The organism is Bradyrhizobium sp. HKCCYLRH2047, assembly GCF_051168175.1.
Classification (GTDB): domain Bacteria; phylum Pseudomonadota; class Alphaproteobacteria; order Rhizobiales; family Xanthobacteraceae; genus Bradyrhizobium.
On record NZ_JBNPUM010000006.1, the window covers coordinates 1 to 55379 of the forward strand.

Annotated in this window: 51 protein-coding genes (1 of these 51 running past the window's edge); 23 read left to right on the forward strand and 28 right to left on the reverse strand. The window is 65.7% G+C overall.

The features are described from left to right. Positions 1-151: 151 nt before the first annotated feature. The 6 genes from ACQR1D_RS15730 to ACQR1D_RS15755 all read right to left on the reverse strand — a co-directional run bounded on the left by ACQR1D_RS15730 (position 152) and on the right by ACQR1D_RS15755 (position 6204). Positions 152-1627, reverse strand: a complete 1476-nt coding sequence (locus ACQR1D_RS15730) for an ABC transporter ATP-binding protein (RefSeq protein ID WP_315800410.1) — start codon at positions 1625-1627, stop codon at positions 152-154. A 50-nt stretch (positions 1628-1677) separates the two neighbouring features. Next, complete coding sequence (biuH, locus tag ACQR1D_RS15735; protein ID WP_316237426.1) at positions 1678-2361, reverse strand: biuret amidohydrolase; 684 nt, start codon at positions 2359-2361, stop codon at positions 1678-1680. A 15-nt stretch (positions 2362-2376) separates the two neighbouring features. After that, positions 2377-3303, reverse strand: coding sequence for an ABC transporter permease (locus tag ACQR1D_RS15740; protein WP_315775139.1), 927 nt, complete (start codon positions 3301-3303; stop codon positions 2377-2379). A gap of 3 nt (positions 3304-3306) precedes the next feature. After that, positions 3307-4416: an ABC transporter permease gene (locus tag ACQR1D_RS15745; protein WP_434840538.1), complete on the reverse strand. Its 1110-nt coding sequence runs from the start codon at positions 4414-4416 to the stop codon at positions 3307-3309. After that, positions 4413-5522, reverse strand: coding sequence for a BMP family ABC transporter substrate-binding protein (locus ACQR1D_RS15750; RefSeq protein ID WP_434840537.1), 1110 nt, complete (start codon positions 5520-5522; stop codon positions 4413-4415). The genes ACQR1D_RS15745 and ACQR1D_RS15750 overlap by 4 nt, the downstream gene beginning before the upstream one ends. A 526-nt stretch (positions 5523-6048) precedes the next feature. Continuing rightward, complete coding sequence (locus ACQR1D_RS15755) at positions 6049-6204, reverse strand: hypothetical protein (RefSeq protein ID WP_315711478.1); 156 nt, start codon at positions 6202-6204, stop codon at positions 6049-6051. Positions 6205-6429: 225 nt separating this feature from the next. On the opposite strand from ACQR1D_RS15755, the gene ACQR1D_RS15760 reads away from it, so the two are divergent. After that, positions 6430-7398, forward strand: coding sequence for an SDR family NAD(P)-dependent oxidoreductase (locus ACQR1D_RS15760; protein ID WP_434840536.1), 969 nt, complete (start codon positions 6430-6432; stop codon positions 7396-7398). Between the two features lie 159 nt (positions 7399-7557). Next, the gene (locus ACQR1D_RS15765; RefSeq protein ID WP_434893453.1) at positions 7558-7947 is read left to right on the forward strand and encodes an endonuclease domain-containing protein; all 390 of its coding nucleotides are present in this window, start codon (positions 7558-7560) and stop codon (positions 7945-7947) included. A gap of 22 nt (positions 7948-7969) precedes the next feature. On the opposite strand, the gene ACQR1D_RS15770 is transcribed toward ACQR1D_RS15765, so the two are convergent. The 3 genes from ACQR1D_RS15770 to ACQR1D_RS15780 form a co-directional block, all read right to left on the reverse strand. Next, positions 7970-8446 (reverse strand): GcrA family cell cycle regulator, encoded by a 477-nt coding sequence (locus ACQR1D_RS15770; RefSeq protein ID WP_434840156.1) that lies wholly within the window; start codon positions 8444-8446, stop codon positions 7970-7972. Between the two features lie 86 nt (positions 8447-8532). Beyond that, positions 8533-8730, reverse strand: a complete 198-nt coding sequence (locus ACQR1D_RS15775; protein WP_006614936.1) for a hypothetical protein — start codon at positions 8728-8730, stop codon at positions 8533-8535. Positions 8731-9730: 1000 nt separating this feature from the next. Continuing rightward, positions 9731-10672, reverse strand: coding sequence for an acetamidase/formamidase family protein (locus ACQR1D_RS15780; protein ID WP_316181504.1), 942 nt, complete (start codon positions 10670-10672; stop codon positions 9731-9733). Positions 10673-10802: 130 nt separating this feature from the next. On the opposite strand from ACQR1D_RS15780, the gene ACQR1D_RS15785 reads away from it, so the two are divergent. Then, positions 10803-11591 carry a YdcF family protein gene (locus ACQR1D_RS15785; RefSeq protein WP_316181565.1) on the forward strand — a complete coding sequence of 263 codons (789 nt, stop codon included), beginning with the start codon at positions 10803-10805 and terminating at the stop codon, positions 11589-11591. Here ACQR1D_RS15785 and ACQR1D_RS15790 read toward each other — a convergent pair. Beyond that, a complete protein-coding gene (locus tag ACQR1D_RS15790) occupies positions 11588-13435 on the reverse strand; it encodes a tetratricopeptide repeat protein (RefSeq protein WP_434840159.1) in 1848 nt (615 codons plus the stop codon). The two genes, ACQR1D_RS15785 and ACQR1D_RS15790, sit on opposite strands and share 4 nt — an antisense overlap. Before the next feature lie 186 nt (positions 13436-13621). On the opposite strand from ACQR1D_RS15790, the gene ACQR1D_RS15795 reads away from it, so the two are divergent. Next, positions 13622-14407 carry a DUF169 domain-containing protein gene (locus ACQR1D_RS15795; RefSeq protein WP_316181501.1) on the forward strand — a complete coding sequence of 262 codons (786 nt, stop codon included), beginning with the start codon at positions 13622-13624 and terminating at the stop codon, positions 14405-14407. A 125-nt stretch (positions 14408-14532) separates the two neighbouring features. Continuing rightward, the gene (locus ACQR1D_RS15800) at positions 14533-15711 is read left to right on the forward strand and encodes a saccharopine dehydrogenase family protein (RefSeq protein ID WP_434840155.1); all 1179 of its coding nucleotides are present in this window, start codon (positions 14533-14535) and stop codon (positions 15709-15711) included. Here ACQR1D_RS15800 and ACQR1D_RS15805 read toward each other — a convergent pair. The 3 genes from ACQR1D_RS15805 to ACQR1D_RS15815 form a co-directional block, all read right to left on the reverse strand. Continuing rightward, a complete protein-coding gene (locus ACQR1D_RS15805; protein ID WP_434840154.1) occupies positions 15708-16982 on the reverse strand; it encodes an O-antigen ligase family protein in 1275 nt (424 codons plus the stop codon). The genes ACQR1D_RS15800 and ACQR1D_RS15805 overlap by 4 nt on opposite strands. Before the next feature lie 87 nt (positions 16983-17069). Then, entirely contained in the window at positions 17070-18599 is a 1530-nt protein-coding gene (locus ACQR1D_RS15810) for an undecaprenyl-phosphate glucose phosphotransferase (RefSeq protein ID WP_434840153.1), read from the reverse strand. Positions 18600-18752: 153 nt separating this feature from the next. Then, entirely contained in the window at positions 18753-19823 is a 1071-nt protein-coding gene (locus ACQR1D_RS15815) for a glycosyltransferase family 4 protein (RefSeq protein WP_434896497.1), read from the reverse strand. Here ACQR1D_RS15815 and ACQR1D_RS15820 point away from each other — a divergent pair. Then, positions 19773-19925, forward strand: a complete 153-nt coding sequence (locus ACQR1D_RS15820) for a hypothetical protein (RefSeq protein ID WP_434846952.1) — start codon at positions 19773-19775, stop codon at positions 19923-19925. The two genes, ACQR1D_RS15815 and ACQR1D_RS15820, sit on opposite strands and share 51 nt — an antisense overlap. Before the next feature lie 325 nt (positions 19926-20250). After that, a complete protein-coding gene (locus ACQR1D_RS15825) occupies positions 20251-22548 on the forward strand; it encodes a GumC family protein (RefSeq protein ID WP_434893896.1) in 2298 nt (765 codons plus the stop codon). On the opposite strand, the gene ACQR1D_RS15830 is transcribed toward ACQR1D_RS15825, so the two are convergent. Then, positions 22545-23783: a GNAT family N-acetyltransferase gene (locus ACQR1D_RS15830; RefSeq protein WP_316237423.1), complete on the reverse strand. Its 1239-nt coding sequence runs from the start codon at positions 23781-23783 to the stop codon at positions 22545-22547. The two genes, ACQR1D_RS15825 and ACQR1D_RS15830, sit on opposite strands and share 4 nt — an antisense overlap. 275 nt (positions 23784-24058) lie before the next feature. On the opposite strand from ACQR1D_RS15830, the gene ACQR1D_RS15835 reads away from it, so the two are divergent. Further along, positions 24059-25120 (forward strand): polysaccharide deacetylase family protein, encoded by a 1062-nt coding sequence (locus ACQR1D_RS15835; RefSeq protein ID WP_434846919.1) that lies wholly within the window; start codon positions 24059-24061, stop codon positions 25118-25120. Here the strand turns inward: ACQR1D_RS15835 and ACQR1D_RS15840 are convergent, their stop codons facing one another. Beyond that, a complete protein-coding gene (locus ACQR1D_RS15840; RefSeq protein WP_315711497.1) occupies positions 25121-25342 on the reverse strand; it encodes a DUF2842 domain-containing protein in 222 nt (73 codons plus the stop codon). Between the two features lie 102 nt (positions 25343-25444). On the opposite strand from ACQR1D_RS15840, the gene ACQR1D_RS15845 reads away from it, so the two are divergent. The 3 genes from ACQR1D_RS15845 to ACQR1D_RS15855 all read left to right on the forward strand — a co-directional run bounded on the left by ACQR1D_RS15845 (position 25445) and on the right by ACQR1D_RS15855 (position 30112). After that, a complete protein-coding gene (locus tag ACQR1D_RS15845) occupies positions 25445-26533 on the forward strand; it encodes a COX15/CtaA family protein (protein WP_434893897.1) in 1089 nt (362 codons plus the stop codon). Positions 26534-27326: 793 nt separating this feature from the next. Next, positions 27327-28868 carry a type I restriction-modification system subunit M gene (locus ACQR1D_RS15850; protein WP_434893898.1) on the forward strand — a complete coding sequence of 514 codons (1542 nt, stop codon included), beginning with the start codon at positions 27327-27329 and terminating at the stop codon, positions 28866-28868. Then, a complete protein-coding gene (locus ACQR1D_RS15855) occupies positions 28865-30112 on the forward strand; it encodes a restriction endonuclease subunit S (RefSeq protein ID WP_434893899.1) in 1248 nt (415 codons plus the stop codon). The genes ACQR1D_RS15850 and ACQR1D_RS15855 overlap by 4 nt, the downstream gene beginning before the upstream one ends. A gap of 112 nt (positions 30113-30224) precedes the next feature. Here ACQR1D_RS15855 and ACQR1D_RS15860 read toward each other — a convergent pair whose 3' ends face one another. Together ACQR1D_RS15860 and ACQR1D_RS15865 are read right to left on the reverse strand one after the other, a co-directional pair. Then, positions 30225-30533 carry a HigA family addiction module antitoxin gene (locus tag ACQR1D_RS15860; RefSeq protein WP_434893900.1) on the reverse strand — a complete coding sequence of 103 codons (309 nt, stop codon included), beginning with the start codon at positions 30531-30533 and terminating at the stop codon, positions 30225-30227. A gap of 9 nt (positions 30534-30542) precedes the next feature. Beyond that, on the reverse strand, positions 30543-30839 hold the full coding sequence (locus ACQR1D_RS15865; RefSeq protein ID WP_434893413.1) for a type II toxin-antitoxin system RelE/ParE family toxin: 297 nt from the start codon (positions 30837-30839) through the stop codon (positions 30543-30545). 205 nt (positions 30840-31044) lie between these two features. On the opposite strand from ACQR1D_RS15865, the gene ACQR1D_RS15870 reads away from it, so the two are divergent. Then, the gene (locus tag ACQR1D_RS15870) at positions 31045-34467 is read left to right on the forward strand and encodes a DEAD/DEAH box helicase family protein (RefSeq protein WP_434893901.1); all 3423 of its coding nucleotides are present in this window, start codon (positions 31045-31047) and stop codon (positions 34465-34467) included. A 7-nt stretch (positions 34468-34474) separates the two neighbouring features. Here ACQR1D_RS15870 and ACQR1D_RS15875 read toward each other — a convergent pair whose 3' ends face one another. Continuing rightward, positions 34475-34810, reverse strand: a complete 336-nt coding sequence (locus ACQR1D_RS15875) for a hypothetical protein (protein ID WP_316237415.1) — start codon at positions 34808-34810, stop codon at positions 34475-34477. Between the two features lie 313 nt (positions 34811-35123). Between ACQR1D_RS15875 and ACQR1D_RS15880 the strand changes: the two genes are divergently transcribed. Continuing rightward, on the forward strand, positions 35124-35318 hold the full coding sequence (locus tag ACQR1D_RS15880) for a hypothetical protein (RefSeq protein WP_315799668.1): 195 nt from the start codon (positions 35124-35126) through the stop codon (positions 35316-35318). Positions 35319-35547: 229 nt separating this feature from the next. On the opposite strand, the gene ACQR1D_RS15885 is transcribed toward ACQR1D_RS15880, so the two are convergent. The 3 genes from ACQR1D_RS15885 to ACQR1D_RS15895 form a co-directional block, all read right to left on the reverse strand. Next, a complete protein-coding gene (locus tag ACQR1D_RS15885) occupies positions 35548-36831 on the reverse strand; it encodes an O-acetylhomoserine aminocarboxypropyltransferase (RefSeq protein WP_434840142.1) in 1284 nt (427 codons plus the stop codon). A gap of 225 nt (positions 36832-37056) precedes the next feature. Further along, positions 37057-37641 carry a CoA-binding protein gene (locus tag ACQR1D_RS15890; protein WP_434840141.1) on the reverse strand — a complete coding sequence of 195 codons (585 nt, stop codon included), beginning with the start codon at positions 37639-37641 and terminating at the stop codon, positions 37057-37059. 238 nt (positions 37642-37879) lie between these two features. Then, complete coding sequence (locus ACQR1D_RS15895; RefSeq protein ID WP_434840140.1) at positions 37880-38701, reverse strand: enoyl-CoA hydratase; 822 nt, start codon at positions 38699-38701, stop codon at positions 37880-37882. A gap of 70 nt (positions 38702-38771) precedes the next feature. Between ACQR1D_RS15895 and ACQR1D_RS15900 the strand changes: the two genes are divergently transcribed. The 3 genes from ACQR1D_RS15900 (at position 38772) to rpsI (ending at position 40307) form a co-directional block, all read left to right on the forward strand. Further along, the gene (locus tag ACQR1D_RS15900; RefSeq protein ID WP_315799672.1) at positions 38772-39200 is read left to right on the forward strand and encodes a PaaI family thioesterase; all 429 of its coding nucleotides are present in this window, start codon (positions 38772-38774) and stop codon (positions 39198-39200) included. 158 nt (positions 39201-39358) lie between these two features. Continuing rightward, the gene (gene rplM / locus ACQR1D_RS15905; protein WP_315799673.1) at positions 39359-39823 is read left to right on the forward strand and encodes a 50S ribosomal protein L13; all 465 of its coding nucleotides are present in this window, start codon (positions 39359-39361) and stop codon (positions 39821-39823) included. 1 nt (position 39824) lies between these two features. Continuing rightward, entirely contained in the window at positions 39825-40307 is a 483-nt protein-coding gene (gene rpsI, locus ACQR1D_RS15910) for a 30S ribosomal protein S9 (protein ID WP_006611043.1), read from the forward strand. A gap of 89 nt (positions 40308-40396) precedes the next feature. On the opposite strand, the gene ACQR1D_RS15915 is transcribed toward rpsI, so the two are convergent. Then, positions 40397-42493 carry a LamG-like jellyroll fold domain-containing protein gene (locus ACQR1D_RS15915; protein WP_316181461.1) on the reverse strand — a complete coding sequence of 699 codons (2097 nt, stop codon included), beginning with the start codon at positions 42491-42493 and terminating at the stop codon, positions 40397-40399. 387 nt (positions 42494-42880) lie between these two features. Here ACQR1D_RS15915 and ACQR1D_RS15920 point away from each other — a divergent pair, with 387 nt between their 5' ends. The 4 genes from ACQR1D_RS15920 (at position 42881) to ACQR1D_RS15935 (ending at position 46391) form a co-directional block, all read left to right on the forward strand. Then, complete coding sequence (locus ACQR1D_RS15920; protein WP_434893902.1) at positions 42881-44104, forward strand: diguanylate cyclase; 1224 nt, start codon at positions 42881-42883, stop codon at positions 44102-44104. A 69-nt stretch (positions 44105-44173) separates the two neighbouring features. Then, positions 44174-44476 carry an antibiotic biosynthesis monooxygenase family protein gene (locus ACQR1D_RS15925; RefSeq protein ID WP_315799676.1) on the forward strand — a complete coding sequence of 101 codons (303 nt, stop codon included), beginning with the start codon at positions 44174-44176 and terminating at the stop codon, positions 44474-44476. A 36-nt stretch (positions 44477-44512) separates the two neighbouring features. Next, a complete protein-coding gene (locus tag ACQR1D_RS15930; protein WP_315799677.1) occupies positions 44513-45061 on the forward strand; it encodes an HD domain-containing protein in 549 nt (182 codons plus the stop codon). Between the two features lie 160 nt (positions 45062-45221). Further along, complete coding sequence (locus tag ACQR1D_RS15935; RefSeq protein ID WP_315799678.1) at positions 45222-46391, forward strand: M20 aminoacylase family protein; 1170 nt, start codon at positions 45222-45224, stop codon at positions 46389-46391. 18 nt (positions 46392-46409) lie between these two features. Here the strand turns inward: ACQR1D_RS15935 and ACQR1D_RS15940 are convergent, their stop codons facing one another. Next, positions 46410-47558, reverse strand: a complete 1149-nt coding sequence (locus ACQR1D_RS15940; RefSeq protein ID WP_315799679.1) for an AI-2E family transporter — start codon at positions 47556-47558, stop codon at positions 46410-46412. Positions 47559-47798: 240 nt separating this feature from the next. Here ACQR1D_RS15940 and ACQR1D_RS15945 point away from each other — a divergent pair, with 240 nt between their 5' ends. Both ACQR1D_RS15945 and ACQR1D_RS15950 read left to right on the forward strand, forming a co-directional pair. Then, positions 47799-48569: a gamma-glutamyl-gamma-aminobutyrate hydrolase family protein gene (locus tag ACQR1D_RS15945; RefSeq protein ID WP_315799680.1), complete on the forward strand. Its 771-nt coding sequence runs from the start codon at positions 47799-47801 to the stop codon at positions 48567-48569. 81 nt (positions 48570-48650) lie between these two features. After that, a complete protein-coding gene (locus tag ACQR1D_RS15950; protein ID WP_315799681.1) occupies positions 48651-49262 on the forward strand; it encodes a hypothetical protein in 612 nt (203 codons plus the stop codon). Between the two features lie 56 nt (positions 49263-49318). Here ACQR1D_RS15950 and ACQR1D_RS15955 read toward each other — a convergent pair whose 3' ends face one another. From ACQR1D_RS15955 to ACQR1D_RS15965, 3 genes are all read right to left on the reverse strand, one after another. Then, positions 49319-50233 (reverse strand): amidohydrolase family protein, encoded by a 915-nt coding sequence (locus ACQR1D_RS15955; protein WP_316217848.1) that lies wholly within the window; start codon positions 50231-50233, stop codon positions 49319-49321. Further along, positions 50226-51512, reverse strand: coding sequence for an MFS transporter (locus ACQR1D_RS15960; RefSeq protein ID WP_315799683.1), 1287 nt, complete (start codon positions 51510-51512; stop codon positions 50226-50228). Before ACQR1D_RS15960 ends, ACQR1D_RS15955 begins: the two co-directional genes overlap by 8 nt. Positions 51513-51636: 124 nt before the next feature. After that, on the reverse strand, positions 51637-52539 hold the full coding sequence (locus ACQR1D_RS15965; protein ID WP_434887129.1) for a helix-turn-helix domain-containing protein: 903 nt from the start codon (positions 52537-52539) through the stop codon (positions 51637-51639). A 119-nt stretch (positions 52540-52658) separates the two neighbouring features. Here ACQR1D_RS15965 and ACQR1D_RS15970 point away from each other — a divergent pair, with 119 nt between their 5' ends. After that, positions 52659-53279, forward strand: coding sequence for an AAA family ATPase (locus tag ACQR1D_RS15970; protein ID WP_434893903.1), 621 nt, complete (start codon positions 52659-52661; stop codon positions 53277-53279). 342 nt (positions 53280-53621) lie between these two features. Here the strand turns inward: ACQR1D_RS15970 and glnA are convergent, their stop codons facing one another. Both glnA and ACQR1D_RS15980 read right to left on the reverse strand, forming a co-directional pair. Then, positions 53622-55031: a type I glutamate--ammonia ligase gene (gene glnA, locus ACQR1D_RS15975; protein ID WP_316181446.1), complete on the reverse strand. Its 1410-nt coding sequence runs from the start codon at positions 55029-55031 to the stop codon at positions 53622-53624. Positions 55032-55254: 223 nt separating this feature from the next. Next, positions 55255-55379 carry the 3' portion of a P-II family nitrogen regulator gene (locus tag ACQR1D_RS15980; RefSeq protein ID WP_009027873.1) on the reverse strand. 214 nt of this gene lie beyond the right edge of the window, so only the last 125 of its 339 coding nucleotides appear in the window; its start codon lies off the right edge, out of view; it ends in the stop codon at positions 55255-55257.

Below are 55379 nucleotides of genomic sequence, written 5' to 3' on the forward strand. Positions count from 1 at the left end.
CAATTTTGAGGTGTCAACCATGTCTCCGAACACCTGTCAGCCATGTCCCCGGGCTGAACACTGCGCTCGCAATGACGCGGTGAGAGCCGGGTTCGCCGTTAACCGCGCGGCAGCCGGCTTGTTTCGTTGTCCGGCGCAGTCGACGTCGGCCTCAATGCCCCGCCATGTGGCGGCCGATTTCGGTGAGATCAGCATCGCTGCCGCGGGTCTCGTAGACCAGCTGGCCGTGGAACATCACGACCAAGCGGTCCGACAGCTCCAGCAGCTCGTCGAGATCCTCGCTGACCAATAGCACGGCGGCGCCGCGATTGCGCGCGGCCATGATCTCGGCGTGGATCTGCGCCACCGCCGCGAAGTCGAGGCCGAAGCAGGGATTGGCGGCGATCAGCACCTCGACGTCGTGACCGAGCTCGCGCGCGAGCACGGCGCGCTGCACGTTGCCGCCCGACAGTGCCGAGATCGGCGTATCCGGCGTGCGGGTCTTGATCTTGTAGCGGTTGATCTTGGTTGTCGCGCCCTGGCGGAAGGCAGCCTTGTTCAGCCACCAGCCGCCGCGGGCGAACGGCGCGCGGTCGAACTCACGCAGCGCGATGTTGTCGGCGACGCTCATGCCGCCGACGCAGGCGTTCTTCAGCGGCTCCTCCGGCAGCAGCGACATCTTGTGCCGGCGCATCTCCTCGCGGCTCGCCACATAGGCCTCGCCGGAGACCCGGATTGCGCCGCTCTCGGCCTCGCGCTGGCCGGCGAGCACCTCGACCAATTGGCGCTGGCCGTTGCCGGAGACCCCGGCAATGCCGACGATCTCGCCGGCGCGCACGGTGAGCGACAGGTTGTGCACAGCGAGGCCGCCGGAATCGTCGCGCGCCACCAGCTTCTCGACCTCGAGCCTGACGTTGCCGGCCTCGCCGGTGCGCGACGGCTGCACCGTGAGCTGCTCGGCGCCGATCATCATCCGTGCCATGTCGTCGGGCGTCAGTTCGGTGACCTTGCCGCGGCCGGCGAGCTTGCCGCGCCGGAGGATGGTGACGTCGTCTGCGAACGCCATCACCTCGCGGAATTTATGCGTGATCATCAGGATGGTCAGCTCGCCGGCCTCGACCATCTTGCGCAGCATGCCCAGGACCTCGTCGGCCTCGCCCGGCGTCAGCACCGAGGTCGGCTCGTCCAGGATCAGGAAGCGGCGCTTGAGATAGAGCTGCTTGAGGATCTCGCATTTCTGCCGTTCGCCCGCGGAGATGTCGGAGACCTTGGCGTCGAGCGGCACGCGGAACGGCATCCGCGCCAGGAAGGCCTCCAGCTCCTTCTTCTCCTTCGCCCAGTTGACCACCGCCGGCACGTCGTCGCGCGCCAGCACCAGGTTTTCCGCGACCGTCATCGCCGGCACCAGGGTGAAGTGCTGATAGACCATCCCGAGGCCGAGCGCGTGCGCGTCCCTGGGATTGTTGATGGCGCGCTCGCGCTCGGCGATCAGCACGTCGCCCTCGGTCGGGCGGTAATAGCCCATGATGCATTTCACGAGCGTCGACTTGCCGGCGCCGTTCTCGCCGAGCAGCGCGTGGAACGAGCCGGGCCGCACTTTCAGCTCGACATTGTCGAGCGCGGTGAACGCGCCGAAGCGCATCGTCATCGCGATGGCCTCGACGCCGAACGCGCCTGATGGCGTCGGATCGTCGCCGATCACGACAGCGCCTCGATCAGCGCCGCGGAGGTCGCGACCGCGCCGAACACGCCGCCCTGCATCTTGATCATCTTCAGCGCGTGATCGTGGTTGCCCTTGTCGGTGGCACCGCAGCAGTCCGACAGCAGCACGCATTCGAAGCCGCGGTCGTTGGCCTCGCGCATCGTGGTGTGGACGCAGACGTCGGTGGTGATGCCGGTCAGCACGATGTTCTGGATGCCCTTCAGGCGCAGGATCAGCTCGAGGTCGGTGGCGCAGAACGAGCCCTTGCCGGGCTTGTCGATGACGATCTCGCCAGGTAGCGGCGCCAGCTCGGGGATGATCTCCCAGCCTGGCTCGCCGCGCACCAGGATGCGGCCGCACGGGCCGGGATCACCGATGCCGGCGCCGATCTGCTGCGAGCGCCAGCGCTTGTTGGCGGGCAGGTCGGACAGGTCGGTGCGGTGGCCTTCGCGGGTGTGTATGATGCAGAAGCCCTGCGCGCGCATGACGCCGAGCAGGGTCTTGATCGGCTCGATCGGCGCGCGCGTCAGCGACAGATCATAGCCCATCTTGTCGACATAGCCGCCGACGCCGCAGAAATCGGTCTGCATGTCGATCACGATCAGGGCCGTGTTCTCTGGCCTGAGATCGCCGTTGTACGGCCAGGCATAGGGCTCGGAGCGGATGGTGCGCGCGGTCATGGTGGACCTCTGAAATCAGCGGGTGATGGACAGTTCGGCCGGCGCGCCGCTCAGGGTGCGTTTCGGCGAGCAGGTGATGATCATGATCAAGAGCGTCAGGATGTAGGGCGCAGCGTTGAACAGATGATAGCCGGAGGTGACGCCGACCGATTGCAGCGCCGGTCCGAGCGCTGCGGCACCGCCGAAGGCGAGCGAGGCCCACAGGCACAGCATCGGGTCCCAGCGCGCGAAAATCACGAGCGCCACGGCGGTGATGCCTTGGCCCGAGGAGAGGCCCTCGTTCCAGCTGCCGGGATAGAACAGCGACAGGAACGAGCCGCCGATGCCGGCGAGGAAGCCGCCGGCCATGGTGGCGCGCAGCCGGATCATCAGCACCGAATGACCCATCGCCCGCGCCGCGTCGGCGCTCTCGCCGGCGGTACGGATCAGCAGGCCCCAGCGGGTGGTTCGGAATGCCCACAGCAACAGCGGCGCGAGCACGACGCCGAGCAGGAAGAGGACGTTGATGCGCAAGGCCGCGCGCACCTGCGGCACGTCGCTCCACCAGCCGAAATCGATCGCCGGAAGCCGCGCCGCGGTCGGCTCGATCAGCGGCTTGCCGAGGAAGAAGGCGAGCCCGGTGCCGAACAGCATCAAGGAGATTCCCACCGCGACGTCGTTGACGCGCGGCAGCGAGCAGATGCCGGCATGCAGGGCGCCGAGCAGCGCGCCGGTGAGGCCGGCGGCGAGCACGCCTGCCCATGGCGATCCCGTGAGATAGGAGATGCCATAGGCGCTCATCGCGCCCATCACCAGCGTGCCCTCAAGGCCGAGATTGATGCGACCGGAGCGCTCGGTGATGCATTCCCCTAGGCTCACGAACAGGAACGGCGTGGAGACGCGGATGGCGCCGCCGAGCACCGCCAGCGGCACGGTCCAGAGCCCGATATTGCCGTCAGCCATGGATCAGGACTTTCCCTTGAGGACACCGATGCGGCCATAGAGCGCGTCGCTCGCCAGCACCGAGATGAAGATGATGCCCTGCAGCACCAGCACCGAGGCGTCGGGCAGGCCGAGCCTTCGCTGCAAGAGGCCGCCCGAGGCATTGATGCCGCCGAGCAGGATCGCGACCGGAATGATTGCCAGTGGATTCTGCCGCGCGAGGAAGGCGACGAGGATGCCTGTGAAGCCGTAGCCGACGGCGAGATTGGCATTGGTGCGCCCCTGGACCGCGGCGACCTCGACCATGCCGGCCAGGCCAGCGCAGGCGCCGGCGAGGAAGCAGACCGTCAGGATCAATTTGCCCACGGAGAGGCCAACGATCTTTGCGGCCCGGATGTTGCCGCCGGCGACGCGCGCGGCGAAGCCGAACGTGGTGTGATAGATCAGCACGTAGGACGCGATTGCCGCGATCAGCCCGAACACCAGGCCCCAATGCACGTCGGTGCCTGGGATGCTGCCGATCATGTTGGCGGCGCCGATCTCGCGCGTCGACGGCTTGTTGAGGCTCGCCGGGTCACGCATCGGGCCCTCGACGAGATGGTTGAGGATCGCGAGCGCGATGTAGACCAGCAGCAGGCTGGAGATGGTCTCGTTGACGCCGCGATACTGGCGCAAGGCGCCGGACAGCAGGATCCACAATCCGCCGCCGGCCATGCCGGCGATCACCATCGCGATCTGCACGACGAGCGGCGGCATTCCCTGCAAGGCCAGCGCGGCCGAGGTTGCCGACAGCGCGCCGATCAGCAGCGCGCCCTCGCCGCCGATGATCACCATGCCAAGCTGAGCGGGCAGGGCGGTGCACAGCGCGGTGAGGATCAAGGGAGCCGCGCGCGTCAGCGTGTTCTGCCAGGAAAACCAGGTGCCGAAGGCGCCGTAATACATGTACCAGTAGAGGTCGAGCGGGTTCTTGCCGAACAGCGCGACGAAGATGCCGAACACCAGGAGCGCGGCGACCAGCGCCGCGCCCGGGATGAGGATGTATTCAATGCTCGCGCCATGGCGTTGCAGGAAGCCTGCGTCGGCGGCCGGCGCGATGGCGGCCGCATCAACCGGATCGGCCGCCTCCGTGGTCACGACGTCGCTCCGATCACGCCCTCGACCAGATAGTCCATCTTCTCGAGCTCCGGATCCTTCTGGCCGCGCTCGGTGCCGGCGGTGATCACGGTGTTGCCCTTGTTGTCCTTGATCGGGCCCTTGAAGATCGTATAGCCCTCGCCGAGGAACTTGCTCTTGATCTCGTCGGCGTGCTTGCGCGCCTGCTCGGACACCGCCTCGCCATACGCCGAGATCTTGACCACCTCTTCCTTGAGGCCGCCGCGATAGAAGTTCGGAATGCTCTCGCCGGCCTGGAGCATCTTGACGAACTTCGGATACAGCGCTTCCCAATTCCACTCGGCGCCCGTCAGATAGGCCTTCGGCGCCAGCGGCGACTGGTTGACGTGATAGCCGGTGACGAACGCGCCGCGGCGCGCGGCGTTCTCGACCATCGTCTTCGGACCGTCGACATGGCAGGTCAGGACGTCGATGCCCTGGTCGATCAGGCTGTTGGTCGCCTCGGCCTCCTTGACCGGCATCGACCAGTCGCCGGTGAAGATCACCTGCGTGGTGGCCTTGGGATTGGCGAGCTTTGCGCCGAGCGTGAAGGCGTTGATGTTGCGCAGGACCTGTGGGATCGGCTTGGCGGCGACGAAGCCGAGCTTGCCGCTCTTGGAGGTGTAGCCCGCGACGATGCCGGCGATGTACTGCGCCTCGTCGATATAGCCGAAATAGGAGCCAGCGTTCTTCGGGTCCTTCTCGCTCCAGAGGCCGCCGCAGTGCTCGAAGCGCAGCTTCGGGTACTTCGCCGCCATCTTGATCATGTGCGGATTGTAGTAGCCGAACGAGGTCGGAAACAGCAGCGTGGCGCCGTCGAGATTGATCATGGACTCGATCGTCTTCTCGACCGCGTCGGTCTCCGGCACCTTCTCCTCTTCGATCACCTTCAGCCCGGGCAGCTTCTTCAGCGCCGCCGCACCCTGCGCATGCGCCTGGTTGTAGCCGTAGTCGTCGCGCGAGCCGACATAGATGAAGCCGATCGTTGTCTCCGCGGCGAAGGCCGGCCGCAGGCCCGCGGCCGCGCCGAGCGTCAGCGCCGCGCCACCCTGCAACAGATGCCGTCGTGAAATCCTGCCAAAGTCCATTGGTGAGCTCCCTCGGCGGGTCGATCCGCCCGCGCTGTCATCTCGGCTTCACCGCCACACGGCGGAGCCTCGAAAGGGAGTGATCGCAAGCTTTGTGCCAGCGGCTTTCAGCGCGGCCGAGGAGCTAAGTCACTGAAGTGTTGATGTTTTGTGGCTGACTGCAAACTGGGCAGTAGCGTGACACGGCAATCATTAGCCTATTAATTGATCAATCGACTGCAATTGTATGCAATGAGTTCGGCCAGGCGGGACCCCCAGACGGTCAGCCGCGCGCCTTCGCGAAACGCGGCTGCCAGATCCCGGGCGTGAATGCCGACGTCTTGGGGGGCGCCAGGCTCTCTGGGAAACAGTCGGCTCTCTCAACGTCATTGCAAGGAGCGCAGCGACGAAGCAATCCAGTGTCCCGTCCACAGCGCTGGATTGCTGCGCTGCGCTCGCAATGACGGATGAGAGCGCAGAACGCAGCAGGGCTCAGAGGCCACGCTTTGCATGGCGTCCTATTGCATGAGAATTCGTCGCGCTGCTCTCAGATCCCGAGCAGCCAGACCGCGACGATGGTGCCGATCACGGCGAGCCCGCTGATCGTCCACCCCGTCACATAGGCGCCGTCGTCCGATCCCGCGGGATCGACCATCGTGTCACGCCAGCCTTCGTCCTGCCAGTGCCCCTGTTGGTACGCCATGCGAACCTCCTCGAGCCTGCCTCCCCACGGAATAAGTCGGACGCCTGTCGAAAAGGTTCAACCCCAAGCTGAAATCTTCGTTGCATGCGCTGCAACGCAAATCTCCGACATCCCCTCTGGTCAGGCCGGCGAAACGTCCTAAGCTCGCAAACGCGTTCCACGAAGAGAACGAGCAAGTCGCCGGGGCGGCATGGCCGTCCCGCAGCAGGGAAGGAAGACCATCCGATGAAGGATTTCGCCGGCAGGATCGCCGTGATCACCGGGGGCGGCACGGGCATGGGCCGCGAGCTCGCGCGCCAGCTCGTCGCCGAAGGTTGCAACGTCGCCATGTGCGACGTCTCGACCGAGGCGATGGCCGAAACCAAGCGGCTGTGCGAGGCCGAGAAGCTGCCGCAGGGCCTGCGCGTCACCACCCATGTCGCCGACGTCTCGATCGAGGCGCAGCTCCAGCGTTTTCGCGATGAACTCGCCGAGCAGCAGGCCACCGACAAGATCCATCTGCTGTTCAACAATGCCGGCATCGGCGGTGGCGGCAGCCTGTTCACCAATTCAAGAGAGCAATGGGAGCGTACCTTCAACATCTGCTGGGGCGGCGTCTATCTCGGCGTCCGCACCTTCCTGCCGATGCTGCTGAAGGCGGACGAGGCTCATATCGTCAACACCTCGAGCGTCAACGGCTTCTGGGCCTCGGTCGGCATGGGTGTTTCGCACACCGCCTACAGCGCCGCGAAGTTCGCGGTGAAGGGATTTACCGAAGCGCTGATCAACGACCTCCGCCTCAACGCGCCGCACATCAAATGCTCGGTCGTGATGCCCGGCCATATCGGCACCTCGATCGTGTCGAACTCGCGCAAGGTGCAGAGCGGCACCGAGTCCGACGAGCTCAGCGAGACCGAGATCGGGCTAGCGCGCCAGCGCATGAAGGGCATGGGCATCGATGTCTCCGCCATGAGCGACCAGGACATCCAGGCCGCCGCCCGCGAGCGCGCCCGCAGCTTCCTCGAAGACGCGCCGACGACGGCGGCGCAAGCCGCGAAGATCATCCTCGACGGCGTCAAGGCCGAGCAGTGGCGCATCCTTGTCGGCGAGGATGCCAAGCTGCTCGACCTGCGCGTCCGGCAGTCACCGGAGCAGGCCTACGAGCCGGAGTTCTTCCAGCGCTTCGCGCAGGAGGCGGGCTGGAAGCTGGGGTAGGGGATTGCTGTTCGTTGGAAAACAGCACCTTTCGCCACGCAGACGGTGAGCTCCCCTCCCCCTTGCGGGGAGGGGTCGGGGGTGGGGGTCCACGAGTCCCGCTGCCAATGACGAGATCAAACGGCCATGGATGACAGCCGACGATCATTCGCGCAACGAATGCGCGCCGAACCTACCGAAGCTGAACGCGTCCTTTGGCAACGCCTCCGCCATGACGTCAAGTTCGCCGGTTCTCACTTCCGCCGGCAAGCGCAGATTGGACCCTTCATCGTCGATTTCGTCAGTCGCAAAGCTAAGCTCGTGATCGAAGTCGATGGCGGCCAGCATGATTGGCAGCAGGAGGAAGACGCTGCCCGCACGCGACAGATCGAGGCGCTCGGGTATCGCGTTCTTCGCTTCTGGAACAACGACGTCCTCGGAAATATCGAAGGCGTCCTTCACGAAATTCAGCGCGCGTGGACCCCCACCCCCGACCCCTCCCCGCAAGGGGGAGGGGAGACGAGACCGCCGCGCCGTCCCCGCAGAACGCGGAGACCGAGCAAAGTTTGATCGCGGCTTCAGAACGCCTCTTCTACCGCGACGACGCCACCCGGTACGCCATCCGCGTGTGGCTCGGGCAATACGGCAGCCCCTCGATCGGCTTGGAGCCGCAGAAGCAGAAATCGTCGGCGCCGGGGGTGGAGATCGGCCAGCGGCAGCGCTCCTTGGAGAGTTCGAACAGCGAGCAGCCATTCTCGACCGTGCCGACCGGCTCCTCGACAACGATCGGCGGCGGGTCGTTCTGGACCGCGCGCAGGATGCGGCGGCGCAGCTTCGGCACGGGACGGCGGGCGCCATCGCGTGTCGTCTCGGCGCGAACCACGCGCCTGGAATCGCCGCCATTGTCGCGCGTCAGCGCCAGGCGGGAGATCTTGCCGATCACGGCGTTGCGGCTGACGCCGAGCTCGGCGGCGATCTCTCGGCAGGTCAGCCCGGCCTCAAAGTGCTGCTTCAGGGCCTGGAGCCGTTCCTCGGTCCAGGTGGGGAGTGTCTGTCGTTCGGCGGGCATTGTTGTCGCTTCCAAGTTTGATCCGTCCTGGATCGTCCTGGCCGACGGCTGCACCGAAACTGTTGTCCGCGCTGCGTGTCCCTAGCTTACGCCCGTCCGTTGTCGCGAATCGACAGCAGCCCATCCTTGATGGCGAGCCGGATGCCTTCTTCAATCAACGTTCTGCAGACACCCGGAACGCTGGTGCCGTGGGTTCCCTGTTTCACGAGCTTTTCGAGATAGCCGATGGTTGCCAGGGCTAGGGTTACGGGGATGCGGTCAGTTTCGGCTTTTTCCGTCGCCATGCCTAAAAGCTAGTCCGTAACCGATGTACAGAAAAGTAACTTTTTAGACTCTATTAGGAATCGGATTGGTTGTACAGCGGCTTGGGGATAACTGGTTAAGATATTGAATTTTATGGAAATATGACGAATCGGGCTGGTCGCGGCGGTGACTCTCCGCCCGCTCGGCGAGTCCGGGCCCGGAATGGTACGGGAAGCACGGGCCGGGAAGATTCGCGTGGGCCGCGGTGTCCGATGGTTTCTTCAACCGCCGCCGTGCCGCGGGGCACCTGATCGGGGAGCCCTGGTGGAATTGTCGGCTGAAGAGGCGGACGGTCGCTCGCGGCTTTTCCGGTCGGTGCGAGAAAATTCGCCATTCCAGAAATAACGCTTTCGCTTTTCCGGAAACTGTGCTTTAGTGCCGCCATCCCGCCTCACTCGGAAGGGGCGTTGCGCGCGATCGTCACGACACGCGAGGCGGGGAGCGATGGCCGCGATGGAGCCGCAGCGTGTCCTTCAAGGATGCGCGGACGAACGGCTCGGCGCGGACGTGAAGTCGCAGCGTGCTGACACCCCGACGCTGGTGTCACGTTCGCGACGGCGCTTGCGCGCCGCGCGGATCATGGTGGCCAACAAGCCCGGCGCACCAGGCAGACTGCGTATAAGCGTGAACACCATCGCGCAGGGAAGGCCGGGCGTTCTCGGCTGCACCTGTGCCGCCTGCATTTTTCTCGCAGGCGGGCCGCAGGCGCCAGCCGGCGCCTGGCCTTCCCTGCGCCCTCCGACTTTTGAGAGGGTGAGATGATGGCATGACTCGGCGCGAGCGGCGCGCGAGGATGATAGACCGTGTCTCTTGGAGTGAACGAGGGTTGCACTTCAAATTCGGTCGTCATCCCCGCGAACGCGGGGGATCCAGTACGCCGCGGCCTGTCGAGGACTGACGCCTGCCTCTGGATACTGGGTCGCCCGGTCGAGCCGGGCGACGGCAGCGGGGCGAGCCGCGCCAGCGTGCCCGACACAAACCTCACCCGTGCACGACGGCCTTCGCGATCATGCAATGAATGCCCTTGGAGCCGTTGACGGTCTGGGTCACCCGCAGGTCGGCGGCGAGGCTGCACAGCGTGTAGGCGTCCTCGCGCGACAAATTGCGCTTCTCGCCGAGCAGCACGATCATGTCGCGCAGCGCCCGCACCGCGCATTGGTCGAGATCGGGGTCCATCGCCATCGTCATGTAGTGCGTGGCGGTCTCGGCGCGTGGATAGTCGAACTTGAGATCCTTGCGCACGGTGAGGCGGAAGCGGCCCTGCAGCGCGGTCTCGATCGCCGTGACGCAGACCTCGCCGTCGCCCTGCACGCCATGGCCGTCGCCGCAGGAGAACAGCGCGCCCGGCACGAACACCGGCAGATACAGCTTGGCGCCGGCACCGAGCTCCTTGTTGTCGAGATTGCCGCCCATCGCGCGCGGGATCAGCGAGGTGATGCGGCCCCAGGCCGGCGGCGGCGCCACACCCATCACGCCGAAGAACGGCGCCAGCGGCAGCTCGAGCCCCCACGGCAGCTTGCCGACCATCCGTTCCTTGTCGAGCGGGATGTTCATCAGCCGGCTCTCGTGGAAATCGTCGGGCAGGGTGCCGGCCAGCGGGCGGATGAAATTATAGCCCCAGTCCTGGCGCAGCTGGACGTCGAGAATGTCGACCTCGAGCACGTCGCCGATTTCGGCGCCGTTGACCGCGATCGGCCCGGTCAGGATGTGGCCGGGCACCATGCGCTCGCTGCGGGCGTGGACGTCGAACAGCTCCGGCGGCACGTGGAACTTGCTGGTATCCGGCACCACGTCGGGTCCGCCGCTGATCGAATCGATCGTGACCTCGTCACCGCTGTCAACCGTGAGCACCGGCTTCAGCCGGGATTCGAAGAAGCCCCAATGGCAGGTCTCGGGGCTGGCGTGCAGATGGTGATGGGCCATGATGCTCTCGTTATTGCCGGTTCGAGCCTGAGCATAGCGCATCACATGGCGTTCGCAGAGAGATGGCAACGCATGGCGGCTGTCGTGTATGAGGGCGGCCGTGGCACTTCACCCCGCGCCGGAGCTCGCAATGTTCTTTGTGCTGTCGAAGACGCTCGGCCTGCTGGCACTGCCGACCAATTTCATGATCGCGCTGGGCCTGCTCGGTGCCATCCTGATGCTGACCCGGTTTGCCGTGCTGGGGCGCAGGCTGGTCGTCTCGGCCATGCTGCTACTGGCGATCGTCGGCCTGACGCCGCTCGGCAGCCTGATGCTGTATCCGCTGGAGAGCCGGTTTCCGAAATGGGATCCGGCGAACGGTGCGCCGGACGGCATCATCGTGCTCGGCGGTCCGGTCGATTCCGATCTGTCGGCAATGTACGGCATGCCGGTGACGGTGGCGGGCGCGGACCGGGTGATCCAGGCGGCCGCGCTGGCGCGGCGCTACCCGACTGCACGCATCCTGTTCACCGGCGGCAGCGCCAATCTGATCGCGACCGAGGCCAAGGAGGCCGATGTCGGCGCCGAGATCCTGCTCAGCCTCGGCGTGCCCAGGGAGCGGCTGCTGCTGGAGCGGCAGTCGCGCAACACCTACGAGAATGCGATCTTCTCCAAGGCGATGATCTCCCCGAAGCCGGGCGAACGCTGGCTGCTGGTGACCTCCGCGTATCACATGCCGCGCTCGGTCGGGCTGTTCCGAAAAGCGGGCTTTCCGGTCGAGCCCTATCCGGTGGACTGGCGCGTCGGCCGCGTGCTGGATTTCGACGGCATCTCGCTGCTCGGCCTGCGCCGCGCCGACATCGCCGTGCGCGAATGGGTCGGGCTCGTGGCCTACCGCCTCCGCGGCCGCATCGACGATCTGTTTCCCGGGCCGGCCTAGGCGGTTGTTGTGCCGAAGCCCGCCGCTTTCGCTGCCAGCTCGCCGCGCACGCGCGCGACGACCGGCTCGTAGCGACAGCTCGAATCCTGCCGGAACAGGCGCGCGCTCGGATACCACGGGCTGTCGTCGCGATCCCTGAGCCAGCGCCAGTCGGCCAGGTAGGGCAGCATGATCCAGGTCGGCCGTCCGAGCGTCGCGGCGAGATGCGCGACGCTGGTGCAGACGGTGACGACGACGTCGAGGCAGGAGATCAGGGCGGCCGTCTCGACGAAGTCGGTCAGCTCGGCGGTGAGGTCGCGGATGCCGCTCTGCTGCGCCAGCAGCGTCCTGTCCGCGGGCCGCAGCTCCTTTTGCAGGCTGATGAAATCAGCGTCGACATCGAGCAGCGGCAGCAAGGTCGACAGCGGCATCGAGCGGTTGCGGTCATTGCCCTGGTGCGGGTTGCCGGACCAGACCAGCCCGACGCGCAGCCGGTCATGCGACCCCAGCCGCTGCTCCCAGGCCGCGATGCGCTCGGCCGGGAGCGGCGGCAGATAGCCAGCGGGCGGGATGGTGGCGAGCGTGGTGCCGAAAGCGAGCGGCAGGCTCATCACCGGGCAATGCATGTCGAAGGCGGGTCGCTGCAGCTCCGGCGCGTACGCAAGACATTGCGACACGCCTTCGACACCGGCCAGCAGCGGCCGCAGCGCCTCGCGGACCACCAGGATCACCCTGGCGCCGCGCGCGGCGAGCATCGGCAGGTAGCGCGCGAACTGGATGGTGTCGCCGAAACCCTCGTCCTCCTCGATCAGGACGGTCTTCCCGGCGATATCCTCTTTGCCCAGCCATTTCGGCTCCGCAAAGCGCGGATATTCGGGCGAGAAATCCGGCATGTTCCAGCGCGCTTCGCGCCGTGCCCAGCCAGCGGCGTAGTCGCCACATTGCAGCTCGACATGGGCAAGCTGCCAGGCCGCCTTGGCGTGACTCGGCTCGAGCACGAGGATCTGCCGGTAGACGGCCGCGGCGTCCTCGAAGCGCAGCAATTGAAGCAGCGCAAAGCCCTTGTTCAGCAGCACCTCGACGAAGTTCGGGCGCAGGCTCAGCGCCTGGTCGAACCACGGCAGCGCCTCCGCGCTGCGGCCGAGACAGACGAATGCATCGCCGAGATTGTTGCAGACCATCGCCTCGGCTGGCGCCAGCGCATGCGCGCGTTCGCAATCGGCGAGATACGCGTCGTAGCGTTTGAGCTCGCGGAAGCATCGGGCGCGCATCTGCAGCGACTGCAGGTCGCCCGGCCGCTGAGTCAGGCAGATCGTGAAGGCCTGGGCGGCTTCCTCATAGCGCTGCTGCTGATGCAGCAGCAGGCCGCTCTGGAACGCGGCCTCATGATGCGAAGGATCGATCGTCAGCGCGTGCTGATAGCTCAACAACGCCTCGGCGCCGCGGTCGAGCGCCAGCAGTACGCCGCCCATGTGCTTCCACAGCTCGGCGTCGTCGGGCTTGAGCTGGATCGCCTTGTCGAACACCGCGAGGGCGTCGTCGAGCCGGCCCATCTGCTTCAGGGTGAAGCCCAGGCTGGTGAGATAGTCGATCTTCGGCGTCTGCCGGATCGCGCGCGAGAACCACGCCACGGCATGGTCGTGCTGACCGGTTTGCAGCGCAATAATGCCCATCAGCGCAAGGCTGTCGGCATGGGTCGGGTCGGCGGCCAGCGCCTGCTCGCAGCACATCTGGGCATCGAGCAGACGTCCTCCGCCGAGGTGATGCAGTCCCGCCTCGTAGAGCGCGGCGGGCGACAGCGCGGGCGTTCCGCCGGGGCCGGCCGTTGCGCTCTCGGCGCCTTCCTTCCGGTCGCTGCGGGTCATCGTCTGGTCCTGTCCGAGGATCGAAAATTCATAAGTGATTCCCGCGATATCGAGAAGGATCACGGTATGGCGGGTGAGCCCGGACGGCGGAAATACTGGCATCATCAGGTGCGACGGTCTAACAAGCCGCCCGAAGCCGAACCACACGCGGCGCGGACGCCCGGTGCGGCAGGGAGGGAACGCCACATGCAACAGCCGAACGCGGCAGACAGGCTGGACCTGGCGGCCATGGTCGCCGATCTCAACAGCCTGCTGCGGCTGAAGACGACCGTGATCGGCATCAAGATGTTCGCCCGCGTCGAGGACATGGAAGCGATCGAGAAGATCCGCCGTCCCAACGCGGTGCACACCACCGACCAGATCGTCAGCATGGCGTCGCGGCTCGGCTGGACCGTCGGCATCACCGGAGATGATCTGGTCGGCGCGCAGTGCCGCGCGGTGATCGGGCTCGGCCCGCAGGACGAGGCCTGGCTCGACGGCGCGAACTATGTCGGCGTCTGGCACGGCACGGCGGAGGATGCGCGCAAGCGGCAGGAGGCGCTCGACGTGGTGCCGTTCGGCCGCTACCAGGCGATGGCCGTGAGCCCGCTGGCGAGCGGCCGGCTGGATCCGCCGGACATCTGCCTCGTCTATGCGACGCCGGGACAGATGATCATCCTGATCAACGGCCTGCAATATGTCGGCTACAAGAAGTTCGAGTGGGGCGTCGTCGGCGAGACCGCCTGCGCCGACTCCTGGGGCCGCGCGCTGAAGACCGGCGAGCCGAGCCTATCGCTGCCCTGCTTCGCCGAGCGCCGTTATGGCGGCGTGCCGGACGAGGAGATGCTGATGGCGCTGAAGCCGTCCGATCTCGCCAAGGCGATCGCCGGCATGAAGCAGCTCGCCAGGAATGGCTTGCGCTACCCGATCGCCCCTTACGGCATTCAGAACGACGTCCGCGCCGGCATGAGCGTGTCTTATGGAAAGAAATAGAACCACATCCGCCGTCATTGCGAGCGAAGCGAAGCAATCCAGAGTCCTGTCCGCAGCCCTGGATTGCTTCGCTTCGCTCGCAATGACGGAGCAACTGATTTGCAGCTGATCTCCAGGGAACACCAATGACCTCACCGAAATTCGATCTCGTCGTCTACGGCGCCACCGGCTTCACGGGCAAGCTCGTGGCTGAATATCTCGCCACGCAATATCGCGGCGACGCCTCGCTGCCCTGGGCGATGGCCGGCCGGAGCCTGGACAAGCTCGCTTCCGTGCGGGACGAGATCGGCGCGCCCACCGACACGCCTCTCATTGCCGCCGACGCCTCCGATCCGGCGTCGCTGCAGGCGATGGTGGCGCAGACGAAGCTCGTGCTGACCACCGTCGGTCCGTATCAGCTCTACGGCAACGAGCTCGTCGCCGCCTGCGCCGAAACCGGCACCGACTACGTCGATCTCTGTGGCGAGCCGGTGTGGATGCGGCAGATGATCGACAAGCATCAGGCGATCGCCGAGAAGAGCGGCGCGCGCATCGTGTTCTCCTGCGGCTTCGATTCCGTACCGTTCGAGCTCGGCGTCTACTTCGTGCAGCAGCAGGCGAGACGCGTGCTCGGCGCGCCGGTCGCGCGCGTGAAGGGCCGCGTCCGTGGCATGAGCGGGACCTTGTCGGGCGGGACGGCGGCCAGCGCCAAGGCGACATTCGATGCGGTCGCCAAGGATCTGAGCCTGGTAGCGATCCTCAAGGACGCGTTCGCCCTGACGCCCGGCTTCAAGGGGCCGAAGCAACCGTCAGGCAACAAGCCCGTCTATGAGGAGGATCTGCAGTCCTGGACGGCGCCGTTCATGATGGCGCTGATCAACACCCGCAACGTCCACCGCTCCAACATGCTGATGGGTTTCCCGTACGGCCAGGACTTCGTCTATGACGAGATGGTGCTGACCGGTCCGGGCGAGAAGGGCGAGGCCAACGCCAAGAAGGTGATGGCCGCCAATGCCGAGAAGACCGGCCCGAACGCGCCGAAGCCGGGCGAGGGGCCTTCCAAGGAGGAGCGTGAGAACGGCTACTACAATCTTCTTTTTGTCGCGATCGCCCCCGATGGCCGCCAGGTCCGCGCGTCCGTGAAGGGCAACCGCGATCCCGGCTACGGCTCGACCTCGAAGATGATCAGCGAATGTGCCGTCGGCCTGTTGCGCGACGGAGCTGGCGTGAAGGGCGGTTTCTGGACTCCGGGCGCGGCGCTCCAGGACAGCCTGATCAAGCGGCTGGTCGACCATGCCGGCCTGACGTTCGCGGTGGAGGACTAGGAGGCTGCGATGTGCGGACCGATCCCTGCGGATCGGCCCGCCTCGACCTGGTGGGCGCGGGTGGCGGCGATCATGCCCCACATCGTGCCGAGCATCAGGAAGAAGTGCCGCCAGTGATCGGTATCGATGATGAAGCTTTCGCCGACGGTGCCGAGGAAGGCTGCGAAGATTGCGATGTAGGTGCGCTGCCAGGGCACGCGCACGAGCAGATAGCGGAAGCCGAGGACGACGGTGGTGAAGACCAGCGCAGGATAGCAGATGCCGGACAGCCAGCCGCCCGACATGAAGGCGTTCAGATAGGAGTTGTGGGTGTCTTCGGGGAAGTAGTTGTGGAACTGCAGCGGTCCGATCCCGAACGGCAGGTCGAGCGCCATGTCGGCGCCGAGGATGTGGCGTCCGAACCGGCCGAACCGGCCTTCGTCGTAGCTCTGGTCGAAGCTCGCCCGCTGCTTGAACATGTCGGCGATGGAATCGATCGAGAGCAGTATGCCGATCAGGACGAGGCCGGCCACGGCAGCCGCGAGCGTCATGACGATGATGCGGGAGCGCTCGCGGGGCGAGGTGCTGGTCAGTACCATCAGCGCCAGCATGAAGGCCGCCGTGAGAACGAGGCCGCCCCAGGCCGCGCGCGAGAAGGCGAGCAGGATGGCGAGCGCCATCACGCCGAGGGCGAAGCTGGCGCGCAGCGTCGCTGCGAAGCGGGCGGTGACGACATTCTGCAGCGCCAGCAGCGCCGGCAGGATCAGGAATGCGCCGAGAACGTTCGGGTCCTTGAACGTACCACGCGCGCGGCCATACAAGGTGAGGAGATCGTATCCGCCGGGCACCAGATGGAAGTAGCCGGCGACACCTGCAAGGGCTGCGATCGCGCCGCCCATGACGAGGCCGCGCCGGAGCATGTCGAGCCGCGCTTCGGTGTCGTCCGAAATGAGCATGGCGATGAAGATGGCCGTGAACGCCATGTACCAGGAGGTGGCGATCCAGGTCGAGATCTTGGAATCGTCGAGCAGCGGTATGGCGCTGATCGTGTAGCCGAGATTGACCAGGACCAGCAGCAGCAGGAGCGGCACGAAGACGAGGCGCAGCCTCATGCCGGTCGCAATGAACACCGCGGCGGACGCGAGCGTCACGAGCTCGTAGGGGCTCGGTTCGATGAACACGATGGCGCCGGAGGCGCCGACCAACCAGACCAGCGCACGCTGCAGGGCGACGACGCCGGGCGGGGCCATCGGTCTGGACGCGAACTCTCCGGCTGCCGCCGTCATGGCCATCGCGAACTCACACTCATACGCAACGCAGGGCGGGATCGGCCGGACACACGCGCGAAGCGGACGTGGGTCCGCTCCGGATCCCCGCAATCAATAGGCGTTCTCGCTCTTGGTCATCAACGCCAGCGGCGTCTTGAGCAGGATGTAGACGTCGAACAGCACGGACCAGTTCTCGATGTAGTAGAGGTCGAACTCGACTCGCTTCTGGATCTTCTCCTGGTTGTCGATCTCGCCGCGCCAGCCGTTGATCTGCGCCCATCCGGTGATGCCGGGCTTCACGCGGTGGCGCGCGAAATAGCCGTCGACGGCCTCGTCGAACATCCGGTTCTGCAGCTTGCCCTGAACCGCGTGGGGCCGCGGGCCGACCAGCGACAGGTTGCCCTTGAACACCACGTTGAACAGCTGCGGCAGCTCATCGAGGCTGGTCTTGCGGATGAAGCGGCCGACGCGGGTCACGCGCGGATCGTTCTTGGTGACGACCTTGGACGCCGTGGGATCAGCCTGGTGGTGATAGAGCGACCGGAACTTGAACACGTCGATTCGCTCGTTGTTGAAGCCGAACCGTTTCTGCCGGAACAGCACCGGCCCCGGACTGTCGAGCTTGATCGCGAGCGCGACCAGCGCCATCACCGGGAGCGCGAGCAGCAAGATGAGGCCGCCGACCAATCGGTCGAACAGCATCTTCATCACCAGATCCCAGTCGGTGATCGGCGCCTCGAACACGTCGAGCGTCGGGACCGCACCGAGATAGGAATAGGAACGCGGGCGGAAACGCAATTTGTTGGTATGGGCCGACAGGCGGATGTCGACCGGCAGCACCCACAGCTTCTTCAGCATGTCCAGGATGCGGGTCTCGGCCGAGATCGGCAGCGAGAACAGCACCAGGTCGACGCGGGTTCGGCGCGCGAACTCCACGATATCATCGACCTTGCCGAGCTTCGGCGCGCCGGCGCAGGTCTCGAGCGAACGGGAATCGTTGCGGTCGTCGAACACGCCGAGGATCTCGATCTCGGAGTCGTCCTGCGCCTTCAGCGCACGCACCAGATCTTCGCCGCTCTGGTCGGAGCCGACGATGATGGTCCGTCGATCGAGGCGGCCTTGTCGGGCCCAGCTGCGGATCAGGTTGCGCAGCACGACGCGGCTCGCGATCAACGCGCCGAGTCCGACGAAGAAGAACGCGGCGAGCCAGAGACGGGAGACCTCGCTGCCGATCTTGGCGAAGAAGGACAGTCCGATGAACAGCAGGAACACGAAGCAGTAGGACGAGATCATCCGGGTCATCTGCCGCACTTGGGCGCGGAAGACCTGGATCTGGTAGATGTCGGCGGCCTGGAAGCACACCACCGCGCTCACGGCGAGGCCGACGATGGCAACGAGATACTCCCAATGGAAGCCGCTGAGCGGAACCACGTAGCCGAAATAGACGGCGCTGCCGACGACGCTCAACAGCACGAAATCGGTGATGCGGACGATCCCGGCGAGGACGATCGGAGAATAGGCGCGGTGAACCTTCTGATTGGCAACTGCCAGGGCCGCCGGCGACAGGCGGCGACGCCGTTCAACGGCCGGCTTGCCTGCCGCGGCCGTCGATGCGGCCGTGGCCGCAGCAGCATCCAACATCGAGCGAGCGTTGATCGGTTCCACAGTCGTACAAGCCCGGATTATGTTTGTTAGTATTTGTGGTCATGTAAGCGCTGATAGCGCCGGGGGAAATTCCCTACCGGCGGGATTACGGGCCAAATCGGAAGAAACGGTTAGCGATGGTAAATGACGTCAGGTCTTGGTAAACGCCTCGCGGTAGCTGTCGAGCACGCCCTCGACCATCGCCTTCTGCGAGAAATGCTGGAAGATCCGCTCGCGCAGCGCCTTGGCGCGCAGCTGCGCGGTAGCCGGATCGTCCAGTGCGGCTGCAATGGCGTCGGCCAGCGCGGTCGCGTTGCCTGGCATGAACATCGCGTCGTCGTGCGCCCCGAAGATCTCGGGGATGCCGCCGACCCTCGCCGCGATCATCGGAACCCCAGCGGCTCCCGCCTCGATCACGACATAGGGCATGGAATCGCCACGCGATGGAACGACGAGCAGTCGTCCTTTGGAAAATCCGTCGCGGGCCTTCACATGGCCGATGAAACGCACTGCGGCCGCAAGACCAAGGCGTTCGACCTGAGCTTTGAGCTTCGACATCTCCTCGCCGTCGCCGCCCAAAGTCAGCGTCAGCGGCCGGCCACGGGAGCGCAACTGCGCGACAGCGTCGATCAGCAGATCCGTGCCCTTGATGTGCCTGAACTCGCCGACATAAGCCAGGTCGGTCTGGTCCTGAGCCGGCGTGACCGGGTCGAATTCGCCTGCAGTGACGCCGTTGAAGACGCAATTCACCAATCCGTTGGGATGGCCGATCATGCGCTCATAGGTATCGCGGGCGAAGACGCTCTCGAACAGGAAGAGATCCGTCCGGTTCATCAGCGCACGTTCGAGCCGGCCGTACAGCGCGCCTTTGAGCGTGTCGAGCGGGTAGTGCAGCGAGCCGCCGTGAGGCGTGTAGATGCGGATCGTTCCTGGCCGATGCGGCAGCAGGCGTACGAACGCGCCGGCCTTGGCGCCGTGGCCGTGCAGCACGTCGGGGGCGAGCGCGCGGGAGAGGCGATGGAATCGGCTGAGTGCCAGAATGTCGCTCGGCCAAGGCTCCCGATGAATGGGAACGCGGTGCACGCCGAGTGTCAGGCGGGGCGCGATCTGGGCCAGCGCGGCATCGGCGCGTTCGCCGCCGGTCAGGCTGTCCGCAATGATGCCCACGTCATGCCCGCGATCGACCTGGCCGTTGGCAAGGTCGAGGATGTGCCGAAAGATGCCGCCGACGGGAGCTCTGACCGCGTGAAGGATTTTGAGAGGTTTGTTCTGCGACGGTGCCATGTCGAACTCGCCAGCGCCTTCGGCCTTCGCATGGTTTAGCCAGGCGTCGCTGCGCGAGCTGATCTGACGACTGGCGGATAGAGGAAGCACGGGCGCCTCTCGTCGCTGAATATTGATGGCTCCAACCTCGATAGAGGCTTGATGGTTAACAAAGTCTCACTTGTCGTCGCTGCCGGGCGAGCTCGCTCCAACATTGTGACGATCTGGCGCAAGCCTACTTGTAGCGAGCAGCATATGGGGAAGGATGACGATTGTTCGATAGGGCGAGGTTGCAGGCGCTCCGGTTAACCCGTCAGCAACCTTAATGGAGTGTAATTGTACCACGTATGGTAGCGGCGTGGCGTAGGTCTCGCGGGAGTGGATGATGCGGTTGGCGTTCTGGCGTGCCGGCAAGACGACACAGGTTGACGGAGCTTCCGTCCGACCCGTGACTGGCTCGCCATCGCCGGCCGAGCCGGGCCCGGCCGGCGATCTCGATCTCCGGCTGGTCGGCCGCGCCTTGGCACGAAAGCGCGGCTTCATTCTTTTGCCGACGCTGCTCGCTCTCGTTCTGTCGATCACCGCAGTCAACATGATCACGCCGCGGTACAAGTCCGAAGCGCGGATCCTGATCGACGGCCGCGAAAACGTGTTCGTGCGGCCGAACGGCGAGCGTACCGAGGAGCGAACGGCACTCGATCCCGAGGCGGTCACCAGCCAGGTGCAACTGGTGCTGTCGCGCGATCTGGCGCGCGACATCATCAGGAAGAACAAACTTGGTGATCTGCCCGAGTTCGATCCAGTCCTGCGCGGCGTGTCGCCGCTGAAGTCGGTCTTGGCGATGGTCGGGCTCGTGAAGGATCCGCTTGCCATGACGCCGGACGAGCGCGTCATGGATGCCTATTACGAGCGCCTGACGGTCTACGCCGTCGACAAATCGCGCGTCCTCGTCGTCGAGTTCCAGTCGCAGGATCCGGCGCTCGCGGCACAGGTCGCGAATTCGATCGCGGACGGCTATCTCGTGGTTCAGCAGAACGCCCGCCAGGCGCAGGCGAAGTCGGCCAGCCAGTGGCTGGCCGGGGAGATCCAGGGGCTGCGCAAGAAGGTCGAGGAAGCGGAATCGCGGGTCGAGGAGTTCCGCGCCAAGTCGAATTCGTTCATGGGGACCAACAACACCTCGCTGTCCAACCAGCAGATGGGCGAGGTCAACACCCAGCTCAATAATGCCCGCGCCTTGAAATCGGACGCCGAGACCAAGGCGCGGCTGATCCGCGAGATGCTGCAGAGCGGCCAGCCGATCGAGGCATCCGAGGTGCTCAATTCGGAGCTGATGCGCCGCTTGTCGGAGCAGCGCGTGAGCCTGCGCGCGCAGCTCGCCGAGCAGTCGTCGACACTGCTCGACAATCATCCGCGCATCAAGGAACTGAAGGCGCAACTGGCTGATCTCGACCGCCAGATCCGTGACGAGGCCGGCAAGATCTCCCGCTCGCTCGACAGCGACGCGCGCATCGCCGACGGGCGGGTGCAGATGCTGAGCCAGAGCCTCGAGCAGGCCAAGAAGCAGGCCACCTCCACCAATGGCCTCGATGTCCAGCTGAGGGCGCTGGAGCGCGATGCCAAATCGCAGCGCGACCTGCTGGAATCGTATCTCGCCAAATACCGCGAGGCGAACACCCGCGAAACGCTCGACACGCCGCCGGCGGATGGACGGATCATCTCGCGGGCGGTGGTGTCGAATACGCCGGCCTATCCGAAGAAGCTGCCGATCGTGCTGATCGCGACGCTGGCGACCCTGATGCTGACCTCAGGCGTGGTCATCACCGGAGAGCTGCTGCGCCTCACGGCGCCGCGCGCGGCGGGCCCCACCGCCCCGGCCATGGGCAGCATGGCCGACGTCATGGTGCTCGCGGCGCGGGTCGAGCCGATGATCGCCCCGCGGACGGTTTCCGCATCGCCGGCCGTTGCACCACCTTCGACGCCGGCGCCGGTTGAGGCCACGCATCCGGCTTTCGTACCGCCGCCCGTCACGGCCATGCAGGCGGCCGAGGCGCCGTCGGCCGAGCCGATCAAGCCAGCGCCGATGAACGAGCTCGAGCAGCTCGCATCCGATCTGCTCGCCGCGGGCGAGGGCGCCCGCAAGGTCACCGTGCTCGGCACGGCCGGCGGCGATGCCGTCACGTCCACCGCGCTCGCGATCGCCCGCACCATGGCGGCGCAGGCGCGCGTGGTGCTGGTCGACCTCGCCGGCAGCCCGCAACTGCTTGCAGGCGTCTCGGTCGATCCGGCCGCACCCGGCCTGATCGAGCTGATGCTGGGCGAGGCATCGTTCGCGTCCATCATCACCAAGGACCAGGCCTCGCGGCTGCACATCGTCAACGCCGGTCGTCCCGGCGCCGACCGCAGCCAACTGCAATCGCCGCGGCTCGCGCTCGCCATCGACGCGCTGCTGCGGGTCTACGACCACGTCCTGCTCGACGCCGGCAATGCCTCCGACCTGCCGGCCGAGCTGTTGACCGCGGGCGCGCGCGCCGTCGTCGTGCCCGATCCCAACATGGCCGCCGAGGCGCGCAGCCAGATGAGCGAGCAGTTGCGCGAGGTCGGCTTTGGCGCCGTCACCATGCTGAAGGCACCGGGCGGAGGCGCGAACCGCAACCAGCCGGGGCCGCGCGGCGTCGCCGCCTAGTCTTCAGCCTTCTCGTTCTCGTTGGCCTTGGCGACGCCGCCACGCGATTGCAGCGCGCCGCGCAGGCGCTGCGCCAGACGGAGCAGGGCAGGGCTGTGCTTGACGGCATGCTTGGCCCGGCTGACCGCAGCCATCGTCGTTGCGGCAACGCGGCCCCGCGCGGTCAACGGCATGAAGCTGTCGAAGATCGGCTCGTCGTCCTTGCAGAACATCCGCTTGTAGTCGTCCGATCCGATGCCGAGATCGAGGGCGCGAAAATCCTGTTGCGCGTAGTGATCGATGATCGAGCGCATCAGGATCAGCCCGGGGCTCCAGCGCGCATTCTCCGATAGCGTATAGGTGTTGAACATCATCGAGAAGCGCGCCCCGTCGGCGACGCCGGCAAACAGCGCGATGATCTCGGCATCGCAGCGCAGCGCATGGATATCGATGGCGCGATGTCCGCAACCGAGCTTGGCCATGCAGGCGCTGCGCACGAAGGCCTCGACACCTGCTTCCGCGAACACGTTCGGAAGCTTCTGCTCGGCCATGCGGATCGGCTTGGTGCGGAAGAACCAGTCGAGCAGCTCGGCAATCTCGGCGTCGCTGCCCGCGACCATGTAGCGATAGCCGGGCAGCGCCTGCAGCTTCTTTTCCTTGCTCTTGAGCCGCTTGCGGAATGAATTCGACAGCAGCGCCGTCGGCGCGGCGCCCGGCGGCATCAGCAGCACCGGGCAGTCGTTCACCGACGGCTGGTGCGGCCATTGCGCCAGCGGATTGGCGACATCGCCCCAGCGCTGCGGCTGCTGCGTCAAGGCGAGCACGTCGACACCGCCGCGGTCGCGCAGCCCTGCGAGCAGGACGTCGAGATCGCCGGCGCCGGCGCGCGCGGCGAATTCGCCATCCATCAGTGGCATGTTGAAGGTCGTATGCTTGCCGCCCATGAAGCTGGCGATGCGCATGCCGCAAGCGTGCCGCAACGTCAAAGGCAACAGCAGCAGCGGACGTTGCTCGGCATCACGCCCGATGACGATGAACGGCGTAGCATGCTCGCGTGCGCCGACGTCGCGCTGCCATGCGCCGAGCAGGTCGAAGCGCTGGTACGGCGTCGAGACATGGGCGGGATCTTCGAGCGCGCGCCAGACCGGCTCGGCGGCCGCCAGATCGGACACGATGTCGACCCGCGCGAGCCCCGACGGCAGCCGCCGCGCGGGCGCCTGCGCCGTCCGGCTCTCGATCACGGCGGCCATGGTCATCGCGCAGCTCGCGTTGTCGTGGAATTTTGTTGCTTGACGTCCGGAGACCCTCGCAAAGAAGTCTCAACAAAAGGTAATGGCAATGACTTCGTCCCAAATCGGGAATGACACAAACAAAGATCTGTTCAAATCGGCAGCGCCCACGCGATCTTGACGGCGGATGGTCGCTATCATCGGATGGCGGTGATCATGACGCGATCGCGCCATGGTCTGTCCGCATCAGGTGGGCGCAGACGGTCTGGTTTCAAGTGGGATTTTCGGAAGGGGCGCGGGAATTGTCGTCGGACAACAGGTGGCTGCGCAGCGCCCGGCTCGAGCTGGCCTATTTCAGCGGTCGCACGCTGCTCGCCTCGCGAGCCGCGGCCGGCGCCGGTGCCGTGCTGCGGTTCGAGCGGGTGCGGCCGCGGCGCAAGGGCGCGTTCCAGCCGCTGACATGCGCGGAGATCACGCCCGTCTTCCTCGACAAGGTGATCCGGGCGCTGAAGCGCTGGGGCTACGAGATCGTCTCGCTCGACGAGGCCTGCGGCCGGTCGGTCCGGCTGCCCGACAGCCGTCGCTTCGCCTGCCTGAGCTTCGACGGCGCCGCGAAGGACCTGATCACGCACGCCTATCCGGTGCTCGCCCGCCATGGCGTGCCGTTCACCGTCTACGTGCCCTCGGCTTTTCCTGACGGGCTCGGCGAAGCCTGGTGGCTGGCGCTGGAGGCCGTGATCGCGCGCGAGGCCCGCATCAGCCTCGTGATCGATCATCGTGAGCAGCGCTTCAACGTGTTTACGCCGGCGGAAAAATACGAGCTGTTCGCGTATCTTTCGGCGTGGCTGCGCAAGCTGCCGCCAGCCGAGTTGTCGATCGCGATCCGCGACCTCTGCTCGCGCCACTCGGTCGATCTCACCGCGCTGAGCCGCGAGTCCGCGATGGACTGGGCCGACATCGCCCGGCTCGCCGCCGACCCCAACGTCACGATCGGCAGTGCCACCGTGCATTATCCCGTGCTCGCCAATCTCAGGGATGCCGACGCCCAGCGCGAGATTGCGATGGGCAGGGCGGTGCTGGAGACGGCGCTGCGCCGCCCGGTCCGGCACATGGCGTATCCGTTCGGCGACCGCTATTCGTTCCGCCGCAGCGATGTCGTGCTCGCCGAGCAGGCGGGTTTCGTCAGCGCGGCCTCGACGATGCCAGGCGTGGTGCAGAGCGAGGGCCGCACCCATCTGCACATGCTGCCGCGCATCGCCTGGGACGGCCGCTCACGCTCGCTGCGCGCCCTGAAGGTGCTGATGGCCGGGGTGACCCTGCCGCGCGAAAAAGCCGCGCAGCCGCCCAAGCTCGATCTCGGCTGATCAGCCCTGCTGCCGCTCCGGATCCGGGCGCAGCATCCAGCTCACGATCGGCATCGCCGGCAGCACCCAGCCCATGCCGACGACGACGTAATACACCGCCTGCAGCCAGCCGGAATTGGCGATCAGGGGGAATTGCGCCATCACCATGCCCATCATCGACCAGGCGAAGGCGAGCAGGAGCAGCGCGACGGCGCCGATCAGTTTGCGGGTGCGGATCGTCATGACGGGATTGTCAGCCTCGGCTGGGGGCGGCGCGGCTTGCGCGCGATTTGGTCGGGATTATAAGGGCCTGTCAGCCCCGGTTCAATCGAGCGTTCAACATCCATGACCACGGTTCCCCGCACGACAGATCTCGCCGCGATCCGCATCTGGCTCCTCGTCGTGGCCGGCCTGATCGCGCTGATGGTGCTGGTCGGCGGCGCGACACGGCTGACCGAATCCGGGCTGTCGATCGTCGAATGGAAGCCGGTCACCGGCACCCTGCCGCCGCTGACGGAGCAGGCCTGGAGCGACGCCTTCGCGGCCTACAAGACCATTCCGCAGTACCGGCAGATGAACGCCGGCATGACCCTGCACGAGTTCAAGACCATCTTCTGGTGGGAATGGAGCCACCGGCTGCTCGGCCGCGTCATCGGCATGGTCTACCTGCTGCCCTTCCTGTGGTTCCTGTGGCGCGGCGCCGTCTCCGGGCCGCTCGGCCGCAGGCTGTGGCTGATCTTCGGCCTCGGCGCGCTGCAGGGCGCGGTCGGCTGGTGGATGGTGGCCTCCGGCTTGACCGAGCGCACCGAGGTGGCGCCGGTCCGGCTGGCGACGCATCTCGCGCTGGCGCTGCTGATCTACGCGTCGATCGTCTGGACCCTGCGGCGGCTCGCGCCACGCGAGGAGGCCGAAGTGCCGGCGCGGCTGCGGCTGACGGCCCGGGTGCTGGTCGGAATCACCTTCGTGCAGCTCTATCTCGGGGCGCTGGTCGCGGGCCTGCGCGCCGGCCTCGTCTACAACACCTGGCCCGAGATCGACGGCGGCCTGATCCCGAAGGCGGCCAATCTGTGGATCCATTCGCCGTGGTGGATCAATCTGTTCGAGAACGATTTGACGGTGCAGTTCATGCATCGCATGACCGCCTACACGTTGTTGGCGCTGGCGGCGTGGCACGCCTTCGACGTGATGCGTGCCGGCGCCGGCCGCAACGTCGTGCGCGGCGCGCACCGGCTGCTGGCGGCGATCCTGGTGCAGGCGGTGCTCGGCATTCTCACCCTGCTCGCGCTGGTGCCGATCTCGCTGGCGCTGCTGCATCAGGGCACGGCCATCATCGTGTTGACGCTCGCCGTGCTGCAGGCCGAACGCCTGTCGCCGCGACGTGTCGCTGTTGTCGCCGTGCCGCGGACGGCCGTGGCGGCCGGGCAGGCGGGGTAGGGCGTTCTCGCGCTCGCTGTTGCAGCGACCTCCGCCGTCATTCCGGGGCGCCCGCAGGGCGAGCCCGGAATCCATTGAGCCGCGAGACACGCTGGAAAATGGATTCCGGGCTTGTGCTTCGCACGCCCGGGAATGACGACTGGGACGTTGGGCGCGAGCCAATGAGCGCCTTTGCGTGCAACTCCCGATCTCGCCAAGACATACACCCTCATCCTCGCGCGCTTGTGCGCCGAGCCATGCCGATCGTCTCGCCCCCGAAAAACGCGAGGGCGCAGGGAAGGCCGGATGCCTGGCCGGCACCCATGGCCCGCGTGCAAAGAAAAAAGCACGCGGCGGTCACCACAGGTACGGCCGAAAACACCCGGCCTTCCCCGCGCGATGGTTTTAACGCTTATACGCGATCTCCCCGGGGACCGGGCTCTCTTGCCCCCGTCATCTCGCGCGATGTGTGAGCACCGCTGCGAGACTTAGCGCCAGCGTCGGGGCGCCAGGACCACGCGATTTCGCCGTCCGTGACAAGCCGCTCGTCCGCGCAAGCTTGAAGCCCGCGCACGGCCCGCCACGTCCACCGCATTCCCAATCCCACGCAACTGGACGATCCGGAAGCGCCCCTCGGCTGGACAGGAACAAACGCAGAATATGCTGATTTGCCGAAAGATGCAAGGGCGCTGTCGCGCCGCTTTGGTGAAGCGCCGCGTGCCCAGACTTGTCAGGGGATGATCGTACCGAATCCGTTTCACGCCCCGCTGAATTTGCTATGCCGGTTCAGCAAGATGTGCGGAATGGGGTGAACATGCTGACGGGCGAACTTCGGTCCAAGATCGACAATGTCTGGAATGCGTTCTGGTCAGGCGGCATCGCCAATCCGATCGAGGTGATCGAACAGATCACCTATCTGCTGTTCATCCGCGGGCTGGACGAGGCGCATACGCGCGAGGAGAACCGCGCGACCCGGCTGGGCAAGCCGATGGAGCGGCGCATCTTCCCCGAAGGCAAGGACGGCATCGGCAAGGGCGGCGGCGTTGCTTACGAGGAGATGCGCTGGTCGCGGCTGAAGAACAAGGATCCGGCGACGATGTTCGACATCGTCTCGGAGCACGTCTTCCCGTTCCTGCGCAAGATGGCCGACGCGGACACCGCGCACGCCACCCACATGAAGGGCGCGCGCTTCACGATTCCGACGCCCGCGCTGCTGGCCAAGGTGGTCGACCTGCTGGCCGACATCCCGATGGAGGACCGCGACACCAAGGGCGACCTCTATGAATACATGCTGGGCAAGATCGCCAGCGCCGGCCAGAACGGCCAGTTCCGCACCCCGCGCCACATCATCGCGCTGATGGTCGAGATGACGGCGCCGACGCGCAAGGACGTGATCTGCGATCCCGCCTGCGGCACCTGCGGCTTCCTGGTCCAGGCCGGCGAGTATCTGCGCGAGAACGACCCGAAGCTGTTCCACGACAAGGAGAGCCGCGACCATTTCAACGAGGAGATGTTCCACGGCTTCGATTTCGACGGCACGATGCTGCGCATCGGCTCGATGAACATGACCCTGCATGGCGTCGACGACCCCGACATCCGCTACAAGGATTCGCTGTCACAGGACCATGCCGCCGATTCCGACCGCTACAGCCTCGTGCTCGCCAATCCGCCGTTCGCCGGCTCGCTCGACTACGAGACCACGGCCAAGGATCTGCTCGCGATCGTCAAGACCAAGAAAACCGAGCTGTTGTTCCTGGCGCTGTTCCTGCGGCTGTTGAAGCCCGGTGGCCGCGCCGCCGTCATCGTGCCGGATGGCGTGCTGTTCGGCTCCTCCACCGCGCACAAGGCCATCAGAAAGATGCTGGTCGAGGAGCACAAGCTCGACGGTATCGTCAAGCTGCCGTCGGGCGTGTTCAGGCCGTATGCCGGCGTCTCCACCGCGATCCTGCTGTTCACGAAGACCAACTCCGGAGGGACAGACTACGTCTGGTTCTACGACTGCCAGGCCGATGGCATCTCGCTCGACGACAAGCGGACGCCGCTGTTGCCGGTCGATAAGCTCGGGGCGCGGGCCAAGCTCGACGAAGGCGAGCACGCCAAGAACAACCTGCCTGATATCGCCGCGCGTTGGAAGGAGCGCAATGGAGCCGAGCGCAAGCGACTTCGCACCGCGCAGAGCTTTTGCGTGCCGAAGGCGGAGATTGCAGAGGCGGGCTACGATCTCTCGCTTAACCGCTACAAGGAAGTGGTGCATGAGGCTGCCGAGCATCGCCATCCGAAGGAGATCATCGCCGAGCTGAAAGCGCTGGAGCAGGAGATTGCGGTAGGGCTGGCCGAGCTGGAGACGATGCTGTGAACGTCCTTGCTGACAGTGGCACTCCCGCACACTTCCGGCTTACGACCATCGGCGAGATTTGCGACGAGTTCGGCGGCGAGGTGCAAACTGGTCCATTTGGTAGCCAGTTGCACGCTTCGGACTATTCTGATGACGGCATTCCTGTTGTTATGCCCCAGGATATGGTCGATGGCCGTATTTCGTGTGTTGATATCGCCCGCGTAGACGAGTCGCACGCGCGACGGCTCGGTCAGCACCGACTTCGCGTCGGCGACATTGTTTTCAGTCGTCGGGGCGACGTGAGCCGCTTCGCGGTAGTAACAGAGTCCGAGGAAGGTTGGCTCTGTGGCACGGGCAGTATCCGTATTCGTCCGAACTGCCCCGAAATTGACCTCGGCTATCTGCGCCATTTTCTGAAACGAGACGAAGTCGGACGTTGGCTGCATTATCACGCAAAGGGCGTGACGATGCCAAATCTAAATACGAGCATCATTCGTGCTATTCCGTTTTCGTTTCCTTCTCTCGACGAGCAGCGGCGGATCGCGGCGATCCTGGACAAGGCCGATGCGCTGCGGCGGAAGCGGAGGCGGGCAATCGAATTGCTCGATCATTTAACACACTCGATTTTCTTGGAAATGTTTGGGGATTTGATCGCCAACGCAAGCAATAAAAAGAATAGTTGTAGTTTAGGTGAAGTCGCCGAGATCGTATCGGGTATTACCAAGGGGAGAAAGCTCAACGGAGAATCCGTCAGAGAGGTCCCTTACATGGCTGTCTCCAACGTCCAGGACAAGCATCTCGATCTGGCCGTGGTCAAGACGATCGATGCGACCGAGGCCGAGATTGAACGTTACTTGCTCCGAAAGGATGACTTGCTGCTGACGGAAGGCGGCGATCCCGACAAGCTTGGGCGAGGAACGCTCTGGGCTGACGAACTGGAGGAGTCGATACACCAGAACCATATCTTTCGCGTGAGGATCACTTCCAGTGAGGTTCGTCCGCTATATTTGATCTGGCTGGTCGGCAGCGCATATGGAAAGGCCTATTTTCTGCGATCGGCCAAGCAAACGACAGGAATCGCTTCGATTAACAAAACCCAGCTATCGGAGTTCCCGGTTCTGGTGCCGCCGTTGAGTAAGCAGATCGATTTCGAGAACAGAGTGGCAGTCTTGAAAAAGACAAGCGATGCAGTCGCTCGTTCGAGCCAATCTACCGAAAGCCTGTTTGCTTCTATTCAAGATCGGGCGTTTCGTGGTGAACTATAAGATCGACAAAGGTAGGTAGTGCGTAGGTGGGCAAAGCGCAGCGTGCCCACTGCCAAGACCTCTGCATGTCATGGTGGGCACGCTGCGCTTTGCCCACCCTACAAGGATCTGCTTACGCCGCCGAATTCAGCGGCTTCGCGCGCTCGATCCGCTTGCGCTCGCGTGGCGAGTGCATCGCCTCCCACAGGTCGCTGCGCCGCTGCACGTTGAGCCAGAACTCCGGGCTGTTGCCGAACACACGGGCCAGGATGAGGGCGGTGGCGGCGGTGACGTTGCGCTTGCCGTTGCAGAGTTCGTTGACGTGCTTGCGTTGTACGCCCATCGCGGCGGCCAGCGCGGTCTGCGTCAGCCCCATCGGCTGCATGAACTCCTCGATCAGGATTTCGGCCACGGTTGCCGGCTTGCGTTTGGTCATCAGCATAGATGTGCCTCACTCGTAGCTGTGGTCGTCGAGATAGAGATCGGTCGCCTCGCCGCGGCCGCCGTGCCAGCGGAAGACCAATCGCCAGCGCTTGTTGACGCGGATGCAATGGAAGCCGTCGAGGTGGCCACGCAGCTTCTCGAAGTGGTTGCTCGGCGGCGACCGCAGATCCGCGTCCGTGGCCGCGTCGTCGATCAACTGCAGCTTGCGGAACAGCCGATCCTCCAGGTCCGCCGGGATCTTCTTCGATCGGATGTCGTCGACGAAGAACCGATGCAGCCAGTCGTCTCGGAAGCTCACGATCATGGGCAGTCCCGTTTGAGGCAGTGTACCACCCTATGACACAGCCGGCAATCTGCGTGTGTTCCCGTGTGACGCTGCGGAGCCGCTTGACGGACCGGGGCAATGCATCCGATGGTTGAAGGTGATCCGGTATGGCCGGATCGGTCAGGGCAGACGCGGATGATCCGGCAGGATGGCGATCACGCGAGGGGAGCGCCAGAGGAGCTGAATGTCCAACTTCGCCTTTCTAGCCGCTGAATTTCCGGCCGTGCACGAGGCGGCGGTCGAGGCCGAGCGCCAGGCGGCGGTGTCGCCGACCGCGGCCGCGTTCTTTGCCGGCAAGACCGTCGAGGTGGCGGTGAAATGGGCGTTCAAGTCCGACCCCAATCTCAAGCTGCCCTATCAGGACAACATCGCGGCGCTGCTGCACGAGCCGAGCTTCCGCCGCGCCGCGGGCGAGGCGGTGTTTGCCAAGGCCAAATACATCAATACGCTGCGCAACCGCGCCGTTCATGAGGCGCGCCGGATCAGCGCCGGCGATGCCACCGGCGCGGTCAAGGAGCTGTTCCACGTCTGCTTCTGGTTTGCCCGCACCTATGCCAAGGCCAAGCCGGCCGACGGGCTGACTTTCGACCCAGCCGTGCTGTCGCGTCGCGACGAGGTGTTGAAGAAGGCGTTCGTCCAGCTCAAGACCCAGCAGGCCGAGCTCGACGCCAAGGACGGCGAGCTGACCAGGCTGCTGCTCGACAAGGACAACCTCGACACTGAACTGAAGAAGCTGCGGGCCGAGGTCGCTGCCGCACGCAAGGCGGCCGAGGCGACGCCGGACCAGCATAATTACGACGAGGCGGAGACCCGCGACCGCTTCATCGACCTGTTGCTGCGCGAGGCCGGCTGGGCGCTCGATCAGCCTGATGAGCGCGAGTTTCGCGTCGAGGGCATGCCGAATAATGAGGGCATCGGCTTCGTCGACTACGTGCTGTGGGGCGCGGATGGCAAGCCGCTCGGCCTGGTCGAGGCCAAGCGCACGCGCAAGGATGCGCGATCCGGCCAGCAGCAGGCCAAGCTCTATGCCGATCGGCTGGAGGCGCGCTACGGCCAGCGGCCGGTGATCTTCTATTCCAACGGCTATGAGCACTGGATCTGGGACGACACGCGCTATCCGCCGCGGCAGATTGGCGGCTTCTACAAGCGCGACGAGCTGGAGCTTCTAATCCAGCGCCGCACCGGGCGGAAGTCGCTGGCCGCGGAGGCGATCAGCCGCAAGATCGTGGAGCGGCCCTATCAGCACCGCGCCATCCGCTCGATCGCCAAGCATTTCGAGGAGGACCGCGAGCGCAAGGCGCTGCTGGTGATGGCGACCGGCTCCGGCAAGACCCGCACCGTGATCGCGCTGGTCGACCTCTTGATGCGCGCCGGCTGGGTCAAGCGGGTGCTGTTCCTGGCCGACCGCGTTGCGCTGGTGAACCAGGCGGCCGGCGCGTTCAAGACGCATCTGCCGGACGCCGCGCCGGTCAATCTGGTGACCGAGCGGACCGCCGACGGGCGCGTCTTCATCTGCACCTATCCGACCATGATGGGGCTGATCGACGGCCGCCAGGAAGGCAAGCTCAAATTCGGCCCCGGCCATTTCGACCTGATCGTGATCGACGAGGCGCACCGCTCGGTCTACCAGCGCTATCGCGCCATCTTCGAGTATTTCGATTCCTTCCTGGTCGGGCTGACGGCGACGCCGAAGGACGAGATCGACCGCAACACCTATTCGCTGTTCGACCTCGAAGACGGCGTGCCGACCGATGCCTATTCGCTGGAGGAGGCGGTGGCCGAGGGGCACCTGGTGCCGCCGAAGACGATCTCGGTGCCGCTGAAAATCGTCCGCTCCGGCCTCCGCTATGACGACCTCTCGGCGGAGGAAAAAGACCAGTGGGACATGCTGGAATGGGGCGAGGACGACGTCCCCGATACGGTCGAAGCGGCGGAGGTCAACAAGCGGCTGTTCAACGAGGAGACGGTCGATCTCGTCATCGCGCATCTGATGCAGAACGGCATCAAGGTCGAAGGCGGCGACCGGCTCGGCAAGACCATCATCTTCGCCAAGAACGAGGACCACGCCAAATATATCGAAACCCGCTTCAACGTGGCCTATCCGGCGCTGGCCGGGCATTTCGCCCGCGTCATCACCCATAAGACCGGCGCCTATGCGCAGACCTTGATCGACGACTTCTCGATCAAGACCAAGGTGCCGCATATCGCGATTTCGGTCGATATGCTCGACACCGGCATCGACGTGCCCGAGGTGGTCAATCTCGTGTTCTTCAAGCCGGTGCGCTCGAAGACCAAGTTCTGGCAGATGATCGGGCGCGGCACGCGGCTGTGTCCGGACCTGTTCGGTCCTGGGCAGGACAAGGAGGAGTTTTGCGTCTTCGACTATTGCCAGAACATCGAGTTCTTCGGCGCCAATCCGGAGTTGAAGGAAGCCTCCGCGGCGAAGTCGCTGTCCGAGCGGCTGTTCGCCGGCCGGCTCGACCTGGTGCGGGCGCTGGACGAGAAGTTCTCGAAGGCGGCTGCCGCAGGCGGCTTCTCGGCCGGCGGACAGGCGCCTTATGAGGGTGACGAAGGCGAGCCACCGAGCGAGCCGGAGATTCGAGCGTCCGCTGCCGCGACCTTGCAGGCGATCGTCGGCGGGCTCAACACCGACAATTTCATCGTCCGGAAGCATCGCCGCGCGGTCGAGAAGTATCGCGAGCCCAAGGAGTGGGACGCGATCGACGAGCACAAGCGCGAGGAGCTGGTCGAGGAGATCGCGCCGCTGCCGTCGAGCCACATGCTCGGCACCGAGGACGCCAAGCGCTTCGACCTCCTGATGTTCCAACTTGAGCTGGCGCTGCTCAAGGGCTCCAAGCGCTTCGACAATCTCCGCAAGCAGCTCCTGGAGATCGCGTCAGCCCTTGAGGACCAGACCGGCATTCCGGCCATTGCCAGGCATGCCGAGCTGATCGAGGAGATCCAGACAGAGCAATGGTGGGAGGGCGTCACCGTGCCGCTCTTGGAGCTGGTGCGCCTGCGGCTGCGCGACCTGATCCAGCACATCGAGAAGGGACGCAAGACCGTCGTCTATTCGAACTTCGCCGACGAGATCGGCGAGGGGGTCGAGCTGCAATTGCCGCAGGTGGGCGAAGCCGACTTTGCCCGGTTCAAGGCCAAGGCGCGACACTTCCTGCGCGCGCATCAGGACAATCTGGCGCTGAACAAGCTGCGCCACGGCAAGCCGCTCACGGCCTACGACCTGACCGAGCTGGAGCGGATGCTGCTGGAAGCCGGGATCGGCGAGGCCGGCGACATCGCGCGGGCCAGGGAAGTCAGCCACGGCTTCGGCCGCTTCGTGCGCTCGCTGGTCGGGCTTGACCGCGCGGCGGTCAGCGCGGCCTTCGGCGAGTTCATCGCCGGCGGCACGGCGTCGGCGGCGCAGATCGAATTCATCGACATGGTGATCGAGCACCTGACCGATCAGGGCGTGATGGACCCGGCGCTGCTCTACGAGCCGCCATTCACGGGTATCGCGCCGACCGGTCCGGAGCAGTTGTTCGACGAGAGCAGGGTGGTGAAGCTGTTCGAGACCATCAAGGCGATCAACGCCAGCGCGGTGGCGTAGTGCTCCCTCAGCAATACCCGTACACGCCGCAGGCATAAGGCAGGCGGAACATGTAGTTGGTGTAGCCTTCGCCGCCGTAATACGCGCCCTGGTAGTCGTAGGAGAAGGCGCGGCCGTAATAGCCGGGCAGCTCCTGGCGGCCGAGCAGCAGCGGCGTGGAGGGCCACATCGGGGAGATCAGCGAGTCCTGGTCCTTGACGACGACGATTGTGGGCGGCGCCTTGACGGCGCGGCGGGCCTTGTAGTGGACGAGCTTGTCGTGGACGGCCGGCAGGTCGGCTGCGAGCACGACGCCATTCGCCGCGATGGCCGCCAGCAGCATCATGATCACCAACGTTCGCATTCTGCTCTCCTTGCAGCTCCGGGACGGCCGGCGTGATGCCATGCGACATCGGTGCTGTTGGCTGCACCGGAGCGATTCCATGGCCGGCAGGATGGGCCCTGTATGGTTAACGAAAACCTTCCAGCGCGCGGAACGGGGCTGCAATCACCCGTAGAAGGACGGGCTTTTTCAGCTTTTGTTAAGTTCTGCGGGTGCAAGGTTACGGGTGCCGGCGATTTTGAAGGCCGGCTGGACGCAAACCAGCACTGTCTGCGTCCGGGATGAAAATCTCTGCTGCATTTCCATCAGAGTGTCAGACCAGAAGGGTTCGCGCATGTCGGTCATCGTGATGTCGGCGTCCGCACGTCTCAGGCTGCTGTCCAGGACTGAAGCGTCGCAACCGCATCTTGCCATCGCCGACGAGGTCGCCGCCTGTCGCCAGGCGCTGACGGCGCGCCGGTCGATCGCGACCGCCGCGCTTCCGCTGACGAGCCCCGCGCAGGCGAGCCTGCTGGTGCTGCTGAGCTAGATCCGGAGTTAACGAGGGCGCGGTCCGAGACGCCGGCAACGGCATGACCGTGGGACGAAAGAGAGCGCGGAAGGCCAGGGGAGGCCTGTCGCGCTCTCTTTGTTTTCGAGGCCCGGATCGCCATCTCGGTCTCAGCCGTTCGTCAAGCCCCGGGCATGACGTCGATGGCGATATGCGTGTGCAACTCGCGTCTGAGATCGCCGCACGTTCAGCGCAGCTGCCGACCCGCCTACGCGCTCAGCGCCTGCTCGAGGTCGGCGATCAGGTCTTCCTTGTCCTCGATGCCGACGGAGATGCGGACGATGTCGGGGCCGGCGCCGGCCTTGATCTTGGCGGCATCGTCGAGCTGGCTGTGGGTGGTCGAGGCCGGGTGGATCACCAGCGAGCGGGTGTCGCCGACATTGGCGAGATGCGAGAACAGCTTCAGGTTCGACACCAGCTTGACCCCGGCATCGTAGCCACCCTTGAGCGAGAAGGTGAACACGGCGCCGGCGCCTTTCGGGCAGTATTTGCGGGCGAGCGTGTGATACTTGTCCTCGGGCAAGCCGGCGTAACTCACCGACGCCACGGCGGGATGCCTGCTGAGATATTCGGCGACCGCCTTGGCGTTGTCGCAGTGCTTCTGCATGCGCAGCGGCAGCGTCTCGATGCCCGTCAGGATCATGAAGGCGTTGAACGGCGACAGCGCGGGGCCGAGATCGCGCAGGCCCAGCACGCGGCAGGCGATCGCGAAGGCGAAATTGCCGAACGTCTCGTGCAGGCGGATGCCGTGATATTCGGGACGCGGCTGCGTCAGCATCGGATATTTGTCGCCACCGCCGGCCCAGTCGAAGGTGCCGGCATCGACGATGACGCCGCCGATCGAGTTGCCGTGGCCGCCGAGGAACTTGGTCAGCGAGTGCAGCACGATGTCGGCGCCGTGATCGATCGGGCGGATCAGGTAGGGCGAGGCCAAGGTATTGTCGACGATCAGCGGCACGCCCGCCTTGCGCGCGACCTGCGCGACCGCCTCGATGTCGGTGATGGTGCCGCCGGGATTGGCGAGCGACTCGATGAAGATCGCCTTGGTGCGCGGCGAGACCGCGGCCTCGAAGCTCGCGACGTTATCTGTGTCGGCCCACACCACGTTCCAGCCGAAACTCTTGAACGCGTGCGTGAACTGGTTGATCGAGCCGCCATAGAGTTTTCGCGCGGCAATGAATTCGTCGCCCGGGGCCAGCAACTGCTGCAGCGCCACGACCTGCGCGGCATGGCCCGAGGCAACGGCCAGCGCGGCGGTGCCGCCCTCGAGCGCGGCGACGCGCTCCTCCAGCACGGCGTTGGTCGGGTTGCCGATGCGGGTGTAGATGTTGCCGAACGCCTGCAGCCCGAACAGCGAGGCGGCGTGGTCGGCATCGTTGAACACGAAGGACGTGGTCTGGTAGATCGGCGTCGCCCGCGCGCCGGTGGTCGGGTCGGGCTGGGCGCCGGCGTGAATGGCGAGGGTGGCAAATCCCGGGGCACGTTCGGTCATGGTGTTTCCTCTTGGCTTGATCCGTTGCGCGCCGGCGCCGGCTGGCGCAGGGATCGATGATGGGAGACGGTGTCGATAGCGCGCATCGTGCGCCTCCGCGTCATCCCGGCGGAGGACATTTGCCAGCGGCCAGGATGGCGTCAAGGCTGCCGGCGCGGATCGCTCCGATTTGAAATGCGCTGCTGTGTCGCGCCGTCGTCGCGACACGTTCCTTTCGCAGATGCGTCAGGTGGGATCGCTTCTGTCCTTCGCGGCGCGGTCGGCCGCGGCCGTCGCGCCGCCGCCGACGCTGGTGCGGTTCAGCGACAGCCGCATGCCCTGGGTCGGGATTGGCGCGCGCTTGGCGCTGATGGTGCGGGAGTTGACGCCCATCCACGAGATCTCCGACGACAGCCGGCCATACTCGATCTTGGGGCATCGGTTCATCACGACCTTCAGCCCGGCGGCCTCGGCCTTCTCGGCCGCCGCATCGTCACGCGCGCCGAGCTGCATCCAGATCACCTTCGGCAAGGGTGAGAGCTTCAGCGCCTCGTCGACGACGGGCATGATGTGCTGCGAGCTCCGGAAGATGTCGACCATGTCGATCGGGCGGCCGATGTCGGCGAGCGAGGCGGCGAAGGGGCGGCCCATCAGGCTCTTGCCGACATGGCCGGGATTCACCGGGATCATGTCGTAGCCGCGTTGCACCAGATATTTGAAGGCGAAGAAGCTCGGCCGGATCTCGGACGGCGAGGCGCCGACCATCGCGATCACCTTCACACCGTTGAGAATGCCGCGGATGTAGTCGTCGGGGTAGGTGTCGTGATTCATGGGCTCGCGCTTCTACTAGTTGCCGTCATTCCAGGGCGCCCGGAGGGCGAACCCGGAATCTCGAGCTGAGTTCGACCAATTCGAGATTCCGGGTTCGATGCTTCGCATCGCCCCGGAATGACGAAGTTGCTGAAACCGTCATTGCGAGGAGCGACAGCGACGAAGCAATCCAGGGGCTCGGGTGGGACTCTGGATCGCGGCGCTGCGCTCGCGATGACGGCGGAGAGAGCGTCGGTGCTCACTCATCCCGCCACGTCGGCGTCCGCTTTTCGATGAAGGCGCCGATGCCTTCCTCCGCGTCGCGGGCGAGCATGTTCTGCGTCATCACCTCTGCCGCATAGCTATAGGCGTCGGCAAGGCTCATCTCGGCCTGGCGGTAGAATGCCTCCTTGCCGAGCTTGATCGTATAGGCCGATTTGCGCGCCACTTGTTGTGCCAGCGCAATCGCGGTGTCGCGCTCCGTGCCGGGCGTGACCACGCGGTTGACGAGGCCCAATTCGCGGGCGCGCGGGGCGGGAACCGGCTCGCCGGTCAGCAGCATCTCCATCGCCTGCTTGCGGGGCACGTTGCGCGACAGCGCCACCATCGGCGTCGAGCAGAACAGGCCGATGTCGACGCCGGGCGTGGCGAACGAGGCGCGCTCGGAGGCGACGGCGAGATCGCAGCTCGCGACCAGTTGGCAGCCGGCGGCGGTGGCGATGCCCTGCACGGACGCGACAACGGGCTTCGGCAGATGCACGATCGCCTGCATCATCGCACTGCAGGCATTCATCAGTTTGGCGAAGAAGGCGCGGCCGCGGTCGGCGTCGCCGCGATGCGCGGTGAGTTCCTTGAGGTCATGGCCGGCGCAGAACGCCGGGCCATTTGCTGCGATCACCACGGCGCGCACGGCCTTGTCGGCGCCGATCTCGGCCAGGGCCTGATGCAGCTCTGCGATCAGCGGCTCCGACAGGCTGTTGCGCTGTGCCGGGCGGTTGAGCGTGAGCACGGCGACGGCGCCCGCCATCTCGCGCAACAAAATCGGCGTATCGGCGGCGTCGGCGAGGGCAGGGGCGGACATTGCGATTTCCATATGGGCGCGTCGATGCAGCTAATGTAACAGATGAGCGACGACGAGAGCAGGGGGAGACATGACGGCGAAGATGACCATCGCGGAGCTGGAAGCGTTCCTGCACGCGGAATTTCCCCAGGCGTTCCGCACCGGCGGCGACATTTCGATCGAGAGCGCCGATGGCAAGAGCTGCCGGATGCGCCAGCGCTTCAACGAGCGCATGTTGCGCCCAGGCGGCACCGTCTCCGGGCCGACACTGATGGCGCTGGCCGATTTCGCGATGTACGTGGTGCTCTTGTCGGCGATCGGCCCGGTCGGGCTCGCCGTGACCACGAATCTCAACATCAACTTCCTGCGCAAGGGCGCGGCCGGCGCCGACGTGCTGGCGGAGGCGCGGCTGCTCAAGCTCGGCAAGCGGCTTGCGGTCGGCGAAGTCACGCTGTTGTCAGGGGAATCGCCTGATCCGATCGCCCATGTCACGGCGACCTATTCCATTCCTAATGCGTAGGGTTTTTGAGGGTATTATTGCACCATATTTGTAAGTCGCTGTTTTTATTGTATTAATTTCGCGTGGATGGCGTTGACGAATGCAGGCCGCTTCTCTAGAAGCTGCGACCAGTTCGGCGCGTCACCCGCGCCGCATTCTCCCTGTCACGGATATCTCTCATGAAAACCTTTTCGGCAAAGCCGGCCGAGGTCCAGAAGAAGTGGGTCGTCATCGACGCCAAGGGTCTGGTCGTCGGTCGTCTCGCCACGCTGGTCGCGATGCGGCTGCGCGGCAAGCACCTCCCGATCTATACCCCGCACGTCGATTGCGGCGACAACGTCATCATCGTCAATGCCGCGCATGCCGTGCTGACCGGCCGCAAGCGCGAGCAGAAGACGTACTACAAGCACACCGGCTATGTCGGCCACGTCAAGGAGCGCACCGCGCGCCAGATCCTCGAGGGCCGCTTCCCCGAGCGCGTGATCGAGAAGGCCATCGAGCGCATGATCCCGCGCGGCCCGCTCGGCCGCGTGCAGATGGGCAATCTGCGTGTCTATGGCGGACCTGATCATCCGCACGAGGCGCAGAACCCCGAGAAGATCGACATCGCCAAGTTGAACCGCAAGAACACGAGGGCCGCATAAGATGGCCGAAAGCATCCAGTCTCTCGATCAGCTGTCGCAGCTCAAGGGCGCCGTCACGGCCCCGGACGCTCCGAAGTATGAGAAGAAGGTCGACAAGTTCGGCCGCGCCTATGCCACCGGCAAGCGCAAGGACGCGGTCGCCCGCGTCTGGATCAAGCCGGGCTCCGGCAAGGTCACCGTCAACACCCGCGACATCGAGGTCTACTTCGCCCGTCCGGTGCTGCGCATGATGATCGAGCAGCCGATGGTCGTCGCCGCCCGCAAGGGCCAGTACGACGTGATCTGCACGGTCGCCGGCGGCGGTCTGTCCGGCCAGGCCGGCGCGGTGCGTCACGGCCTGTCCAAGGCTCTGACCAATTTCGAGCCGGAGCTGCGCAGCGTCCTCAAGAAGGGCGGCTTCCTGACCCGCGACTCGCGCGTCGTCGAGCGTAAGAAGTACGGCAAGGCCAAGGCCCGCCGCTCCTTCCAGTTCTCGAAGCGCTGATCTCCTGGGTCCGGCTGCGGCCGGATCCGTCAGCTACCAATACGAACGGGCGCCCTCGCGGGCGCCCGTTTTGCTTGGAGGTTGTGTGATCAGGCGCTGGCGCGGCGCGCGGTCAGCCATTGGCTCGGCGCCAGCGGCTTCGACACCACGCGGACCTCTCCGATGCTGCCGATGAAGCCATCGGACGGCGCGCGGTCCCACCAGCCGCAGCCGAGCGCCCAGGGCTGGGACGCTGCGACGCTCGCGATGCCGTTGCCGCCGATCACGCTGCGCACGACCGGCGCGCCCTCGATGTAGAGCACGGTGGAGTTATCGGTGGGGTCGTTGACGATGGCGAGGTGATACCAGGTGTCGAGCATGATCTCGCCGGACCAGTCGGTCTGCGGCTGCCTGGTCGAGCTCGACGGCACGATCTCCCACTGCACCTCGCGGAGGTTGGAGATCGCGAACAGGATCGGCGGCGATTCCGGGTCGCCGCCGGCATAGCCCGGCAGCCAGCCGCGGTTGCCGAAGCGGGTGAGTATGTTGCACCAGGCATGATCGGCCGCCTTCCAGTTCGGATCGATCTTGATGAAGGCCTCGACCGTGTAGCCGGATGCGAAGGTCGCGGCATTGATCGGCGCGTTGGCCGCCGTCGTGAACCAGCTGAAGCGGCCGGCGCCTTGCTTGGTGGTGTTGAGGAACTGAACGCTCCCCGGCGCTGACGACAGGCGGTGCTTGTCGGCGGTGAAGGCCACATCGGCGACCTCCGCGGCACCGGCGAGCGATGCGCGCTGCATTGGGTTGGCGGCGGTGAGGTCCGACAGCGCGGTGCCGGCGGCCACCGCCTTGCCGATCGCCGACGACGCGATCCGCCAATGCGCTGTTGTCTCGGCGATCAGCGGATAGTCCTGTTCGTTCGCGGGCGGCACCACCACCGGCTCCGGCGCCTCGGTGTAGTTGGCATAGAGATCCTGCTTCACCCGCGGCAGGATCGGCGTGCCGGCGAAGGCCGGCAGATGGCAGAAATTGGTGAAGCGTGAAAAACGCCGGCGGAAGTCGATGGCAATCGAGAACTCGTGGTTGTCCTCCGTCAGCCAGGCGCGGTCGAACTGCTTGAGACTGTCCTTCGGCTTCTCGACCACCCAAGGCGAGAACGAGGCGACGTCGATCTTGTTGGCCGTGAAGTCGAACTCGTAGAGCCGCATCAGGCCGTTGCCGCCCTGATAGGCCATCTGATAGTCGACCACCATCTGGTGCACGGGGTTATGGAAGTCGTTGATCTTCGTCAGCAGCGCGCCGCCATGATAGTGGCCGTTGAGCGTCATGAAGATCTGGTCGTTGCTGCGGATCAGCTTCTCCCAGAGGTATTGACCGTAGGCGACCTCGAGCGGGCTCGTGCCGTCATTGGCGATGTTGAGCAACTGGTGGTTGGCGAGGATGACCGGCAGCATCGGGTGCCGCGCGATCATGCTGCGCGCCCAGGCGACGGCGTCGTCCGAGGCACGCCACGACAGCGACAGCACCATGAAGCTGACGCCGCAGGCGTGGAACACATGCGCCTCGTGCCAGCCGCTCGGATGCCGCTCCAGGAAGGTCCGCTGCTTCGCCGCGCGGCTGGCCGGAAACCAGGACAGATACGGCTCCGATGAACCGCGCTGCGCATCGGTGCCCGCGCTCTGGCTCGCCGCGCTCTCGAACTCCAGCGCCGACAGCACGTCGTGATTGCCGGCCAGCACCGAATACGGCCGGCCGGCATTCTCCAGCAGCTTCATTGCGGCGTCGGCGACGGCCCATTGCTGCGGATGCCTGGACTGGTCGACGACGTCGCCGAGATGGATCGTGAATGGGATGTGATATTTCGCGGCGTTGTCGACAATGAACTGGGTCTGCGCCGGATAGGGCGTGCTGCCATATTGCCGCTGATAGGCCTGGCCTTCCTCGGAGGTCGCATAGCGCGAGTAGAACTGCGTATCGGGGAGGACGGCGAGCGCAAAGCTGGTGGTGACGTGGTGATGATGGTGGTGCATGCGCCAATGCGCGTGCGCGGCCTGGCCCGGCAACAGGCTGGCACCGAGGCCGAGCGCCGAGACGCCCATGGCATTGCGCAGCAGCGTGCGGCGATCGACGCCCTGGGTTGCTTGCGGATCGCGCGACGGATGATTTGGTGCGGCCTGGCTGTCGTATGAATCGTCGTCGAAAGACATTCTCGTCCCCATCGCATGCGACCGATCGCGCTGCTGTCGCGCCGTGGTAGGGAGAGATGATCTCAAATTTGAGAAGGTTTCTTATCGTTTCCATGAGTGTTCGGTGCGGAGCGGGAAACGATTGATTCCACATGCTCAGTTCCGCAACTCTCAATAATGAGCTGCATTTCGTGCAATCAAGGCGGGCGCGCATGGTGCCTGGCGCGATCGGTTTTGAATCCTGTTTGCAGCATTTTGCGCAGCAATTTGCCGACGAGTTGTGCCGAGCTTTTCGAGAAAACTTGGTATCCCAGGCAAACCTCTTTCGAACAGACCGCTCGCTAGGTTGATCGCGACAAGGCCGCGCTAACCAAAGTCTCCGCGCCGCCGCAGCAACCGAGGTGACGGATGGCACTCGACAGCATGACGCTCGACATCGTAGCGACCATGGTCGCGGCGCTGCTTGGCGCCATGTTGCTGCACTTCGGACGGCAGGAGAACACGCCGGCGCTGCGCTGGTGGGGCGCGGCCTATGTCCTCGGCGCGGTCGCGATCGCGCTGTGGACGTTGATCGGCGAGCTCTATGGCGAGGTGGTGTCGCTGTTCCTGAGCTCGATCGGCCTGATCGCCACCGCCATGGTGTGGAACGCCGCGCGCGTGTTTCATGGCAAGCCGCCGAGCGTGCCCGGACTCGTGCTCGGCGCCATCGTCTGGATCGCCAGCGGCATGCTGCTCGATCCCTCGGCGCAGGCGCTGCGGCTGACGATCGGCGCCGCGATCGTCGTGATCTATGCCATGCTCACCGCGGCCGAGCTGTGGCAGGAGCGGCGGCGGTCTCTGCACAAGCGCTGGCCGGCGCTGATCGTGCCGGTGATGCACGGCTTCGTCCTGATGCTGCCGATCCTGCTCGGCAACATGCTGCGCGAGTCCGACGGCGCCTTCGCCGGGGCCTGGGTCACGATCTTCTCGATCGAGCTCGTGCTCTACGCTGTCGGCACGGTGTTCGTGATCTTCATGCTGGTGTCGGAGCGCATCGTCAGCGCCCACAAGCGCGCGGCGACCACCGACCCGCTGACGGGCCTGCTCAATCGACGCGGCTTTGCCGAGTCCTGCGCGCAACTGATCGAGCGCGAGGCGCGCGAGCAGCGGCCGGTCAGCGTGCTGATCTTCGACATCGATCATTTCAAGTCGATCAACGACCGCTTCGGCCACGCCGAGGGCGATGAGGTCCTGAAGATCTTCGCAGACGTCGTGGTCAACAATCTGCGCCTCACCGACCTTTCGGGCCGGATCGGCGGCGAGGAGTTCGCAGCTCTTCTGCCCTGTTCCATCGAGGAGGCCATGGTCGCCGCCGAGCGTGTCCGCGAGGCGTTCGCGGCCTCCGGCGTGGTGTGCGAGGACAAGCCGGTGGACACCACCGTCAGCATCGGCGTCGCCGGCGGGCCGGGCGGGACCGAACTCGACGTGCTGCTCGCGGCCGCCGATACCGCGCTCTACAAGGCCAAGCGCTCCGGTCGCAACCGGGTCGAAGCGTCGGAGGAGCTGCCGCTGTCGCTCGACCGCTACCGCCGCCAGCGCGCCGCCGCTTCTGCCAGCCTGCCGCAGTCGGAACAGGCGGTATTGTCGAGCTGAGGCGCGGCTTTCGCTCGCCCGAGGTCTGGGCTAGACAAGCGGTCCAACGCCAGGGGAGGCCGACAGACCATGATCACGGAAATCGCCCAGATCGACGTCAAGCCGGGCACGGAGAAGGATTTCGAGGCCGCCGTCGCGAAGGCGCGCGCCGCCTTCGGCCGCTCCAAGGGCTTTCACGGCTTCGAGCTGCACAAGTCGATCGAGAAGCCGCAACGCTACCGCCTGATGGTGAAGTGGGAGACGCTCGAGAGCCACACGGTCGATTTCCGTGGCTCGGAGAACTTCACCGAATGGCGCGGCCTGGTCGGGCAGTATTTCGCCAGCCCTCCGGATGTCGAGCACACCGAGACGGTGCTGACCTCGGCCGGCTGAGCACCGCGTAGCCGCTGCTGCCGACGGAACGCCACCATGACGCATGACGATCTGGTCGAAGCCTACTCCGCGGCGGGACGGCACTACCATGATCTTCGCCACATCCAGGACTGCCTGGCCGAGCTCGCTCGCGTTGCCGACCTCAACGTCCGCGACCGCGAGATCCTGACGCTCGCGATCTGGTGGCACGACGTCGTGTATGATCCGACGCGGTCCGACAATGAGGAGCAGAGCGCCGTCCTTGCCGAGCGTCATGTCGCGGCCGATCTGCGCGACGAGGTCGGACGCCTGATCCGGCTGACCCGCACCCACGATGTCGCGCCCGGCGATCGGCTGGGCGCGCTGCTCGTCTCGATCGATCTCGCCATTCTCGGCAGCGACGAGGCCAGCTACGACGCCTATGCCGATGCGATCCGGCGCGAATATGCTGATGTGCCGGACGACGCCTACCGCGCCGGGCGCGCGGCGGTGCTGGAGCGCTTCGCAAGCCGCCCCGTGATCTATCCGGATGCGGGCTTTGCCGCCGCGCTCGACCGGAAGGCGCGGAGCAATCTCGCCCGCGAGCTGCGCGGCCTTCGATCCTAAGCGGATCAGCTCAGGCGTTTTTGAACGGCCGCATCAGCGCGGCAATGCAGCCTGCGCAGCATCGCATGAGCGAATGTGGCTTGTGTTTTGCCGTCGCGCGACATGCAATGAGATGACACGCGCGTCGCCACGGCGTGCTCTCATTTTCCGGAACTCCGTCATGCCGATCATCAACCGCGCCGCCGAGCTCGCCGAAGACGCCAAGGTCTGGCGCCGCGACTTCCACCAGCATCCCGAACTGCTCTACGAGGTGCATCGGACGGCCGCGCGCGTTGCCGAGCTGCTGAGGTCGTTCGGCGTCGACGAGGTCGTCGCCGGTATCGGCAGGACCGGCGTGGTCGGCGTCATCCGCGGGCGCGAGCCGTCGCAGCGTGTCATCGGCCTGCGCGCCGACATGGATGCGCTGCCGCTGCAGGAGGTCGGCGACCTCCCGCACAAATCGACCATTCCGGGCCGGATGCACGCCTGCGGCCATGACGGCCACACCGCGATGCTGCTGGGCGCGGCGCGCTATCTCGCCGAGACGCGCAACTTCGCCGGCACCGCCATCGTCATCTTTCAGCCGGCCGAGGAGGGTGGGGCCGGTGGCCGTGCGATGGTCGAGGACGGCCTGATGGAGCGCTTCGGCATCGAGGAGGTCTATGGCCTGCACAACGCGCCGGGTCTTCCGCTCGGGACCGTCGCGACGCGCACCGGCGCCGTGATGGCCGCGGCCGACACCTTCGAGGTGCGTCTGAAGGGCCTCGGCGGCCATGCCGCGCGGCCGAACAAATGCGTCGATCCGATCATCGCTGGCGCGCAGATCGTGACCGCGCTGCAGACGATCGTGGCGCGCAACGTCGATCCGGTCGAGAGCGCGGTGCTGTCGATCACGCGCTTCCACGCGGGGACGACCGCCGACAACATCATTCCGCAGACCGCGATCATCGGCGGCACCGTGCGCACGCTCGACGAGGACATCCGCCGTTTGATGGACGAGCGCTTCAAGGGCCTCGTGACGGCGCTCGCGAGCGGCATGGGCGTCGAGGCGGAGATCGATTACGAATGGGGGTATCCGGTCGTCATCAACCATGCGGAGCAGACCGCGTTCGCCGCCGACGTGGCGCGCAGCGTCGTCGGGCCGGATCAGGTCATCACCGACATGCCGCCCCGGCTCGGCGGCGAGGACTTCGCCTACATGCTGCAGGCGCGGCCCGGCGCGTTCGTCTTCATGGGCATCGGCGATGGCGCCGGTGTGCATCACCCCGAATATGATTTCAACGACGACGTGATCCCGCACGGCATCAGCTATTGGGCCAAGCTGGTCGAGACCGCGATGCCGGCCGGCTGAACCGCCGCAACCGATCTCTCAGATCGCGGCGGCGGCGTCCTCGGTGCGGTGGTCGCTCTTGAAGTAGTCGATCATGACCTTGGCGATCGCCATCAGCGGCAGCGCCAGGGTCAGGCCCCAGACGCCGAAGACGATGCCGAGCAGGATCTGGAACGCGAACAGCGTGGCCGGCGGGATGTCCAGCGCCTGGCGCTGGATCAGCGGCGTCAGCACATAGCTCTCCATCGCGTGCACGCCGAGGAACAGCACGAAGGCGCTGACCGCAGCGACCCAGCCGGAGGCAAGGCTCGCCAGCACCACGATGACGCCGGCGATGATCGCGCCGACGGTTGGAATGAACGCCAGCAGGCCGGCCTGGATGCCCAGGATGAACGAGCTCTGCACGCCGATGATGGCAAGGCCGATCCAGGTGACCAGGAAGACCGCGAACATCGTCGTGATCTGGGCGATCAGCCAGCGCTCCAGCGTGTAGCTGATGCGGTCGACGATCACGGTGGCCTGGTCGCGGTACTTCGCCGGCGCCAGGAACAGCAATCCGCTGCGGTAGACCGCCGGCTGGGCCGCGAAGGCCAATCCTAAGAACAGCACGATGAAGAAGTTGCCGACGGCGCTGACGGTGCCGAGCAGCAGCTTGAAGGTCTGGCTGACGATGGCGCCGCCGGAGGAGGCCAGCGCGCTCGGCGAGGGCAGGCCGCCCGGCAGGCCATGGGACGGCGTCTGGGTCGGTGTGGTCGAGCCGCCATCAGGTGCGGCAGTGGCCGTGTTCGCAGCGTTGAAGTCGAAGAAGCTGGTGTCGATGCCGTTGCGGTCGAGGAAGCCCTTGATGTTGCCGAGCTGCGACTTGATCGTATCGCTCAGCACCTTGGCCTGCTCCGCGATGGTGGTGCCGCCCAGGAAGACGATGCCGACGAGCACGGCCGCGAGCGCCACGCAGACGATGACGAGCCGCGCCGGGTGCGGCCAGGGCAGCACGCGGCCGAGCAGGCTGGTCATCGCATTGAGCGCGACACCGAGCAGCATGCCGGAGAACAGCAGGAACAGCGCCGCAGCGTAATACCAGCTGAAGGCGAGCGCGGCCATGAACAGGATCACCCCGATGCCGCCCACGGCGATGGCCCAGGCCAGGTCGCTGCGGGCCTGGAGGCGCGGGTCGGCGGGGGCGGTCATGGGGGGTCCTCTGTGCTGATCGGCCCCACACATTGGCGAAAACGGCTGGCGGATCAAGCGCAGGCTTGGGATCGGGGTGCGGCGGGGCGCTTGCGGGGTTGTCCGGAATTGGCATTGGCGACCCGCGCCGCCATATGTTGATCCGGCTTTGCGACACAGGCATGATTTGTCGAGGCATGATCTGTGCCTCCGGGCTCATTGGAGATCGAGCCTGGGCTCCCAGGGAGAGAAACGAGGGCCATGAAGCGTCCGGTCGTCGGCGTGATCGGCAACAGCCATCGCGTCGAGAACAGGTTCACCGTACAGATGGTGGGCGAACGCAACCTGAGCGCCGTGGCCGAGGTCGCAGGCGCGCTGCCGCTGATGTTTGCCGGCGTTCCCGAGATCACCGACATCGCCGCGCTGCTCGATGTCGTCGATGGCGTGGTCCTGACCGGCGCCCGTGCCAACGTGCACCCGACCCGCTTCAACACCGAGCCCAGTCTCAAGCACGAGCCCTACGACATCCATCGCGACGAGGTCGCCCTGCAGTTGACGGAGGCTTGCGTCTCCCGAGGCATCCCGCTGTTCGGCATCTGCCGCGGCCTCCAGGAGATGAACGTCGCCTTCGGCGGCTCGCTGCATCCGGAGATCCGCGAGATTCCCGGCCGCATGAACCATCGCATGCCCCGGCTGGAGAATGGCGAGATCCATCCCGATCCGACCGTCATCTTCGCCGACCGCCACGAGGTGCGGCTGACCCCGGGCGGCGCCTTCGCCGGCATCCTCGGCTGCGAGAGCATCAAGGTGAATTCGCTGCACGGCCAGGGCATCCTCGAGCCGGGCGACCGCGTCGTCATCGAGGGCATCGCCGAGGACGGCACCATCGAGGCGATCCGTATCGCCGACGCGCCGAGCTTCGCATTGGGCGTGCAATGGCACGCCGAATACGATCCGCAGAAGAACCCGATCAACCGCAAGCTGTTCGAGGCGTTCGGGGATGCCGTGAGGAAGCGGCGGCAGTCGTCGTGACGTCGGCCTGAACCCGAGATGCGGCGAAACAGACCTAACGATGCCGGCCGCGTTGTTTCGCAGTCTCACAAGGGTTCATTGATGCGCCATGTCTTGACCACCGTCCTTGCGCTGGCTGTTGCCAGTCCTGCTTCTGCTCAGACCGCGCCGCCGACCGAAGGGCCGATCACCTGCGCGCTGCCCGCGGCCGCGACCGACACGGCGAAGAGCCTGAAGCAGCGCTATGGCAGTGAAGCCGTGATCGAGGATCTGCCGGGGGCGGAGGGGGAGACCTACAAGGGCCTCGTGCTGTTTCCCCGCGCGATGGACCGCCGCATCGAAGTCGCCTTCATCGAAGACAAGACCGCCACGGTGTCCGGACTGACCCTTCGCGACACCGCCAAGACCAGCCGCTGGACCGTGGCCGGCATTTCGATCGGCGCGAGCCTCGCTGCGGTCCAGAAGGCCAACGGCAAGCCTTTCGTCGTCGCGGGCTTCGGCTGGGACTATGGCGGCTATGTCACCGACTTCAAGAACGGCGCCCTCGGGCGCATGCTGCCGGGCGGCTGCTCGGTGACCGTGCGGTTCGGCACCGAGAAGGATACGCCGCGGGCGCTCTCCGGCGATGGCGTGAAGGTGTCGTCCGACAATCCGGCGCTGCTGAAGCTCGCGCCCGTGGTGACCGAGATCGGAGTCAATTTCGCTGCGAAGTAATCGGAGTCATCCCTCGGCGCCGGCTGAGACCGGTGATCGTCACCACCATTGATCGATCACGATGAGTGTCTGCCTCCGCTCGGCGGAAACCCGTACAGCCGCTGGGCGTTATCGGCGAGGACGCGGTTGCGGGCGGCGGCATCGGGCACCCAGTCGGCCAAGAGGTCGAGCAGCTCGCCGACGTTCATCATGTGGCCGCGGTGCGCGACGTGCGGCCAGTCGGAGCCCCAGACGCAGCGGTCGGGGGCGGCCGCGTGGAGGCGGCGGACGAAGGGGACCGTGTCGGCATAGGGCGGTCCGGCGACTGTGTTGCGGTAGGCGCCGGACAGCTTGACCCAGGCGCCGTCGCGCACCAGCGAGACCAGCGTCTGGAAGCCGGGATCGGCTGTCCCACGCGACACCGGGAAGTGGCCCCAGTGATCGATCACGATCGGCACCGCGAGCCCTTCCAGCCGCGGCGCCAGGGCCGGCAGGTCGGCGGCGTCGATCAGGAACTGCAGGTGCCAGCCGAGCTCGCGGGCGAGCGCGGCGTAGTCGTGCAGCTGATCGAAGCCGATGCCGCCGCCATAGAGAACATTGAGGCGCAAACCGACCACGCCGGCCTGCTGCAACGCCGCCAGCTCGCGGTCCGGCAGGCCGAGCGGGATCACCGCGATGCCGCGCAGCCGCTCGCGGTTGGCGCCCAGCGTCTCGACCATCAGGCTGTTGTCGGTGCCGTGGACGCTGACCTGGACCAGCACGCCATAGGTCATGCCGGTGGCATCGAGCATCGCCAGATAGGAGGCCGCGGTGGCCTCCGGCGGCGTGTAGCTGCGCTCGGCCACGAAGGGATGGCGCGGCGGCAGCCCGATGACATGGGCGTGGGTGTCGACCGCGCCTGGCGGCACGATGAAGCGGGAGGCCCTGCGCGGATGCGGATCGGGCCCCGCGCAGGCGGGAGCCCGATCGGCGTCGGGTGCGATCTCACGCATCGGCGTGCAGCACCTTGCCGCGCGTCTCCGGCAGCGCATAGGCGGCGACGAAGAACAGCGCATAGGCGAACAGAGCGAACAGGCAGATCGCGGTGGCGAGCGAGGTCATCTGCGACAGATAGCCGACCAGGAACGGAAACAGCGCGCCGATGCCGCGGCCGAAATTGTAGCAGAAGCCCTGGCCGGAGCCGCGCAAGCGCGTCGGATAGAGCTCGGTGAGGAACGCGCCCATGCCGGAGAAATAGCCCGAGGCGAAGAAGCCGAGCGGAAAGCCGAGCAGCCACAGCAGCTCGTTCGACAGCGGCAGCTGGGTGTAGGCGGCGACCACGACCATGGCGCCGAGCGAGAACACCAGGAACAGGTTGCGCCGGCCGAAACGATCCGCATACCAGGCGCCGACCAGATAGCCGATGAACGAGCCGATGATGAGCGCGGCGAGATAGCCGGTCGAGCTGACGATCGAGAGCTTGCGCTCGGTGGTGAGGAAGCGCGGCACCCAGAAGGTGATCGCGTAGTAGCCGCCCTGGCAGCCGGTCGCCACCAGCGAGGCGAGAATGGTGGTCTTCAGGATCGGTCCCTGGAAGATCTCCAGGATCGAGGGGCGGTCGCCGGCGGCGGCGACCTTCGCGCGGGCGGCGGCGGCGACCTCCGGCTCCTTCACGAAGGCGCGCAGATACAGCACCAGCAGCGCCGGCAAGGCCCCGATCGCGAACATCCACCGCCACGCCTGATCGGCCGGCAGCAGCGAGAACAAGGCGGCTTGCGCCAGCACCGCGAGGCCCCAGCCGACGGCCCAGCCGGACTGCACGCTGCCGACGGCGCGGCCGCGATACTGGGCGCGAATGGTCTCGCCCATCAGCACCGCGCCGGCCGCCCATTCACCGCCGAAGCCGAGTCCGAGCAGGGCTCGCAGCACCAGCAATTGCTCGAAGTTCTGCGCGAACGCGCACAGCAGCGAGAACAGCGAGAACCAGATGATGGTGAACTGCAGCGTCCGGACGCGGCCGATGCGGTCGGCGAGATAGCCCGCCGCCCAGCCGCCGAAGGCCGAGGCGAGCAGCGTCACCGTGCCGGCGAGGCCCGCGGTGCCGGCGTCAACCTTCCACAGCGCGATGATCGTGCCGATCACCAGCGGGTAGATCATGAAGTCCATGCCGTCGAGCGCCCAGCCCGTGGCGCAGGCCCAGAAGGTGCGCCGTTCGGCCGTGGTCATGCCATTGTAGAAGCCGGTGAGGCTCGTATCCTCGATCGGCACCACCGTGTCTGCAGCTGTCGACATCCTCGCCTCCCATACGCCGCTCTTGTTGAACGGTCGACCCGCGGCAGAGTTCGCTGAAAGATCCGGCGGTGTCTGTCAGAAAATCGTCAGGATCGGCGCTGCTGCGTGCAGCCTTGTCAGGAAATCACCGGCCGCCGCGCTGCATGCGGCGATAGCGGGCCGGACTCTCGCCCGTCACCGCCCGAAAGACGGCGCCGAAATGCGATTGCGAGGAGAAGCCGAGCGACAGCGCGATCTCGACGATCGGCAGATCGGAGGTCGAAAGCAGCCGGCGCGCGGCCAGCACGCGCTGCTCGACGACGAACCGATGCGGCGTCGTTCCGGTCGCCTGCTTGAAGCTGCGGAGGAAGGAGGACGGGCTCATCCCCGCCACCTCCGCCATCGCGGCCAGCGTGACCGGCGCACCGGGATCGGCGCGAACGAACTCCGTGACGCGCGCCCGCATCCGGTCGTCCAAGGGCGGCGTCTGCTCCAGTCCGGGTGGGCGCTGCACTGCGTAGCGGTCCGAGACGTGCAGCGCGAGCGTGTAGGCGAACTGTTCGGCGAGCAGCCGGCTTGGCCTTTCGCCGCCGCCGCAGCTCTCGACCAACCGCGTCGCCGCCGCTTCGAGCATCGGATCTTCGGTGTCCCAGGCCTGGTTCGTCAGGGTGACCGGCGCTGCGGAGCCGCGCGACGCCGCGACCTCCTTCAGCAGGGCATCGCCGAGATACAGCAGCAACAGCTGGCCCGAACGGACCTCAGGCACGGCATCGACCACCACGCTGCAGCCGGGCTGGCCGATCCGGAAACGCCCCGCGCTGACCGGCGCATCGCGCCGGACCGTGCCATCCTCGATCAGGACGTGACGCCGGACGTCGTACAGCGTGATCGCCACCGTCGGGACCGGCAGCTCGCCATACTCGTAGAGGTGCGGCCCGGTGACCTCGCTGACAGCCGCGGCAAACCCGGCCGTCGACCACAGGTCGATCAGCGCCGATTGCCGTCGTCCCGTGACGCGCTCGGCATGGCGAAGGGGATTGAGCTGCATGGGGGCGAGGTGCGTCTGGCTGAATGGCTGCCATAAATTTTAGCATTGTCTTGCCGGGCTGGCGACTTCCGGCAGGCAGGGCGCGGCGTTCTCCAACCTCGCGGGTCGCAACCGCCTTCATGGCCGCGCTGGTCGTTGGCAAATATTATCCGGGTGATATTTACAAGGCATATTTTATCCGGGTATATATCTTCTGGAACCCCGGAGGATCTAAAGCGATGACCGGCAAATTCCACCTCGTTTGCGGCGCGACCGGCGCCGGCAAGACCACTTACGCACGCGACCTCGTCAGGCGCTGCAACGGGGTTCATTTCTCCATCGACGAATGGATGGTGGAGCTGTTCGCCAGCGATCAGCCCGAGCCGATGCGCTTCGACTGGATCGCTGAGCGGGTCGGGCGCTGCGAACATCAGATCGGGCGCATGGCTATCAGCTGCGCGCAAGCCGGCGTCGCGCCGGTGCTCGACCTGTCGTTTCTGCGCGCCAGCAGCCGGGCGAGCTTCGCTGCCCTGGCCCGGCAAGCCGGGTTCGACGTCACGCTGCATTTCCTCGACGTTCCGGCCGATGAACGATGGCGGCGCGTCAGCTCCCGCAACGAGACGCGGGACGAAACGTTCTCGCTCACCGTCACACGGCCGATGTTCGACTTCATCGAAAGCATCTGGGAGCCGCCGACATCTGCGGAGATGAGCGCTCATCAGGGCGTGTACGCCTTCCCGCGACAAAGCGCGCCTGGTTGACGATCGGGCCTCATGGTTCGAGACGGCGCGCGAATGGCCGTTACTCGCCCTCATGCGCCGATGGGCGCGCGCCTCCTCACCATGAGGGTCGGGCACCGAAGGTGGCGCTGCACATGGACAATGAACACGCCGACCGGCGTGTTCATGGAGAGTAGAGGCTGTAAGGTTCGCAGAGACGCAGACGTTCCGGGTGAAATCTCCACCCTCATCCTGAGGAGCTTGGCGAAGCCAAGCGTCTCGAAGGACGAGGCCCGTGATCTTTTTTCAACAAACAACGCGCCATTTAACAAAAAGGCGCCCCGCGAGGGGGCGCCTTCGTGATCCGCCGATCGTGTCGGGCGATCAGCCCGAGTAGTACATGTCGAACTCGACCGGGTGCGGGGTCATTTCGAAGCGCTCGACCTCGGTCATCTTCAGCGCGATGTAGCTGTCGATGAAGTCGTCGTCGAACACGCCGCCGGCCTTCAGGAAGGCGCGGTCCTTGTCGAGGTTCTCGAGCGCCTCGCGGAGCGAGCCGCAGACGGTCGGGATCTGCTTCAGCTCTTCCTTCGGCAGGTCGTAGAGATCCTTGTCCATCGCCGGGCCCGGATCGAGCTTGTTCTTCACGCCGTCGAGGCCGGCCATCAGCATCGCGGCGAAGCCGAGATAGGGGTTGGCCATCGGATCGGGGAAGCGGACCTCGACGCGCTTGGCCTTCGGCGAGGAAGTGTAGGGGATGCGGCACGAGGCCGAGCGGTTGCGCGCGGAGTAGGCGAGCAGCACCGGCGCCTCATAGCCCGGGACCAGACGCTTGTAGGAGTTGGTCGACGGGTTGGTGAAGGCGTTGATCGCCTTGGCGTGCTTGATGATGCCGGCGATGTAGGACAGGCAGGTCTCCGACAGGTCGGAATACTTGTTGCCTGCGAACACCGGCTTGCCGTCCTTCCAGATCGACTGGTGGACGTGCATGCCCGAGCCGTTGTCACCATAGACCGGCTTCGGCATGAAGGTGGCGGTCTTGCCGTAGATGTGCGCGACCTGGTGGATGCAGTACTTGTAGATCTGCATCTGGTCGGCCATCAGGGTCAGCGTGTCGAACTTCATGCCGAGCTCGTGCTGGGCGGAAGCGACCTCGTGATGGTGCTTCTCGACCTTGACGCCCATGCGCGCCATCGCGCCGAGCATCTCCGAGCGCATGTCCTGCACCGAGTCCTGCGGCGGCACCGGGAAGTAGCCGGCCTTGGTGCGGATGCGATGGCCGAGATTGCCGCCCTCATACTCGGTGTCCGAGTTGATCGGCAGCTCGGAGGAGTCGAGGCGGAAGCCGGTGTTGTAGGGCGAGGAGCTGTAGCGGACGTCGTCGAACACGAAGAACTCGGCCTCGGGACCGACGAACACGGTGTCGCCCACGCCCATCGACTTCACCATCGCCTCGGCCTTCTTGGCGATGCCGCGCGGGTCGCGATTGTACGGCTCGCCGGTGGTCGGTTCGAGCACGTCGCAGGTGATGATCATGGTGGTTTCGGCGAAGAACGGATCGATCGTCGCGGTCACCGGGTCGGGCATCAGGCACATGTCGGATTCATTGATCGCCTTCCAGCCGGCGATCGAGGAGCCGTCGAACATGGTGCCTTCGGCAAAAATGTCTTCGTCGATCATGCTGACGTCGAAGGTGACGTGCTGCCACTTGCCCCGCGGGTCGGTGAAGCGGAGGTCGACATATTTGACGTCGTTGTCCTTGATTGCTTTCAAGACGTCCTTGGCGGTCTTCATGAATACCCCTCTTGGCTTATAACGTCACGGCCCGGCGCGGGACGGCGTCCGCGGGTCATGCTCCATTAGCCTCGCGCGGGGACCAAGACAATATCGGAAACGCCAAAACGGCCGCGTGCAAGCGCCTCGCAGAGGACGCCTGAGCTGCCGTGAGGGCTGCTGGCGCAGCAAACGTTCTGTGCAGGGCCCGGAGCGGACGGTCCATTCCAGGCCCCGGGTCAGGCTAGATCGCGTCCAGACCGGATTCGCCGGTTCGGATGCGGATCGCTTCCTCGATGTTGGACACGAAGATCTTGCCGTCGCCGATGCGGCCGGTCTGGGCGGCGCGGCGGATCGCCTCGATCGCAC

What these genes read in the sequence shown, in the direction of transcription:
- ACQR1D_RS15730 (WP_315800410.1), bottom strand. Translation starts at nt 1,627, where the DNA reads ATGACGATGCGCTTCGGCGCGTTCACCGCGCTCGACAATGTCGAGCTG.
- biuH (WP_316237426.1), bottom strand. Translation starts at nt 2,361, where the DNA reads ATGACCGCGCGCACCATCCGCTCCGAGCCCTATGCCTGGCCGTACAAC.
- ACQR1D_RS15740 (WP_315775139.1), bottom strand. Translation starts at nt 3,303, where the DNA reads ATGGCTGACGGCAATATCGGGCTCTGGACCGTGCCGCTGGCGGTGCTC.
- ACQR1D_RS15750 (WP_434840537.1), bottom strand. Translation starts at nt 5,522, where the DNA reads ATGGACTTTGGCAGGATTTCACGACGGCATCTGTTGCAGGGTGGCGCG.
- ACQR1D_RS15755 (WP_315711478.1), bottom strand. Translation starts at nt 6,204, where the DNA reads ATGGCGTACCAACAGGGGCACTGGCAGGACGAAGGCTGGCGTGACACG.
- ACQR1D_RS15760 (WP_434840536.1), top strand. Translation starts at nt 6,430, where the DNA reads ATGAAGGATTTCGCCGGCAGGATCGCCGTGATCACCGGGGGCGGCACG.
- ACQR1D_RS15765 (WP_434893453.1), top strand. Translation starts at nt 7,558, where the DNA reads ATGCGCGCCGAACCTACCGAAGCTGAACGCGTCCTTTGGCAACGCCTC.
- ACQR1D_RS15770 (WP_434840156.1), bottom strand. Translation starts at nt 8,446, where the DNA reads ATGCCCGCCGAACGACAGACACTCCCCACCTGGACCGAGGAACGGCTC.
- ACQR1D_RS15775 (WP_006614936.1), bottom strand. Translation starts at nt 8,730, where the DNA reads ATGGCGACGGAAAAAGCCGAAACTGACCGCATCCCCGTAACCCTAGCC.
- ACQR1D_RS15780 (WP_316181504.1), bottom strand. Translation starts at nt 10,672, where the DNA reads ATGGCCCATCACCATCTGCACGCCAGCCCCGAGACCTGCCATTGGGGC.
- ACQR1D_RS15785 (WP_316181565.1), top strand. Translation starts at nt 10,803, where the DNA reads ATGTTCTTTGTGCTGTCGAAGACGCTCGGCCTGCTGGCACTGCCGACC.
- ACQR1D_RS15790 (WP_434840159.1), bottom strand. Translation starts at nt 13,435, where the DNA reads ATGACCCGCAGCGACCGGAAGGAAGGCGCCGAGAGCGCAACGGCCGGC.
- ACQR1D_RS15795 (WP_316181501.1), top strand. Translation starts at nt 13,622, where the DNA reads ATGCAACAGCCGAACGCGGCAGACAGGCTGGACCTGGCGGCCATGGTC.
- ACQR1D_RS15800 (WP_434840155.1), top strand. Translation starts at nt 14,533, where the DNA reads ATGACCTCACCGAAATTCGATCTCGTCGTCTACGGCGCCACCGGCTTC.
- ACQR1D_RS15805 (WP_434840154.1), bottom strand. Translation starts at nt 16,982, where the DNA reads ATGGCCATGACGGCGGCAGCCGGAGAGTTCGCGTCCAGACCGATGGCC.
- ACQR1D_RS15810 (WP_434840153.1), bottom strand. Translation starts at nt 18,599, where the DNA reads ATGTTGGATGCTGCTGCGGCCACGGCCGCATCGACGGCCGCGGCAGGC.
- ACQR1D_RS15820 (WP_434846952.1), top strand. Translation starts at nt 19,773, where the DNA reads ATGCCCGCGATCGACCTGGCCGTTGGCAAGGTCGAGGATGTGCCGAAA.
- ACQR1D_RS15825 (WP_434893896.1), top strand. Translation starts at nt 20,251, where the DNA reads ATGCGGTTGGCGTTCTGGCGTGCCGGCAAGACGACACAGGTTGACGGA.
- ACQR1D_RS15830 (WP_316237423.1), bottom strand. Translation starts at nt 23,783, where the DNA reads ATGACCATGGCCGCCGTGATCGAGAGCCGGACGGCGCAGGCGCCCGCG.
- ACQR1D_RS15840 (WP_315711497.1), bottom strand. Translation starts at nt 25,342, where the DNA reads ATGACGATCCGCACCCGCAAACTGATCGGCGCCGTCGCGCTGCTCCTG.
- ACQR1D_RS15845 (WP_434893897.1), top strand. Translation starts at nt 25,445, where the DNA reads ATGACCACGGTTCCCCGCACGACAGATCTCGCCGCGATCCGCATCTGG.
- ACQR1D_RS15850 (WP_434893898.1), top strand. Translation starts at nt 27,327, where the DNA reads ATGCTGACGGGCGAACTTCGGTCCAAGATCGACAATGTCTGGAATGCG.
- ACQR1D_RS15860 (WP_434893900.1), bottom strand. Translation starts at nt 30,533, where the DNA reads ATGCTGATGACCAAACGCAAGCCGGCAACCGTGGCCGAAATCCTGATC.
- ACQR1D_RS15865 (WP_434893413.1), bottom strand. Translation starts at nt 30,839, where the DNA reads ATGATCGTGAGCTTCCGAGACGACTGGCTGCATCGGTTCTTCGTCGAC.
- ACQR1D_RS15870 (WP_434893901.1), top strand. Translation starts at nt 31,045, where the DNA reads ATGTCCAACTTCGCCTTTCTAGCCGCTGAATTTCCGGCCGTGCACGAG.
- ACQR1D_RS15875 (WP_316237415.1), bottom strand. Translation starts at nt 34,810, where the DNA reads ATGCGAACGTTGGTGATCATGATGCTGCTGGCGGCCATCGCGGCGAAT.
- ACQR1D_RS15880 (WP_315799668.1), top strand. Translation starts at nt 35,124, where the DNA reads ATGTCGGTCATCGTGATGTCGGCGTCCGCACGTCTCAGGCTGCTGTCC.
- ACQR1D_RS15885 (WP_434840142.1), bottom strand. Translation starts at nt 36,831, where the DNA reads ATGACCGAACGTGCCCCGGGATTTGCCACCCTCGCCATTCACGCCGGC.
- ACQR1D_RS15890 (WP_434840141.1), bottom strand. Translation starts at nt 37,641, where the DNA reads ATGAATCACGACACCTACCCCGACGACTACATCCGCGGCATTCTCAAC.
- ACQR1D_RS15895 (WP_434840140.1), bottom strand. Translation starts at nt 38,701, where the DNA reads ATGTCCGCCCCTGCCCTCGCCGACGCCGCCGATACGCCGATTTTGTTG.
- ACQR1D_RS15900 (WP_315799672.1), top strand. Translation starts at nt 38,772, where the DNA reads ATGACGGCGAAGATGACCATCGCGGAGCTGGAAGCGTTCCTGCACGCG.
- rplM (WP_315799673.1), top strand. Translation starts at nt 39,359, where the DNA reads ATGAAAACCTTTTCGGCAAAGCCGGCCGAGGTCCAGAAGAAGTGGGTC.
- rpsI (WP_006611043.1), top strand. Translation starts at nt 39,825, where the DNA reads ATGGCCGAAAGCATCCAGTCTCTCGATCAGCTGTCGCAGCTCAAGGGC.
- ACQR1D_RS15915 (WP_316181461.1), bottom strand. Translation starts at nt 42,493, where the DNA reads ATGTCTTTCGACGACGATTCATACGACAGCCAGGCCGCACCAAATCAT.
- ACQR1D_RS15920 (WP_434893902.1), top strand. Translation starts at nt 42,881, where the DNA reads ATGGCACTCGACAGCATGACGCTCGACATCGTAGCGACCATGGTCGCG.
- ACQR1D_RS15925 (WP_315799676.1), top strand. Translation starts at nt 44,174, where the DNA reads ATGATCACGGAAATCGCCCAGATCGACGTCAAGCCGGGCACGGAGAAG.
- ACQR1D_RS15930 (WP_315799677.1), top strand. Translation starts at nt 44,513, where the DNA reads ATGACGCATGACGATCTGGTCGAAGCCTACTCCGCGGCGGGACGGCAC.
- ACQR1D_RS15935 (WP_315799678.1), top strand. Translation starts at nt 45,222, where the DNA reads ATGCCGATCATCAACCGCGCCGCCGAGCTCGCCGAAGACGCCAAGGTC.
- ACQR1D_RS15940 (WP_315799679.1), bottom strand. Translation starts at nt 47,558, where the DNA reads ATGACCGCCCCCGCCGACCCGCGCCTCCAGGCCCGCAGCGACCTGGCC.
- ACQR1D_RS15945 (WP_315799680.1), top strand. Translation starts at nt 47,799, where the DNA reads ATGAAGCGTCCGGTCGTCGGCGTGATCGGCAACAGCCATCGCGTCGAG.
- ACQR1D_RS15950 (WP_315799681.1), top strand. Translation starts at nt 48,651, where the DNA reads ATGCGCCATGTCTTGACCACCGTCCTTGCGCTGGCTGTTGCCAGTCCT.
- ACQR1D_RS15955 (WP_316217848.1), bottom strand. Translation starts at nt 50,233, where the DNA reads ATGCGTGAGATCGCACCCGACGCCGATCGGGCTCCCGCCTGCGCGGGG.
- ACQR1D_RS15960 (WP_315799683.1), bottom strand. Translation starts at nt 51,512, where the DNA reads ATGTCGACAGCTGCAGACACGGTGGTGCCGATCGAGGATACGAGCCTC.
- ACQR1D_RS15965 (WP_434887129.1), bottom strand. Translation starts at nt 52,539, where the DNA reads ATGCAGCTCAATCCCCTTCGCCATGCCGAGCGCGTCACGGGACGACGG.
- ACQR1D_RS15970 (WP_434893903.1), top strand. Translation starts at nt 52,659, where the DNA reads ATGGCCGCGCTGGTCGTTGGCAAATATTATCCGGGTGATATTTACAAG.
- glnA (WP_316181446.1), bottom strand. Translation starts at nt 55,031, where the DNA reads ATGAAGACCGCCAAGGACGTCTTGAAAGCAATCAAGGACAACGACGTC.